The sequence below is a fragment of the Chitinophagales bacterium genome, from assembly GCA_017303415.1.
Classification (GTDB): domain Bacteria; phylum Bacteroidota; class Bacteroidia; order Chitinophagales; family Chitinophagaceae; genus SpSt-398.
On sequence record JAFLBJ010000001.1, the window covers coordinates 1,499,456 to 1,557,126 of the forward strand.

The window sequence follows — 57,671 nt, forward strand, 5'->3', positions numbered from 1 at the left end:
GATCGTTATTGTTGACGATGGATGGGAAGATAAGGGAAATGAAGCGGGCAAAAAAAAGACCGCTTCAGGTGAAGCGGTCAATCAGGTGATTGGGTTCCGGAAAGGATCCGTAGATCAGTATTCGTCTTCGTTGAAAAGAAAATCTTCCTGGGAAGGGTAGTCAGGCCAAATGTCTTCGATGCTCTCATACACTTCGCCACCTTCGTCTTCCAGTTCCTGCAAATTCTCCACCACTTCAATCGGCGCACCGCTACGGATCGAGTAGTCGATCAGCTCATCTTTTGTGGCCGGCCAGGGCGCATCTTCCAGGTAGGAGGCTAATTCTAAGGTCCAAAACATGGCTATATAGGATTTAAAGTTTTAATAATCAATGGGTAAAAAGAAACCGGGTACCCGAAATTTCCGGCAAATGTAGCTTTAATAACGAATTTTCCAAATCATTAGTTTCAACATTCCCATCAAGAGATTCCTAAAATCAGTCCAACCCTTTTTCGCTATTTTGTGAACAGATCGGTCTGATCATTCAATTGATTAACAGAAAGGAAAAGATGCTGCATGTTATCGGGTAAAAATTTATTTAAAAGTTATGGCTCCCTTCCGGTGGTAAGGGGGGTGGATATCCAGGTAAATAAGGGGGAGATCGTAAGCATTGTGGGATCCTCCGGGGCGGGAAAGAGTACCCTGTTGCATATCCTGGGTTCACTCGACCGGCCCGATGAAGGCGAGGTCACCTTGAATGGCACTTCCCTGCAAGCGCTTACACCCCGCAAACTGGCTGCTTTTCGCAACCGGCATATCGGCTTTATCTTCCAGTTTCACCATTTACTACCCGAGTTTAGTGCCGTGGAAAACGTATGTATCCCGGGCTGGCTTTCCGGAGAAAAAAAGAAGGAAACCGAAAAAAGAGCCATTGAATTACTTGAACTGTTGGGGTTGGGACAACGACTGGAAAATAAACCCAATCAATTGTCGGGAGGGGAACAGCAACGGGTGGCCGTCGCGCGTGCCCTGATCAATCGGCCGGATATTGTTTTTGCCGATGAACCCACCGGAAATCTGGATAGTATAAACGCGGGAGAACTTCATCAACTTTTTATCCAGTTGCGTGACCGTTTTCAACAAACATTCCTGATCGTTACCCATAACGAAGCACTCGCCGCTCAAAGCGATCGCGTCCTCTACATGAAGGATGGAAAGATCAATTGAAAAAGGGGATCAACGTGGCTTCCAGGGAATCTCCGGCGTTTGGGTAAGGTGTCCGGCATAACGGGCCAGTACAAAAAGATAATCACTTAAACGGTTGAGGTATTGTATCACCAGGGGAGCGACCTCCTCACTCTCTTCCTGCAGGCGAACAACACAGCGTTCGGCCCTTCGGCCCACACAGCGGGCAATATGCAGATGAGATATGGTAAGGTGTCCACCCGGGAGAATAAAATTCTTCATTTCAGGCAGTACTGATTCCATCCGGTCGATCTCATTTTCCAACAAGGTGACATCCGATTCTTTCAGATCAGGTAAGCGCAGTTTGGGTTCTTTTTCAGGATCACAGGCCAGGGAGGAACCAATGGTGAACAACCGGTCCTGGATCTCCAGCAACTGGTTACGCGAAGCCTCATCCGTTAATAGGTCCCGGCAAAGGCCGATATAAGAATTCAATTCATCCACGGTACCATAGGCTTCGATACGCAAATGACTCTTGACCACTTTGGTGCCGCCGATCAGCGAAGTGGTTCCTTTATCTCCGACACGGGTATAGATCTTCATTGACATTTCCTGACTGTATTGGTCTGTGACAACAAATATCCCCAAAGAAAGGTTGAATGATGGGGGGAATGAATGAAAGTTTTACACAATCAATGATGAATATGAATGCCCAGGTTCTCATTCTTCTTATCGCTTTCGATCAATCCGTCACGGAGACGCACGATGCGATGGGCATGATTGGCAATATCTTCTTCATGGGTAACGAGTACGATGGTGTTGCCATCGGCATGGATCTTATCAAAGATCTCCATGATCTCGTAAGAAGTTTTGGTATCCAGGTTACCCGTAGGCTCATCGGCCAGGATAAGGGAGGGGTTGTTGACCAGGGCCCGTGCAATGGCTACACGTTGACATTGACCACCCGATAACTCATTGGGCTTATGATGTGAACGGTCAGACAGGTTCACGAGATCCAGTACATGGAGGGCCTTTTCATCCCGTTGCTTTTTTCCGATACCGGAATATACCAGGGGAAGGGCCACATTTTCCATAGCGGTAAGACGGGGGAGCAGGTTGAACTGTTGAAATACAAACCCGATCTCTTTATTCCGTACTTCGGCCAGGTCATTGTCTTGCATTTTGCTTACATCCTTTCCATTCAGGATATAGGAGCCACCTGTTGGGGAATCGAGACATCCGATGATATTCATCAGGGTACTTTTTCCCGAACCAGAAGGGCCCATCAAAGCCACATATTCATTGCGCAAAATATCCAGTGAAATGCCCTTGAGAACGGGCAATTCCATTTTCCCCATGAAATAACTCTTCAGAATGCCTTCGAGGTGAATAATGCTGCTCATGACTATTGTGGATTATCGTTTGATCACTTTTGGTACACGAAAAAAAGTAGTGGGCTGCCCCGGGGCATTCCGCAAGGCTTCTTCGTTTGTCACCGATCCTTTTACCACATCCTCCCGAAGCACATTTACTTCCTCCGACATGTGAAGGAGGGGCGGGATTCCTGTGGTGTCCAGTTCATTCAATTTTTCAACAAATTGGATCATCCGCTGCAGGTCGTCTTTGATGGCCTCCTTTTCCGCCGGGTCAAATTCCAGGCGGGCCAGGTGCGCGATCTTTTCTACCAGTGCAGGGGTGACCTCCATGCGGCAAATATAGACCATGATTTTAGGATTTTTTGATTTTTAGGATGGGGGGTGGGATGGCTTTACCGACAGGACGCATAGACGCGAGCGAACGCCAGGTCTTGGCGCAACTTAGCGTCATTGCGTCCTGGCGGTAAAATCCTCCAATCCTGAAATCCTAAAATCCTAAAATCATGGTCTATATTTGCCGCCTTATGAACACTTCGAAACCCATTGTGATGAGTGGTATCCGCCCTACTGGTTTTCTCCACCTGGGAAACTATTTCGGGGCCATGCGGAACTACGTGAAAATGCAGGATGAATACACTTGCTTTTTCATGGTGGCCGACCTGCATTCACTCACCACCCATCCGGATACGAAAGAACTTAAAGCAAACGTACAGCGTGTGCTGTCGGAGAATATTGCCTGTGGACTTGACCCCGACAAAGTGGCCCTGTATTGTCAGAGCCATGTTTTCGAAACCTCCGAGCTATATCTCTACCTCAATATGCTGGCTTATACGGGGGAACTGGAAAAAACCACCACCTTCAAGGATAAGGTTCGCATGCAGGAGGATAATGTGAATGCCGGACTGCTAACCTATCCCGTTCTTCAAACAGCGGATATCATCCTTCACCGGGCCGGATTGGTGCCGGTAGGAAAAGACCAGGAACAACACCTGGAAATGGCGCGCAATTTTGTAAAACGTTTCAACTATCGCTATGGGGAGGTTTTTCCTGAACCCCAAGCGTTTAATTATGGTGCTGAATTGATCAAGGTTCCCAGCCTCGATGGCTCGGGAAAAATGAGTAAAAGTGAGAACCAGAACGCCACCCTCTACCTGGCTGATTCCGATGATCAGATCCGGAAAAAAGTAATGAAGGCCAAAACCGATGCAGGTCCAACCCAACCCAATACCCCCAAACCCGATTATATCGAGAACCTGTTCCTGCTCATGAAACTGGTCAGCACCCCGGATGTACTGGCCAAATTCAATCAGGATTATGATCAGGCATCGATCCGCTATGGGGATATGAAGAAACAACTGGCGGAAGACATGGTCGCTTTTATCGCCCCCATACGGGAGCGTGTTAACCAGATCATCCACAATGAGAAATACCTGGCCGAAATCATGGAAAAAGGCGCAGAAAAGGCCCGTACGAGTGCCCGGGCCACAATGGCCCTGGTCAGACAGGCCATGGGTTTGAATTATTATTAATTCCCCTATCTTTAGCCCCCTTCAAAACTTTAAACCGGGACCAGGAAATGGCCAAGATCAAGAAACCAAAACACATTGCCGTTGCAGGAAATATCGGCGCCGGAAAGACAACCCTCACCGAGATCCTTGCCAAACATTACAAATGGATACCCCAGTTTGAAGACGTGGACCATAACCCCTACCTCTATGATTTCTATGAGGATATGCCCCGCTGGAGTTTTAATCTGCAGATCTACTTCCTTAACCGTCGCCTGCAACAGATCGTAGATATCCACAAAGGGACTGAAACCGTGGTACAAGACCGGACCATTTACGAGGACGCCAACATTTTTGCCCCCAACCTGCATGAAATGGGGCTGATGAGCAAACGGGATTTTGATAATTATTTCGATTTCTTTCAAACACTCAAACAGATGGTGCAGCCCCCCGACCTGCTCATCTACCTGCGCGCTTCCGTACCTACTCTGGTGGGACAGATACAAAAGCGTGGCCGCGAATACGAAGAAAACATCCGCCTCGATTACCTCAAGCGGTTGAACGAGTACTACAATAAATGGATCGATAACTACAAAGAAGGGGAATTGCTCGTGATTGATGTGGACAAGAACAAATTTGCCGAGAATGAGGAACACCTGGGGGAGATCATCACCAAAGTGGATGCTCAGCTCTACGGATTGTTCTGATTTCTGTAATCTGCATAAGGCGCAGAATCTTTAAGAAGACCTTCTATTTTTTCCAACCACTCTTCCTGGGTTTTACGAAGTATGCTGTGCTTAGTTTCCCGGTCATAGGTTTCCTGCATGGTATTTTCCTCTTTCATCGTCTCCTCGTAAATGGATTGTAAACGCCTGTTGTAATCCTTGTCCCCACTTTTTTTAAAGGCCTGTAAACGTTCGTGGAGTTTTCGGGCGTGGTATTCGGTGATATCAAAATGCGCCTGTTCATGCGCCAGGATATAATCAGTTTGTGTTTTGCCCCAGGATTTTTTCTTATTGAAACGGCAAAGAATATTCCATTTCAGGTCATTGTTGGAGAAACGAAAATCCACATGTATCTGGATCGAACTGAGGGCGGCCCGCTCCGTTCCCAATTCAGGTTTGGCGGTGAAATCGTCCCAGGTCAGCTTTCGGTCAGCCGACCAGTCAAGGTAATCCTTGTCCGAAACAGCCACTGTCCTGAAATCGGAAAAGAAGGCGATCAGGAACAGGCCAAATACGGGTATCCAGCGGAACATCATACCCTAAATTAATCAGGAAATCGATGTAATCCGAGTAATCAAAATCCAAATAATCCTTAAATCCTCAGATCAGGGTCAGATTTTTGTTTTCGGAGCGGCCTTTCTCACCTCCTCGCTCACCCCATCAGCATATTTTGCAAAATTGTCGATGAACAATTGTGCCAGTTTGATGGCCTGGGTATCATAGGCATCGCGATCGGCCCAGGTATAGCGGGGGTTGAGCAGGTTGACCGGCACCCCGGGGCAACGTTTGGGCATCATGACGCCAAACAAGGGGTGCATTTCAAATTCCTCTTCATTCAATTGGCCGTTGAGGGCGGCGGTGATCATAGCCCGGGTATAGGAAAGCTTCATACGCCGTCCAGTACCATAAGGACCACCGGTCCAGCCTGTGTTGATCAGCCAGACGTTTACATTATGCTCCTTCATTTTTCGGCCAAGCATTTCAGCATAGCGACCGGGGTGAAGGGGAATAAAGGGGGCGCCAAAACAAGCACTGAAGGTGGGCTTGGGTTCTGTGATACCGGCTTCAGTACCGGCGATCTTGGCGGTGTACCCGCTGATGAACTGGTACATGGCCTGTGCCGGGTTCAGTTTGGAAACCGGAGGCAATACCCCAAAGGCATCACAGGTCAGGAAAAAAATGTTCGTGGGTAATCCACCCACGGAGGGTTCTTGTGTGTTGCTGATAAAGTGCAGGGGATAGGATACCCTGGTATTCTCGGTTATGCTGTCGTCGTCAAAATTGATCCGGTTGGTTCCCGGAAAGAAAACGGTGTTCTCAACAAGGGCACCCGGGCGAATGGCATGAAAGATCTCCGGTTCTTTTTCTTCCGATAGATTGATGCATTTGGCATAACAACCTCCTTCAAAATTAAAGATGCCGGTATCGCTCCATCCATGTTCATCATCGCCGATCAGCCGGCGCTGTGGATCGGCACTCAATGTGGTCTTACCTGTTCCGCTCAATCCAAAGAAGATGGCGGTATCTCCGTCTTCACCCATATTCGCACTGCAATGCATGCTCAATACATTCATCTGTTGGGGAAGGATATAATTGAGAATGGTAAATACACCTTTTTTTGTTTCTCCGGTATAACCGGAACCCGCGATAATGATGGTCTTATGCTTAAAAGAAACCAGGGAAACATTGTGCTGGCGGATACCACACTCTTTTGGATCCAACTTCAATCCCGGCGCTGAAATCACATGCCATTCTGCTTTGAAGGAATCAAGTTCCTCTTCTTCGGGACGCAGAAACATATTATAGGCAAAGAGATTTGTCCAGGGCTTTTCATTGATCACCCTCACCGATGTGCGGAATCGTGTATCAGCACAGGCATAACAATCACGTACCCAGATCTCTTTTTGTGCATCCAGGTATTCGATCGTTTTTTTATAAATGATATCGTAGTATTTGGGATCAAGCGGAATGTTGAATTCATTCCAGTTAACCGACTTGTCGGTCATGGTATCCCGTATGATGAACTTGTCTTTTGGAGAACGACCCGTGAACTCTCCGGTATCAATTACTAACGCACCTGTATCGTTCAAACGGCCTTCACCCAATCGAAGGGTGTCGTCTGCTAACTCCTCGGGGCTGCTTTGGTAGTGGATACGCTCTGGACGTTTCAGGCCTAATTTGGCCAGGTTTTCGGTGGGTAGGGCAATGACATGTACTGACATAGTCGGGGCAAGCTTTAAAGGGTACAAAGGTATAATCAAAAGCCTTAGATGTACAAACGTGTGTTCGTTTATTTAGGTAGATAAAAAGTTAAAACATTGTAAATTAGCCTATTGGAATCCACCAAAAATAAAAGACCTTTGAATGCTTTTTAAGAAATCAGTGAGTTTGTTGAATGATTTATATTTTTTTAACTCCCTGGATCTTAATACTTTTCCCCCTAATAACGCCTGAATTCTGTCTTTATTACCACAATTTTGCCCAAAAAACCGGCTACATGAAGTACCATCCTCTCGACCCCGCCCTGTTTACCAGCAACCGCGAACGTTTTGTCAAGTCCATGGAAAAGAATGCCATCGCCATCTTTGTCAGCAATGATGAAGTGCCTTCCAATGGAGACGCGCTTTATGGCTTCAAACAAAACAGCGATCTGTTCTGGTTATCCGGCATTACGCAGGAAGACAGCATGGTCATCCTTTTTCCTGATAATCCCGATCCTAAATTCAGGGAAGTGCTTGTGCTTGTACGGCCCAATGAGCTCAAGGAAAAATGGGATGGCAAACGGTTACGTGTAGCCGAAGCGCAGGCGATCAGTGGGATGAAGACCATTGTATGGCTTGATTCCATTGATGCGTTGTTGCAAACCTGGGTTCACCTGGCAGACCATATTTATCTGGACAGCAATGAGAACGACCGGAAGGCTTCGCTGGTACGTACCCGTGATTATCGGTTCATTGATGATATGAAAAGCCGGTATCCTTTGCATTCTTATCTCCGTGCCGCGAAGATCATGAAGGAACTGCGGGGCATAAAGACCGCCTACGAAATTGAAGTAGTACAAAAAGCCATCGATATCACGGATAATACATTCCGTCGTTTATTGAAGTTTATTCGCCCGGGTGTAATGGAATATGAGATCGAAGCGGAGATCTGGCATTCCTTTCTCTCCCAGCGAGCCACCGGTCCGGCCTATGGAAGTATCATCGCCAGTGGCGATCGTGCCCGGACCCTGCACTATGTTTCGAATAATGCCGAATGTAAATCAGGTGAACTGGTGCTGATGGATTTTGGAGCGGAGTACGGTGGTTATTGCGCCGACCTGACACGGACGGTCCCGGTCAATGGGAAATTCACTGCCCGGCAGAAGAAAGTCTACAATGCCTGTCTTCATTTGCATAACTATGCCAAAAGCATATTGAAACCCGGCATCACCGTTTTGGAATACACCGATATGGTAGGAGAGGAAGCCACCAAGGAATTCCTGAAACTCGGATTGATCCGTAAAAGTGATGTGAAAAATGAAGATCCTGAGAACCGCGCTTACCGCAAATATCTTTACCATGGTATTTCTCACCACCTGGGCGTAGATGTACATGACCTGGGTACCCGCACAGCGCCGGTAAAAGCAGGGATGCTTTTTACCGTGGAACCTGGAATTTACATTGAAGAAGAGCAGATGGGAGTACGGATCGAGAACAATATCTGGCTCACCCGCAATGGGCACAAAGACCTGATGAAGAATATCCCCATCACTGTAGAAGAGATCGAAACCCTGATGAAGAAATAAGCTTTATTTTGCCGGCATGAAACAGATTCCCAATTTATTCACCCTGTTAAATCTGGTTTGTGGCTGTCTGGCCATCCTTTTTACCCTGCAAACCGGACAAGCCATTGTCTATTTGCAGGAAATGGGTTTTTCGAGTGTGGAACTTCCGGAACGAATGGCCCTTGGTGCCTTCTTTATTTTAGCAGCCGGGGTGATCGATTTCCTGGATGGATTTCTGGCCCGGTTGATGAAAGCAGGCTCTGAAATGGGTAAGCAACTTGATTCGCTTTCGGATGTGGTCAGCTTTGGTGTAGCTCCGGGTCTGATCCTTTTTCAATTACTCCGCCTGAGTTTTGCCCAGGAAACAGATGGGTTGGATGTCTCTATTCTTTGGTTAATGCCCGCTTTTCTTATTCCTGTTGCAGCGGCCTGGAGACTGGCCCGTTTCAATATTGATCCCGCCCAGCAGGTACGCTTTAAAGGCCTTCCTGTTCCGGCAGCGGGAATCACGATCGCTGCTTTTCCACTGATCATGCATTACCAGACTCTTGGTCTTCAGGCGATTTTTATCAATAAGTATTTGTTGTACGGAAGCATTTTGCTCTTGTCCTTCCTGATGGTGAGTAAACTGCCCATGATGGCTTTAAAATTCTCCGGTTTTGCCCCGGCAGCCAACTGGCCAAAATACCTTCTGGTTGTAATAGGCATTCTGGCGGCCATTTTCCTGCAGTGGCTGGCCATTCCCGTCGTACTGGTTGTGTATATCCTCTTATCTTTGTTCCTCAAAAATAAAACAGCATGACATATACAGTGCAGATCAAGGTAATGCCGCTGAAAGACCTGCTTGATCCTCAGGGAAAGGCCGTATTGGGTGGGTTGGATAACCTGGGGTTGAAAGGCGTGGAAGATGTTCGGGTGGGCAAGAATATCAGTCTGCAAATTAACGCTGACTCCAAAGAACAGGCCCAGCAACTCGCTGAAGAAGCCAGCCGTAAACTCCTTGCCAATCCGGTGATGGAATATTTTGAGGTTTCTGTTCAATGAACCTAACGGGACACTATGCTGTATCTGGTTCCCACCCCCATTGGTAATTTAAAGGATATCACCCTTCGTGCCCTGGAGGTATTGAAAGAAGTGGACCTGATTCTGGCCGAAGATACCCGCAATACATCCCACCTTGTTCAACACTACGGGATACAGAAACCGCTGTCGCCCTATCACCAGCACAATGAACATAAGGTTCTGCAACACCTGGTGGATCAATTGCTCGCCGGGAAGAAGATGGCCCTGGTGACCGATGCCGGTACCCCCGGAATTTCCGATCCGGCATTTCTGCTTGTCCGTGAATGTATCCGGCAAGGGGTAAAGGTGGAATCCTTACCCGGTGCCACAGCCTTTGTCCCCGCCCTGGTAAACAGTGGCCTGCCAACCGACCGCTTTGTATTTGAAGGCTTTTTACCCCCTAAAAAAGGACGCCAAACCCTGCTCAAAAAACTTGCTGAAGAAGAAAGGACGATGATCATTTATGAATCACCCATGCGGCTGGTCAAGACCCTGGAGGAACTGGCCGGATATTTTGGCGAGGATCGTCCGGCATCTGTCAGCCGCGAACTCACCAAAATGTTTGAAGAAACGGCCCGGGGCACGCTAAAATCACTCTTTGAGCATTTTTCGGCCAAACCGGTAAAAGGGGAGATCGTGCTGGTTATCGCCGGCCGCGGAAAATGATAAGATTTCTTTATCAATTTTCTGTCCCATTTTTGCCTCTTAATATCCAAATGAAATTTATGAAAAGAATACTCGTCGTTGCCCTGATCGCTGTATTGGCCCTGCCTGCCATGTCCCAGATCCGTGAGATCCCCAAGATCGTGGAAGAAACCTTTGCTAACCAGTATCCCAATGCCGAGCATGTGGAGTTCAAAGATTTTGTGGTGAAGGTACAGGTGGAATTTGATTGGAAAGGTGACCGGATGATGGCAACCTATACCAATAAAGGCCTTTGGAAAGGATCTGAAAAGGAATGGAGTTTTGAAAAACTGCCTACAGAAGTAAAGGATGGTTTCGATAAAAGCAAGTTTGGAGACGGTTCCTGGGAGGTAGAAGAAACAGCCATGCTCATGCTCCCCGGAGGCTCGGAGCAATACCGGATCGAAGTGCGCAAGAGTGATGTTCAGAAAAAATATTTATTCTTCAATACAACCGGAAGGCTGTTACGGACCTCTGTCACTTTATAATGTACAATTTAATGAAAACCACAGAGACAGAGAGGCACAGAGAATGATTCTCTGGCCTCTCTGTCTCTGTGGTTTTCATTATCTTAGCCCCCAACCTCCAAATTTGAAATATATGCGCAAGCTCTCCTTGTTATTGTTCGGTTTTTTTGTTTTTGCTCATACACTTGATGCGCAATCAAGCCGTTGGCAGCAAAAAGTAAAGTATAGCATGGACATTGACATGAATGTGACCACCAACCAGTTCACGGGTAAACAGAAACTGGAGTATTGGAATAATTCACCCGATACGCTGACGCGTGTGTTTTACCACCTTTATTTCAATGCCTTTCAACCAGGCAGTATGATGGACGAAAGAAGCCGTCATCTGGGAACCATTAAACTCGGTAACCGCCCCGACTGGGATGGCCGTGTGCGGGACAGGATCTCCAAACTGAAACCCGAGGAGATCGGTTATCAAAAGATCATTTCCCTGAAGATGAATGGCAAGCCACAATCCTTTGAAACAAAGGAGACCATTCTCGAAGTAAAATTGGATAAACCCATTTTGCCTGGCGGTAAAGTGGTTTTTGATATGGATTTTGAAGCCCAGGTGCCTCTGCAGATCCGTCGCAGCGGACGCGATAACCCCAATACCAAAGTGCGTTACTCGATGAGCCAGTGGTATCCAAAAATGTGTGAGTATGATGAGGAAGGCTGGCATCCCACACCTTATGTGGCCCGCGAGTTCTATGGCATCTGGGGCGATTTTGATGTACGTATTTCCATTGACAAGAACTATATATTGGGCGGTTCTGGCTATTTGCAGAATGCCAATGAGATCGGTTATGGATACGAGGACGCCGGGGTGAAAGTGCCTGCTTCTAAAGGAGAAAAATTGACCTGGCATTTCTCTGCACCCAACGTACATGATTTTGTCTGGGCTGCTGATCCTGAATTCAAACACATGACCCGGAAAGTGAAGAACGACCTCGTGCTTCATTTACTGTATAAAAAAGGGGCCGGTAATGCCGCTACCTGGGAAAAGATCCTCGATGATGCGGAAAAGGCATTACCATTTATTGAGAAAACATTTGGGGAGTACCCCTACAAACAATATTCCTTTATACATGGGGGAGATGGAGGCATGGAATATCCCATGGCCACTTTACTGGCTTCGCCGGGTGCCTGGCTGCATGAATGGATGCACAGTTGGTACCAGATGATGCTGGGGACCAATGAATCACTCTATGCCTGGATGGATGAAGGGTTTACCAGCTATGCGGATTCAAGGGTCATGGCTTTTCTGGAAGGAGGTAACAATCCCTACCCCCAGGAAGACAGCTATGCGGGCTATTATTCCCTGGTACGTAGCGGTTTGGAAGAGCCCATGTCCACCCACGCCGATCATTTCAACACCAATTATGCCTATAGCCTGGCTGCTTATTCCAAAGGGGCGGTATTTATGGAACAACTGGGTTATATCGTAGGTGCGGAAACCAGGGACCGTATCCTGTTGGAGTATTACAAACAATGGAGATTCAAGCATCCTAACCTCAATGATTTTCTTAAGATCGCCGAGAAAGCCAGTCAGATGAAACTGGATTGGTACAAGGAGTATTGGGTGTACACTACAAAAACGATCGATTATGCGATCGATAGTCTCTGGCAGGATGGAAGTGGAACCAAGATCCGGTTACGCCGGATCGGTGATATGCCCATGCCGATCGATCTGCAGATCACCACCCGTGATGGCAGCTCCGAACTTCATTATGTTCCGCTCTATGATATGTTTGGTGAAAAACCAGCCGAGAATGGAGCACCTGCACGTTCTGTTCACCCCTCCTGGAAATGGACCCATGAGACCTATGTGCTTGAGACAAACCGGAAACTCACGGATATCACCCTGATCCAGATCGATCCTACCCGGAGAATGGCAGATATTGAGTCAAAAAACAACAAACTTGAACTGAAATGGCCCGAATAAGGCATATAGATTTTTGAATAATATATAATGACAAAACCCTCCGTAAGGAGGGTTTTGGTTTTTGATCAAGGCCCCGGAAGGGACTTTTGCTTGCCAGAGAATAAGGTTTACGATTAATAGGTTGAACAAGCTGCAATTAAAATGCTGGACTAAAGGTATTTAGACGCGAGATACCCCCAAATACCACTTTAGTGGTATTTTTTGCTAAAATGAGTAAGTGTAATCACTTATTAGTTTGTTTCACGCCCAAAATAGCGGTTTACAGCAGCTACCCGGTTGTTGACATGTAATTTTTCGTAAATATGGTACACATGTTTCCGTACCGTTTCCTGACTGATAAATAATTCGGCAGCGATTTCTTTGTACATCAGTCCGCGGGAAAGGAGTTCGAGGATTTCTTTTTCGCGATTGGAGAGGTCGTCGATTCCTTCCTGCGATTTTGGGGCTTGCTGGTGCTGAAAGGTAAATACCACTTTTCTTGCGATCTGGCTGCTCATCGGTGCACCACCCTCGTTCAGGTCTTTGATCGCTTCAAGCATTTTTGCCGGAGCTGTTTTTTTGAGAATATATCCGCTTGCGCCGGCTCTCAGGGCTTCAAATATTTTTTCATCTTCCTCATAGACCGTACACATCATGAAATTGGTCAGGGGAACATGTGGCTTTAGTTCGCGTACACAATCGATCCCGCTCTCATCACTGTTGAGATTGATATCCATCAGTACCACATTGGGCATCAATTCGGGGATGCGTTCCAGCGCCTCACGAGGAGTGGACATAGTGCCGATACACTTGTACCCCTCCGACATGCCGATGATCTCCTCCAGCGCACAACGGAGGTCGCGGTTGTCGTCAACAATGCAGACCGTTATTTCATTCATAGGGCAAAGGTCAATATTCAACCGGGTTTCACCAATACCACTTTCAGGTATTTTTGATAGGAGGTTCGGGCTTTAAAGCGGGACATAAACAACGAATTTTTCGCGGAAGAATTCCTCGGGGAAGATATCGTGAATTTCCATCAGACGTGGGCGGGTTCCACTCTGTTGAATTTCAGCGGCCAGGTCACCTCCTTTCAGACAGATCAACCCATGTTGGGATGGAGATTCAGCCTGGGGCTTGCTCTTTTTTAATAAGGGTTTACCCCATTTCCACAATTCACCAAGCGGGGCGACTGCCCTCGACACGACAAAATCAAATTTGCGGTTCCTGATCTCTTCCGCCCGCGTATGTTGGATTGTGACATTTTTTAGTCCGATTCCTTCAGCTACAGCTTCTACCACCTTGAGTTTTTTGCCAATGCTGTCTACCAGGTGAAACTTTACCTCAGGGAAAAAGATCGCTAAAGGGATTCCGGGGAAACCACCTCCGGTTCCGATATCAATGATCTCTGCTCCAGGTTCAAATTCAAAAACTGCCGCGATGGACAATGAATGAAGCACATGTTTTTCATACAATCCTTCAATATCCTTGCGTGAAATAACATTGATCTTTTCATTCCATTCCTGGTAGAGTGGGCCCAGCCGGGTGAGTTGATCCAGTTGGTCCGGTGTAAAATCGGCGAAGTACCGGGTGATCAGTTCCAGGTTTGACGGGGTCTTTTCCATAATGCCGGGGCAAAGATGATATAATAAAAGAACATCCAGAGGTCAAAGAAGAGAAACAAAGGGAAAAGATCTTTTTCGTTCAGCCGTTTCATAGCGAAATAATACACGATACCCTGAACGAGCAACCGGGCTCCAAAAACCAGCAGCGATAATTGCCAATCATAAAAAAGGGCGGAGGCTACCAGTAATGGATAAAATAGAAAGGAACTCAACGAATACAATCCAAGCAGGAATTTATGCAATGGTTTGTAGTAGCGCGAAGTGGAATAGTGCCGGGTCTTCTGATTCATCCAGGCCTTCCAGGTTTGCTTGGGATAGGAGAGCGTGAAGGCCTCCGGATCGAGTACTACGGCGGTATTTCGTTTGTTTGCCGCTTTATTTACAAAAAGGTCATCATCCCCGCCAGGTATATGGTTAATGGAAGAAAACCCTTTGTGCCGCATGAAAACCTCTTTTTTATAAGATAGGTTACGACCCACGCCCATATAAGGTAAACCCGCCAGGGCATAGCTGAGGTATTGGATGGCCGAATGAAAGGTTTCAAAACGAATGATCTTATTGAGCAATCCGGCTTTTTTGTGATAGGCGCCATAACTCAATACGATCTCTGTTTGCTCATCGTAGGCATCCTGCATTTTTTGTACCCAATGTTCACTCACCGGAACACAATCGGCATCTGTCAGGAGCAGGACCTCGTATTTGGCTTCCTTGATCCCGATGGACAAGGGATATTTTTTGCCACTGATCAATTTGGCCTCCTGTGTCAGTTCCACAACATGGATCCGGTCCTTAAAGGTTTTTTTTAATTCCTGAAGGATATACTTGGAATCATCCAATGAATTGTCGTTGACCACCACCACCTGATAGGTTGACGGGTATTGTTGAACCAATAGTCCGGGTACATTACGCGCCAGGTGTTCATCCTCATCCCGGGCACAGACCACCACCGATACCGGATGTTGCTGATACCTGTCCCGGGGTTTACGCCGGTAGAAAGAGACTCTTGTAAAGAAAAAAAGGTAATAGAATAGCTGGATAAATGCCACAACCGCCAGGGCGATAAAGAGAATAAGCGGCCAGTTTTGGAGTAGTTCCGGAAAATCCATAACTGCGAAAATAACATGGGTGCAGCAGGGCAGCCCGGTAAATGATTTCACAAATGTTAATAAATTATGAAGGGGAGATTGGATATTTGCAGTTATGGCTGCGTTGAAATTCAATTTAGGGGCCACCTGCAAGGATACCAAGGCCCGTTCGGGAACCGTGGTGACCGACCATGGAAGCATACCAACTCCGATCTTTATGCCGGTCGGCACCGTGGGTAGCGTTAAGGCCGTATCCCAGCAAATGTTGAAAGAAGAGGTAAAGGCATCGATCATCCTCGGCAATACCTATCATCTTTATCTGCGACCGGGCTTACCACTGTTGGAACAGGCGGGGGGCTTACATCGGTTTATGCATTGGGACCGGCCCATATTGACGGACAGCGGCGGTTACCAGGTTTTTTCACTTTCCGGTACCCGAAAGATCAGGGAAGAAGGGGTCACCTTCCAGAGTCATATCGATGGAAGTAAACATCTTTTCTCTCCGGAAAAGGTCATGGATATCCAACGGTCTATCGGTGGCGATATCATCATGGCTTTTGATGAATGTCCACCAGGAGGTAGCGACTATACCTATGCACGTACCAGCATGGAACTGACCCATCGCTGGCTTGACCGTTGCGTGGAACAGTTTGCCAACACCCCGGATAAATATGGTTATAACCAGAACCTCTTTCCCATTGTACAGGGCGGCACATTCAAAGACCTGCGAAAGCTGTCCTGCGAATATATTTCCGCCAAGAACGCCACCGGCAACGCCATTGGCGGATTAAGTGTGGGCGAACCCGAACCGGTGATGTATGAGATCTGCGAATGGTGTTGTGACCACCTGCCAACGGATAAACCGCGTTACCTGATGGGCGTGGGTACTCCCTGGAATATCCTGGAATGTATCGGGATGGGCGTGGATATGTTTGACTGTGTAATGCCAACCCGCAATGGCCGGAATGCTATGCTCTTTACCTCCAATGGGGTGATCAATATTGATAACAAGAAATGGGAATTCGATCTGTCTCCTATCGATGTGGGAATCGGATGCGCCTTTAGCGAATATTATTCAAAAGCCTATCTCCGGCATTTGATCAAGTCAAAGGAAATATTGGGTTTGACCATTGCCAGTGTACACAATCTGGCATTCTATCTGTGGCTGGTGGCCGAGGCCCGCAAGCAGATCGAGCAAGGCAGCTTTGCAGGATGGAAAAAGGAAATGGTGGAGCGCGTGAAGCGAAGACTTTGAGTGAAGGGATAAGAAATTTTAAATAAGAAGTAAAAAATAAGGAATAAGAAAGTGATGGATTTTGTTCTTCCACTTCCTTATTCCTTTTTTTTATTTCTGATTCCTTATTTCCTTACTGCCCGATTCCTCCCGCGCCTCCACTACCTACGCGTTTGCTCTCATCATCTACGCCGGTATTTCGCTGACGGGCGGCTTTAACCTGGTTGTTACCAAAACGGTAGGTAAAGTTTATTTTGAACTGACGGCTTTCGAAGTTGCCACTGGCCACAGTAAGTTGTCCGGCGAAATTGCTGGTTCCATTCCACCGCAGGGTGCGGAAGATATCGCTTACTGAAGCTTTCAGGTTTCCTTTTCCTTTCAGGATGTTCTTTTGCATACCTGCATCGATCGAATAGATCCGGCGGCTTTTAAAGGTACCCTGCCAGATGCTGGGGGCTGCATACCAGCCACTCAACTCACCGGTCCAGGCTTTCTTCTTACCAAACCGGATGGTGTTCTGCATGTAAAAAGTAAAGGAGAAAACATCCAGGTCGATCTTACGTGAACCACCTCCAAAATCAGCCTGGTACATCGAGTAAAAGGTATTGAGGTTCATGAAGGCCATAAAGGACTTGTACATATATGGATAACTCAGGTTCAGGCTGACAATGTCCTGGTTGGCCAGGTTCTCTTTAGTGATAAAGGTTTTTGAGTTTTCGGTTGTATCCACCAATTGTGTGAACATATCGGCCACATGGCTATAGTTCAGCGTGGCGGTCAGTTTGTATTTATACACATGGGTGATGCCAAAGCTATTGGTGTATTGGGGGAGCAGGTCGGTATTTCCTTTCTGGAAAGTGTATTCATCCAGCTTGAATTCAAAGGGGTTCAAATCCTGGTAAGCCGGCCGGTCGATCCGACGGCTGTAGGTAAAACTCCATTGCTTCATGGGGTTCTTATTAAAGGTCACCGAAGCGCTTGGAAAAAGGTTGGTATAATTCCGGTCAAGCGGAGTGGTACCACTTCCTTCATTGATACTGCCATTGGAGAAAAGTGCATAGGACTCACCTTTGTTGTTCGTATTTTCCATGCGAAGGCCAGCCTGGATAGCGAACCCTTTAAAGGATTTATTATAGTTCACATAGAGTGCATTGATATTTTCGGTGTAATCAAAATGATTACTCCGGTCCACATCGAGGTCCTTGGAATTTCCGATCACATTAAACCGGGCAAAATTGTTGGAGGTGCTTACCACGGAGGTCTTTAACCCAACCCCCAGTTTACCACCCTTATAAGGCTGCTCATAATCGGCTTTGAAGGTATAGATATCAATATCTGTGGGAGAAATGAAATTGTAGATCGCTTCGCTAAGTTGATTGGTCATCGACGGGTCGTAATATACGTTGGGTTGAACCTGATCGGATTTGATCCGGAACAGACCATAGTCGGCATCCATGTTCAGTTCGCGACCTGCTGTATCAACATAGCGGTAGTTCAGATTGAAATTGACATTGTTCCGTTTATTCTCTGATTCATTGTTGGCGGTAAGAATTCGGTCAACCACTCCCGTTGGTATATAGGAAATAGGGGTCTTGCTATCGGTCTTCATTTCATTCTGACTGATGTTTCCATTGATCAGCACACCGATCGTGCTTTTTTTATTGAGAAAAAGATCAGCCCCTGCTTTGAAGCCATGGCTCCGGTTGCGCCCAAACATGGTATTGCGCTGATCGAAGAGTGTATCCAATTGTTCACGGTACAGTAAGAACTGGTTGGTATTCTTGTTCCAGTTGTAATTATAGCTGCCGAAGATATTGATCCCCTTATCACGGTGGTTCAGGTTCACGCCACCATTGTATTTGGGGAAGGTGCCAATATTGTAACCGGCATTCATCGAGCCATTGGTACCAAAGGATTTATTTTTCTTTAACCGGATATTGATGATCCCCGCGTTACCGGCAGCATCATATTTGGCAGAAGGGTTGGTTATGATCTCAATGGTTTCGATCTGCGAGGATTGCATACTCTTGAGATAGGCGGTAAGATCGGCTCCGGAAAGGGGAGAAGGCTTGCCGTCAATATACACTTGCACGCCGTTTTTTCCGGAGAGGCTGATATTGTCGTCTTTGTCCAATTGTACACCGGGCGATTTGCGCAATAGCTCCAGCGCATCATTGCCCACAGCATTGATCGTTCCTTCCACATTCACTACCATTTTATCGGCCTTTACTTCGATCATGGGTTTGCGGGCCACCACCGTTACATTCTGCAGGCTGGTACCTTGTTTTTGCATGGTCAAAACAGGTACTTGAGATTCGCCTGAATTTTTATGGGAAAAAACAGCTGTTTTAGCTGGTTCATGTCCTACATGGGTGATTTGTACAAAGTAATTCCCTTCACCGATCCCGGCAAATTCATAGCCGCCTTCACCATTGGTCACCGTAAATTTTACCAGGGAGGAATCATTGGCGCGGTGCAAAGTGGTATTTGCTGCAGCCAGGGGCTTGCCATTCTCGTCCTTTACCATCCCTTTGATGGTTTGGGCCTGGGTACTGAGGGTTAGGATAAGGCCTAACAGGCCTGTTAGCATTCGTTTCATGTTAAGTCGTTTCTCTGTTTGTCGTTGAGGGGGCAAAAATATTTCAGGGAAAGGGGCTTTTTCAACCAAAAACCGACCAACGGAAGAAAAACTTACACGAAAGGTAAATTTCCCCGAATGAATCGGGTAGCCAAGGGGTTTTAGGGGATTCCTAACAGGCATTCGCCCGGGTTTTTGGCTAATATTCATTTACTTCGCAGCGGATGAAAAAGCTGGATTGGTACATACTTCGTAAGCTCCTGGTAACTTTCTTCTTTTGTCTCCTGTTATTTACCGTGATCGCCGTCGCCGTGGATAGCAGTGAGAAGGCGGACGATTTTGTAAAATCCGGCTTTAGCACGACGCAATTGATCTCTGCTTACTGGTCGGGTTTTATTCCCTGGATCTGGGGTCTGCTTTTCCCTCTTTTTGTGTTTATCGCCTCCATATTCTTTACCAGTCAGATGGCGACAAGGAGTGAGATCATCGCTATCCTCGCCAGTGGCACCAGCTACAACCGGTTTCTGCGGGCTTATCTGGTGGGTGGTATCCTGCTTGGCCTGATGCTCTATTATGCCAACCGCATCATCATTCCAAAAGGCAATGAGAAAAGAGGTGATTTTCAAACCCGTTATGTGGACCAGAACAACCCCTCTACTTTCAACGACCGGAAGTCCATGACCTATCGGCGTGCGGATACAAATACCTATGTTGGGTTTAAAGATTATGATACCGGTTCAAAAACCGCTATGGGTTTTTTTATGGACCGGATCAAGGGAGACAAGATCAGCTACAATCTTCGGGCTGACCTGCTTCGCTGGGATACTGCCAAAAAGAAATGGCAGGCCCAAAATGCGGTGGAACGAATTGTGGACAGCATGGGAGAGAGGGTTCAATTGCTGCCTGAAAAATTTCTGGACCTTTCCATCAAACCCGATGAATTAAAAAAGGACCAGTACCTGAAAGATAAACTCACCACCCCCGAATTAAAACGGTTTATCCGGAGCCAGTCCATGCGTGGATCGGAAGGGTTGAACACATACAAAGTGGAACTTTATCGCCGCACCGCCACCCCGGCTGCGGTTTTATTATTGACCCTGATCGGCGCGGTCATCGCCAGCCGGAAAACCCGTGGAGGCAGCGGGCTTCACCTGGCATTAGGCTTTATCATTGCCGCCCTTTTTGTGTTGTCTGACCGATTCTCCACCGTTTTTTCCACCAATGCCGGATTACCTCCCTTACTCGCGGCCTGGATTCCAAATATTCTGTTCACCGCCGTGGCCTATTGGCTTTACCGAAAGACCCCGAAATGATTTGCCCTTCATTTTTTCAACTTTCTGACAAATAATTTGTTCTGTGCCTTAGGTAACAGTATTTTTAAGCGCCTTCATATTATCTTTATTGTTAAATCTTAGTATATGGGTATCCTAAAGGACAGGTTCAAAGTAAAAGCGGAAGCGGCAGCAACCGAGATCAAAGAGATCCTCAAAGAGCATGGGAATAAAGTGATCGGAGAGGTCCAACTGTCTCAGGTTTACCAGGGGATGCGTGGAATGACAGGGCTGGTAACAGAAACCTCACTGCTTGATGCACAGGAAGGGATTCGTTTTCGCGGATATACCATTCCGGAACTCCGGGAAAAACTTCCGAAATTTAAAGGAGGTACCGAACCCATGCCCGAAGGATTGTTTTACCTGATGCTGCTGGGTGAATTGCCATCTGACGAGGATGTGGAATACATTACTTCGATCTGGCAACGTCGTTCGCATGTGCCCTCGCATGTTTTTCGTACCATCGACGCCTTTCCTCTCCATGCCCATCCCATGACGATGTTTGTAGCAGCGGTGATGGCTTTGCAAACTGAAAGTTTTTTCCAGAAGGCCTATTCCAAAGGGATCAATAAAAAAGAATACTGGGAGCCAACTTTTGATGATGCGATGGTATTGATCGCGCGTCTTCCCCGTGTGGCCGCTTATATCTACCGTAGAAAATACAAGAACAGTGAACACATTGAGCCCAACGGTATGCTTGACTGGGCCGGGAACTTTGCGCATATGCTGGGATACGAAGATCACAGTTTCAAAAAACTGATGCGGTTGTATATGACCATTCATGCTGACCATGAAGGAGGAAATGTATCGGCACACGCTACCCACCTTGTGGGCAGCGCATTGGCTGATCCTTATCTTTCCTATGCAGCAGGAATGAATGGTCTTGCCGGACCCTTGCATGGACTGGCCAACCAGGAAGTGATCAAATGGATATTTGAAATGCAGGATAGCCTGGGTACAAAATCTCCTTCCAAAGAACAGATTGCTGAATACGTTAAGAAAACACTCAGCGAAGGGAAAGTGGTTCCCGGTTATGGCCACGCGGTGTTACGCAAGACCGATCCCCGGTTTACCGCCCAAATGGCTTTTGGTAAAGAACATATGCCCGATGATCCGCTGGTTAACACCGTGTGGAATATATATGAAGTGGTACCTCCTATTCTTCAATCCATGGGCAAGATCAAAAATCCATGGCCCAACGTAGATGCGCATAGCGGCGCCTTACTGGTACACTTTGGTATGGTAGAATATGAGTTCTATACCGTACTGTTTGCCGTAAGTCGTGCACTCGGCGTATTGACCAGCCTAATCTGGGACCGCGCCCTGGGTATGCCGATTGAAAGACCCAAGTCGGTAACCACAGACCTGGTGAAGAAATGGATCAAGGGAGAAGATAACGTTTGGGGGGAATAGCAAACACCAGTCTGGACCAGGATTTTAAGATTTAAGGGTTACCGGGATTGATTTTTTGGATTTAAGGATTTACACAATCCTTCAAATCCATTACTCCCACAATCCTGGTAAAAAAAAAGAAGCAGGCCGGCTAGACAACCACCTGCTTGGTCAAAAATTTGACCTACACATGAGAAAACGTTTATGATCGGTAATCCTGTATTTAATTGCTATGGGATAAAAGTACTTTCTTCTTTTCTATTCTCATTTTATGTATTACCCGTCCATGAATTTTCACTCCTGAACCATTACTTCAACTACTTGAATGTTTATTAGCGGGGTCCGGTATAGGTCCATGTCTCTGTTATCGTGAATCTTCCAAATACATTGTACTTTATCGTGAACACTTTATCGTCCGGGCCGTTCTCTGTGAACTGATTGGGTCCCGAAGGATCCACGACCCCGGTCGAGGCACCTCCATCATTATCCAGTATGTCAACTACCTTATCCGTATTGGGGTCAAATACAAAACGCGGTGAGAATAACCAGGCGAAGGCGCCCGTTGTTGCGTTTTCAATGATGTAGGCATTTTCATTCAGCGGCGGGCCAACGGAAAAATCGGGGTTCAGGTAATCTACTGACATGGCATCCGCGGTACGCAGCCCCACATTCACGCTGGGGTAAATACCGGTGTACACTCCTAAAAGGTCCACACAGGAACCTGTTACCTCATACAACCCATCGTATTTGTTTTTTACAGAGAGGATGATGAACTGCTGATAACTTCTTTCACTGATCTCTCCATCCATCACTTCGGTTATGGTCAATCCCAACGCATAGGAGTCATTCACAAGGTCGGATGGTTTTAGTTTGATGCGAACGGGTTTTTCCCTTTCGGTTTCATTTAGTACCAACTCAGTATTGATAAATTGGAAAAGGCTTTGAGGAATGGCCACATAACTTGTGCCATTGGCTGTATTGTAGTCGGCTACAATGGTGGGGCTTGCGGCAAACTTTACGGAGATATTTCCGCTGGGTTTTGACCGGATGAACAAACGCAGATCAGCCACCGTCACTTCTTTCTCCGTGGTGGAAAAATCCATGGCCAATGTACGTTCAGGCGAAGGGTCACTGAATTCAGCGATCACCCGGTCCGTATTGGGGGTGAGGTCACCAAACACATTATTTTTTTTACAACCAATCAGCGCCAAAGCCAGTATAAGGATCGTTGAACTAACGGAGAATAATTTTCTTTTCATGTTCGTTGATTTGAATTAGTATCCGGGATTTTGTTCCATATTGTCATTGGCGATCATTTCTGTTTGGGGAACGGGGAGGTTCCAGGCACGACTGCCGGATCCAAGACTGCAAAAGCTGCTGCAGTTTTGAGTGCGGCTTATACTGCGTGTGGTGCGTTTCAGATCAAAGAAACGATGACCTTCTACCACGAGTTCCTTTCTACGTTCGATGGCAATGGCTATCTGCAAGGCAGTACCCGATTCCGTTCCTGTGGCGGCATTGCGGGCAGCGCGCAACGCATTAAGGTCAGCCAGTGCGGCGGCATCGAGTCCTTTGTTTGCTCTGGCTTCGGCACGGATCAGATACATTTCCCCGGTGCGAAATACTTTGTAGTCGGTCACTCCGTCTGGACTGGCACCCGCCGTGGTCTTGGCGAAATACTTATTTAATACCATACGCCCGTTTCTATTTACCCAATAGGCTGCGGAACGTACATCAGCCGGATCATACAGGTTCAATAAGGCGCTCACCGGTCTCCAGGATAGCTGGTCACCCGCAGGTTGATATATCTCTCTCGCCAAAGCGGCATCCCCTGCCTGGAATTTAATGGACCAGACGACCTCCCGGGTAGTTCCATCCTGCCATATCAATGGAAACTCCGCGGTATTTGCCAGAGGCCTGGCGGCAATCACCATGCTGGAATATTTTATCGCGCTATCAGCCTCCCCGGCATACAGGTACATTCGGGCCAGCATGGCATTACAAACCAGTGAATCAATATAGGCCCGGTTGGTGGCAGCTGCGGAACTGATGGATTGTATGGGCTCATCGATATCCGACAGTAGCTCTTTTGCTATTTTCAGGTCCGCTTCCATGGCATCATAAGTTTGCTCCACTGTCCCTCTGGCAGGCATCAACTCCACGTTGAAAGTGTCTACATAAGGTATACCGGGTTCCTGAGAATTACGGGCGTAATCATCCACCCACCAGCGCATGGCTTCAAAATGCATATAAGCGCGCAAGGCTCTTGCCTGTCCTTCAATACGGTTTACAGTCAGCGGATCGGTTGCCCGGAATCGCTGTAGCCCGCGAAGGGTGATATTAGCTTGCTGAATCACATTATAGACAGCATCCCATCCACCTTGCACCGAAGCCTCATCCGCTGTGTAGTTCCACCGGAAATAGGGATTCATCGCGCCGAGGTTGGCAGGGCCCCCATAGAAATTGTCTCCGGCTACATCCACGGCACAGAGAAAAATACTCCCTCCATTGACGCCGGCATACATACTGTTTTGCTTGAGCCGGTCATAAGCCGCATTCAGGGCAAACTCATAATCACCGACGGTATTAAAGAACAGGTCCCCATCTATGGTGTGGGTGGGTTTCAGGTCCACCACCTTTTTACAGGAAACAACCACTAAACCTGTTGTAACTATCATCAACAGCAACGATATTTTGTTTCTCATTTGTTGCGTTTTTTATAAAATATTCAAATGCTTATCGCAGAAATGAATAATCAATTATGAATAAATAATATCCTACATGTTTATAGCCCTACACTTACCCCCATTGTAAACACACGCAATGCCGGATAAACCGCACCGGTTAAGATGCCCGTAAATACTTCGGGGTCATAACCTTTGAAACTGTACCAGGTATGCAGGTTTTGCGCCTGGGCAAATACACGCAGGTGGGTCATATCCCATTTGCCGAGTAATTTATTGGGCAGGGAATAACTCAGGGTCAGGTTCCGGAACCGGAGAAAATCTCCTTTTTCCAAAAAGCGTGTAGTTGCTGCCTGAAAATCACTAAAGGGTGAGGGTATATCGGTGATGTCTCCGGGATTCTGCCATTCACGCAACAGATCGCGATTAAGATTAGAGAACCAGTACTGTGGGTTCTCCAGATCCACCCGCGCCTGATTGAACACCTGGTATCCGTATTGGTAAGTGAATAGGGCCGAAAGCTCCACACCCATATAAGAAACAGAAGTGCCAAAGCCACCAAAACCTTTGGGGTCAAACTGGCCTACGATCACGGCATCCGAAGGATCATATACGTTGGTAATGGTTTTCCCATCAGCTTTCAGATACAGGGCATCCCCATTGTCGGGATCAACCCCCGCATACCGGACCAGATAGATACTGTTGGCCACTGAACCAATACGGTTGATGTTGATACCGGTGATGATCTCATTGTTGCCATCCAGGGCTTTGATGATACTTTGGTTACCTGTCCAGTTAGCAAACACATTCAGGTTCCATCCACCCTGGTTTACCAGGTTGTAATCCAGCGAAAGTTCTATACCGCGGTTTTGCAACTGTCCCAGATTGGTCAGGATACTCCCTACGCCATTGGTAGAAGAAAGCAGTCGGTTCAGATAAAGCCCGCGTGTAATGCTGTTAAATAATTCAACGGAACCGGAAAGCCGGTTTTTCATCGTGGTAAATTCTACACCCAGGTTAGCAGTGGTTCTTGTCTCCCAGCTTAACTGATCTTTTCTCAGGTTGACCAGTGATAATCCCGGAGCACCATTGTACGACACGGGTCCAAACTGTTCCAGCGCTTCGTATGAGTTACCAATATCTGCGTTACCGGCAGAACCATAACTGAATTTGAGTTTAAGGTTATTGAAAACCTGTTGTTGTTGCATAAAGGGTTCGGCCGTAACAGCCCAACCCAAACCGATTCCGCCGTAGTTAACAAACTTGTTGCCTTCGGCCAGACGTGAACTTCCATCTCTTCTTCCGGTCAGGTTTACAAAATATTTTCCCTGGTAATCATAATTGGCAATGGTGAAATAAGATAACAGCGCATCTTCAGTAACATTTCCATTGACGACTGGTATATAATTATTGGTGGCATTGCCAGGGGTAATACCCGAGGCATTGCGGATGGGTCCCACCAAACCAAAACCAAAGAAACCATTGGTTTCGGTTTTACGTTTAACGATCTCCTGGTAAAGACCGATTCCCCAATTGTGGTCACCTGATTTTCTTTCATATTGCAGGGAAGTGGTCCCCGTGGTACGCACTCTTCTCAGATTGGTTACTTGCAAGGCGCCTCCGCCACCGGGAACCACATTATTTTCCTGTGTGTTGCGGTCAATATAATTTTCTCCCTGGTTATCGGTAAAATCAATACCCCATTGGGTACGGGCAGAAAGCCCTTTCATAAACGGTGCCCGGTATTCAATACTGGCCACACCAATACCTTTGAGTTGCCTGTTCTTGTTTGTATTCAAAAAAAGCTCTGGTAAAGGGTTGGGGTTTCCACCCGGGTCAAGCAGGTTAAAACTGCCATCTGGTAAATAGGGTGTGATATAGGGTAGGGTCCACCGGTATGCATTCAACGGCGTGGAGATGACATTGTCATTCTCATCGGTATTGGTGGCCGTGGATACACCCAGGGTGGTGGACAAACTGAATTTAACTGCACCGGCAGTATGATCGAGGTTGACGCGGCCGGTATATCGGCGAAGAGAGGTAGCACGTACCAGCCCCTGCTGATCAAATACCGAACCGGAAAGAAAGAAACGGGTTTTATCGTTTCCACCGGTAGCACTCAACACATGTTGTTGGGTTTTGGCCTTACGGAAAACGGCATCATCCCAATTGGCGACGATCTTCGACAAACTATCCACATCATCGGGTGACCAACCAAATGGGTTGAGTCCATCGGGGCGGTCGTAAAACAACTCATAATCCAGTTTTTCCCGTGAGGTCATCAGGTCGAGTTGACTCTTGGGTAAGGTTTGTGTGCCATATTGAAAATCATAACTCAACCGGGTCTTTGCATTTTTTCCCCGCCGTGTGGTGATCACGATAACGCCATTGGCACCCCGTGAACCGTATTGGGCTGTTGCGACCGCATCTTTTAATACATTGTAGGTTTCAATGTCGGCCGGATTGATACCCTGGAAATCAGCCCCGGTCACCTGAATTCCATCAACAATATAGAGTGGTTGAGTACCACCCAATACAGAGCCTTTTCCGCGAATGGTGACCGATGCGGCGGAACCGGGTTGCCCGCTTTGACTTTGGATCAACAGGCCGGGTGAACGTCCCTGTAATAACTGATCAAAGGAACCAATGGGTTGCAGGTTGACATCAGAACCGGATATCCGGGCAACAGAACCCGTGTATTGTTTTCGCGTTTGAGTGGTATATCCGGTTACAACCACTTCCTGCAGATTGGCCAGAACGGGTTCGAGGGTCACATCAAGGGTGCTGGCATTGGCAACGACCTCCTTTGGCGTATACCCCACCATGGTGAATACGAGTACAGCATTGTTGGCGGCATTGATGCGGTAGCGCCCTTCATTATCGGAGGATGTACCGCCATCTGTCCCCTTGATACTGATACTGACACCGGCAAGCGGAATGCCGGAAGAAGCCATGACCCGACCCTGTACTACCTGCTGGGCAATTGCCAGTGAAGAGAACAGGAGAAAGGCAGATAGACAAAGAAGTAAAGATTTGAATCGCATGAGCAGTGAATTAAAAGATGGGAAAGAGGTTAGGGGAATCAGGGAATTTGAGGATTTGGGAATTTGAAAATGAACGACTCTCCATTTTCAAATCCCCAAATCCTCGAATCCTCAAATTGTACATTCATCACGGGTTCTGATCCGCCGCAGGTATATTGATATTGGCATCCAATTCAGACTGAGGTAATTGATAATAATACCTTTTATCTCCAACTGGCAGGGTAAGAACGGCATCCGCCCTATGGTTACTTCCGGTACGATCCACCGCAATTTTCCAACGACGGAAATCATTCAGGTTAAATCCTTCACCCCACAACTCAATCCGGCGATGCGTGCGGATCTCATCAACCAACACATCTCCGCTATTGGTGGAAAGGGTGTATGCGGCATCTCTTTTACTGACCAGATCATACAATACCTGACGTGCCTGCACTTCCTGACCAGACATGGCAAGCGCTTCCGCTTCGATGAGATACATTTCAGCTACACGCATGTACACATAGTCGCCTACCCAGGCACCCGGGTCACGAAACTTCAATTGCACATAAGCAGGTAAACCTGGAACACTCGGGGTAACCGGGCTGTTGAAATTATTTTTTCGAACATCGGTCGCCGGGATCTTGTCATAAAGTTTTCTGGAGATGGCTTTATATATTCCAAGGGCACCTGCATAACCCGGACTGGTATTATCCATATGAGAGAAGAACGAAGCGAAGATGGTAGACGTATTACTGTTCAGATCACCACCCCACATCCATTCGGGGTTATTGATATCACTAAAACCCGCCGTGTACTGTGCGGTGCTCATCAGGCTTAATCCCTGACGGGCAGCAGCGGCCTGGGTAGCAGCATCCGACCATCTTTCCATATTCAAATAAGCACGGGCCAGCATACCTCTGGCCGCTGCCTGGTTCACCTGTTCTTTGCTTGTCCTTGTCCATCCCGCAAGCAGATCAATGGCCTTGGTCAGGTCCGCTTCAATTTGGGTATACACATCTGTCAGTGTACCGCGGCCTTTTGAGCTCAGGTCAGAGGATGAAGTGTAAATGGGAACACCTTTGGCCATTTCATTTCCTTTATAAGTAACCTGGAACAGTTGGGCCAGGTTCAGATAACTCCATCCGCGTAAAGCCAGCGCCTGTCCGGCTATCGATTTCAAAGCAGGATCAGTTGTATTCAGATCGATCGGTGCCAGTATTTGATTGGCACTATAGATGATGCGGTAATAAAAATTCCAATTGGTAAAAACACGGGCAAAAGTGGCCTGACGGTCATCCACCAGATAGTCAAACCCAAACCAGTGATGCGCTGTTTGCACCATATCTTCCGCGGTCAGATCTGTACTCAGGTCGATCGATTTTTGTCCAAAGTCATCATGACGCCCGGCGGCACGCAGGGCCGTGTTGTAGCTATACATATAGGTATAGATACCGGAGATCTGTCCTTTCGAGATCACCGCTCCTATCTCGGGAGCCACATCAAAGGCCTCGCGTAACTGGTCTTCAAGTACAATCCCATCAGGACGGGTATCCAGAAATCCCTTCTTACATCCGGCAATGACCAGGAGAAGAAGTGTTGGTATGATCAGAAATTTTTTCTTCATGATTTTTCGGTTTTAGAATGAGAAGTTGACACCGGCCGAAATGGTCCGGATCGGGGCATAACCATTAAATGTATTTCCGATAAAACTTTGACGGGTATCCAGTCCCTGACGTTTGGTAGACAGGAATACATTATCAGCTACCATATACACGCGAATGGAGGAGAATCCGTATTTGGTCAATGTACTGTTCGGGAAAGAATAGCCCAGGGTGATATTACGCAGGGCGATATAATCCGAACGGATCAGGAAACGATCAGAGGTTTGGTTGGCATCCTGATAGTTCTCTGAGATCCTTGGGATCATACTTCCGGTATTGGAAGGAGACCAGGCACCGATGATATCCTTATGCCAGGTGGTGATATCGGTGGAACCCGATTGCATCAGTCCCTGATAGGTAGCATCATAGGTCCAGCCACCCAATCCGTAACTCGCGATCGCGCTTAAGTCAAAGTTTTTATAACGTACCGTTGTATTGAAACCTCCGGTGATATCCGGAACAGCGGTCTTACCGGTATAGTAACGTTGTGCATTAGAAAAGGCATTGGTCGTGATCTTCTTTCCGGTAGGTTGACCATTGGCATCCAGCTCATCCCGATAGTACAAGGCTTTTCCATCGGCCGGATCTACACCGGCAAACTGCCAGAGAAAATACTCATAGGGGTCTTTACCCACAGCGAGACGGAAATTGGCGCCAGGAGTGCCAATACGACCAGGAGGCAGGGTGTTGGTACCTACAAATTCATCCGGTAGTTCCTTCACACTTGTTTTATAATGCGTACCATTGAGACCCAGTGTCCATTTCAGGTCCTTTTTATTGATGACCTGTACATTGAGATCAAATTCGATCCCTTTCAAACTGATGGTACCAAAGTTTTGTGCCCGGGTTTGTACACCAGTTGATGGGGCGACCGGTACATTGAACAACATATCCTGTACATCCCGGTTGAAATACTCTATGGAGCCCTGGAGTCGACGGAAGAGCGAGAATTCTAAACCAATATCCAGGTTACGGTTCTTTTCCCAGGTGATATCCTTGTTGCCGATATAGTCTGGTTTGATGTTCGCGCTACCAGAGGTGACAACTACGTATTGGGTGGAATAAGGATAATAATTAAATACGCCCGGGTTAAGAGTACCGGCAGGGTAGAGGATGGCATCATTACCCACCAGTCCATAATCGGCTTTAATTTTCAATTGGTCAATAAAGTCGATATTCTTGATAAAGGGCTCTTCACTCAAAACATATCCGGCACCTACAGACCAGAAATTACCCCAGCGGTTATCGGGGTGGAAACGAGAAGAGCCATCCCGACGGATACTGGCACTCAGCAGATATTTACCATCAAAATCGTATTGTGCACGGGCAAACCAGCTTTCAATATTATGGTTAACACGGCCCGACTGGGCATCCACTACTTTGGCGGCGGAGCCCAATTCGGTCAATCCGGGTAACATGAAGATCTCCTTGGTAGCAAATGAATTTTCGGATATCAATTCATAGGATTCATGTCCTACAAGTAAGTCGAGGTTATGATTATCACGAATGGTCTTTTTATAATTGACCAATTGGTTCATTAACTGGGTCGTAATCTTGTTTTGTGTCAGCGTACCTCTTCCCTGTACACCTACTTGTCCGGCTATGATACCGGCATTTCCATACAGGGGGTTCTGGTTACGTATCTGCCGGCTTCCCCGGTAATCATAACTATAGTTCAGGGTGATGGTCAGGTCCTTGATGGGATTGATGGCCACAAAACTCCGGGTATTGATATTGTCTGCTTTTCTGTAGATATCATCGAGGTCGAGTGTGGCGCGGGGATTTTCCGTTGCGCTAAACCGACGTACGCCCATGGAGTGGGGGTTACCACCAATGTCTCCAAAATCATAATAGGGATTGCCTTTTGGATCGAGGACATAATCCCCATTGGCATCACGGGTATATATGGGGTAAATAGGGGCCACATTCCGGGTCCAGAAGAACATGTTCTGGTACGAGTTATTATTTAGTGCCGCATCCAGGGTATTGTCCTGGTTTGTTTTGGCATAATTCGTATTCAATCCCAGTTTCAGCCAGTTGTTTACTTTTTGTTCCAGGTTCAGGCGGGCGGTGATCCGTTCAAATCCTGTTTTGATCACGATACCCCCGTCATCCAGGTAGCCCAGCGAAAAGAGATAGGAGGTTTTGTCCGCGCTTCCGCTCATGGTAGCTACATATTCCTGACGAAGCCGGTTATTAAATAGTTCATCTTCCCAGTCGTCATAGTATTTCAGACTCGCGCTGGAGTTCAATTTTCCGGTTACGGGATCGATCACGGTTTGACCAGCGGGAACGGAATAGGGATTGTAGCGATCGAGGCGTCCGTTACCTGGTCCAAACATGGCATTGGAGGCAAAGGCACCGGCGGCGGCTTCAGTAAGGGGATTTGTTGCCCTAAACATCGCTTCATGTTTAATGTATTGCCAGTACACTTCCAGGTATTGACCCGGGTCACGGATCACATCATATTCCGGAACACCACGGGTGTTAACACCCCAGCGGGCCTGGATATCAAACCGGGCCTTACCCTTTCCTTTCTTGGTGGTTACAATGATGACTCCATTCGAAGCCCGGCTTCCATAAAGGGCGGTGGCCGAAGCGCCTTTTTGTACCGAAACGGATTCAACATCGGCAGGGTTGATGGCATTGATATCCCCGTTGTAGGGAACGCCATCCACTACCCAGAGTGGGGTATTGTCCAGACTGATGGAACCCAAACCGCGCAGGATAATGTTCTGCCCCGAACCCGGTTGACCCGAATTCGCGGAAACACGTACGCCTGGTAACATCCCTTCAAAGGCGCGACTGAGATTCGACACCTGTTGTTTGTTAATGTCAGCAGCCTTCATTTCTGAAACTGAGCCGGTGAAGGTCTTTTTGGTGGTGGTACCATAGGCCACGACCACCACTTCTTCGAGCGACTTTCCGGAGGGGGCCAACCGGATATTGTACGCGGAGGAGGAGGTGAGGGGGATTTCCTGGGTGGCTTTTCCCACAAAAGAGACAACAAGTGTTCGGGCGTCGGCGTCGAGTGCCAGGGAGAACTGACCGGAGGCATCCGTACTGGCGCCGGTGCCGGTCTCCTTGATCATAACCGAGGCATTGGCAACCGGAATACCGTTTTCATCGGTCACCTTGCCGGTGATCACCCGTTGGGCGTACACCTGCATCATAAAAAATAGACATGTGACTAGCAGTGGTAGTTTTTTCATATCCGATTAATTGATTAATAAAAAAAAGCAAGGCAACAATTATCGTGTTAATGCTCCGTGGAAATTTTTGTTAGTTACTGAACCGTGAAAAACAGCATCTGAAGCCCGTGTACGAAATATGGAGTTTAATGGAATTGTCATTTTATATATGTGATGCAGCGTTATTTTAGCCGCCGAGGTCAGAAAGAATAATTCAGTTAGTTATTGGTCCTGTTCAAACTCCTTCCTTTGTCCATACCATTCGTAATTGATTTTTTCCGACTCAAATAATTTGGCTATTGCTTAACGGGCTTTACTGATAGATTTGAATGACCTGAACGTTCGACGAGGAAAGTTGAATCAACCCATAAACCAAACCAGAACCCAATAAACCAATTGCTGACATGATAAGGGATGTTCACATGAGATTGCTGTTTATTCCCTTGCTTGGGGTATTCATCCCCATATTGTCGGGTATTGTTACTTATAATAAATACACCTGGCCGGTGCTTATTGCCGCTAATGCGTATTTTATATTTACATCCTTATGTATCTGGCGGGGTTCGCAGTGGACACATCTCAAAACCCGTCACTTGTTCAATAAGGGATGGAACCCGCTTCCCAAGGTGGTCTCCCTTTCTATACTGACTTCTTTGTGTGGGGTGGCAGTAGGAGGGTTCTTTGTTATTCTCTGGTTCTATATCTCGAAAGAAACTTTTTCCTGGGCACTGGTCTATAAGTTTCTGTTCATTACCTCCCTGGCGGTGATATTGTTTACTTTGATCTATGAGATATTATACCTGACCAAGGAAAGGGAAGTGGACAATCAGATCGTAGACCAATTGGATCAGGAGCGGACCAATGCTGAATTGGAAGCCTTACGCAATGAGCTTGATCCTCATTTTATCTTTAATTCCCTCAATACGCTCAATCACCTGATCCTGCACAACCCGCTGCAGGCGCATTCATTTAATAATAAGCTGGCACAGGTCTATAAGTATTTTCTTATCAACCGCCACAAGCAGTTGGTGTCCCTGCCCGATGAACTGGAGTTCATGGAGAATTATTTTTATCTGTTACAGATCAGGCATGATGACAAATTGAATATTTCTCTCGACATTAAACCACCTGACAGTAATGTGCTGATTCCACCCTGCGCTTTACAGATATTACTGGAGAATGCCATTAAACACAATTCATTTACTACAGCGGAACCGCTCACCATCCGGATTCAGCAGAATGGGCAGTCCCTCAAAGTGAGCAATGATGTAAAACCCAAACCCTATCCGGCCCATTCCACCGGCATTGGCTTGAAGAACCTGAGTTCGCGGTACAGGATCCTTTGTAAAAAAGATATTAAAGTGGAACGTAGCGGTTCAGTTTTTTCCGTACGTCTTCCACTGATCACCAACCCTTAATTTTCTTGCCATGATCAACACCCTAATCATTGAAGATGAGTCGGCCGCCCTGGCCAACCTGACCCAGTTGTTACAGGAATTCAATTCGGAAGTGGATGTAAAAGCTACACTGGGAACCGTTGAGGAGAGTATCCTGTATCTCCAGAGTGAACCTCCGGTACACCTTATTTTTAGCGATGTCCAGTTATCGGATGGGCTATCCTTTTCCATTTTTGAAGCTACCCGAACCCGGATCCCGGTCATCTTTGTAACGGGGTATGACCAGTTTGTAATGAATGCCTTTGAATACAATGGGATTGATTATCTCCTGAAACCGGTCAATCGTCAGGAACTCGAGAAAGCCCTTCGCAAATACCATCAGTTACAGGAACATTTTGGACAATCCACCGCCCCCCTGGATAACCTGGTGGAATACATCAATAAAAAGAGAAAGACCCGGCTGATCGTCCGGAAAGGCCTGGAGAATATTTCCCTCCGGCTGGAGGACATCGTGCTTTTCTTTACCGAGAATAAGATCGTCTATGTGATCGATAGCCAGGGTAAGAAATTCATGACCGAGAAAAACCTCGGTGAATTGGAAAAGGAATTGGATCCTTCGCTTTTCTTCCGGGTCAACCGCCAGTATATCGTCCACATCAATTATATCAAGGGGTTCAAATCCTTTGAAAAGGTCAAACTCAAGGTCGATCTTGCCCTTCCCGATCTTGCTCACCAGATCATAATCAGCCAGGAAACAGCGCCTGAGTTCAGGAGGTGGATTTACGAGGCTTGATCGAACTGTTAGCTATTGGTTATTAGCTCTTAGCCAGAATAGGGGCTGAAATTTTTTTAAATATATAAAACCCCTTATTTTTGCACCCCGTTTGGGGAATTAGCTCAGTTGGCTAGAGCGCTTGCATGGCATGCAAGAGGTCACGAGTTCGACTCTCGTATTCTCCACAAAGCTATACTACAAAATAGTATGGCTTTTTTTATGCCATATTTTGTTTATATCATTTATTCCAGCCAGATTGATCAATATTATATTGGGCATACCGAAAATCTCAAAGACCGTCTATTTCGTCACCAGAATAGTGGAAGCAAGGCTACCAAGAAGGCAAAGGACTGGGTATTGGTTTACTCTGAGAATTTTGAGAGTAGATCTGAGGCTGCCAGGAGAGAAAAAGAGATTAAAGCAAAAAAAAGCAGGAAGTATATAGAGTCTTTGGTACAGACAGTTCGCTAGAGCGTCCCGCCATCGGCGGGAAGGTCACGAGTTCGACTCTCGTATTCTCCACAAAGCCATACTACAAAATAGTATGGCTTTTTTTTATGCCATATTTTGTTTATATCATTTATTCCAGCCAGATTGATCAATATTATATTGGGCATACCGAAAATCTCAAAGACCGTCTATTTCGTCACCAGAATAGTGGAAGCAAGGCTACCAAGAAGGCTAAGGACTGGGTAATGGTTTACTCTGAGAATTTTGAGAGTAGATCTGAGGCTGCCAGGAGAGAAAAAGAGATTAAGGCAAAAAAAAGCAGGAAGTATATAGAGTCTGTGGTACAGACAGTTCGCTAGAGCGTCCCGCCATCGGCGGGAAGGTCACGAGTTCGACTCTCGTATTCTCCACAAAGCCATACTACAAAATAGTATGGCTTTTTTGTGCCTTATTTTTTATTTATCATAATTAATAAATTACAGTCTTGGGTTTTGGACATGTTGTGTTTAATCCATCAATGTGTTCGAACAACGACTTATCAATATTATTCCACATGGGATCAAGAATGAAATCTATCCCCTCCCTTCTTGCGAGTTTTGATGCAGGAACAAAATCAGCATCACCCGAAATAAGGATAATCCTATTCACAAGTTTCTTATAAGCCAATGAAGCAATATCCACCCCAATTTTCATATCTATTTCCTTTTGCTTTAATTCATAATATACATCATCCGGCCTTAAATCTCTATTACTCATATCCCCGGATATCAACATTTTAGTAATATTTGGACGAATCAACCAGTTGCCAGAATCCTTTATTTTCCCCAACCTTAAAGCAACCTTTCTTTTTTTCTTTAATTCTTCAATAAATGCCATTCTGAAATTATAGATGTCTGTCTTTTTAAAGTCAACTATTTTCTTATCCACCGGATTGTGAACCTTTTTATCAAGAGGGATACAATCGTAATAAAATATTCTATATAAACTTGATTTTTTTGAATGACGCAGGGCAATATTATATAAATCCCCGGCCACCTGTTCCGGAGAGTTTTTTTTATCCTTATCAAAAAGCGCAAAATACCTTTTTATAAAAAAGCTGCCATCAATTAATACTGCTACTGAGGGATATTGCGGAGTGCTCATAATAGAATAAAAAAAAGCTCTTGGTTAGGTATTCTCTCTATTAACCTAAACAAAAAAAATGGAGAATACTTCAGCCAGGAGCATTATTATGAATGCAATTTATATAAAAAAGCAGAGCTGAAACATATTCAGCACTGCTTTTCACACGAGGTGTTTCCACTATTATACTTTTCGATACCCAAGCATCGCCAAACCCGCCAAAGCCACTGTTCCAAAGATTAACCCAGGCAAGGGCGAAGGCTGTTCAGTTTTTTGGTTGTCCTGCAAGGTAGCATATTGGGCAGAGGCATCGACCCCTTCTTCTTCTGCCATTCCGACCTGGTCCCAATCATTATAGTCTTTCCCCGTCAAATAGGTGAGCATTTCCATTTCGTCCTGCCGACGTTCCTTTAACGAACGGAGATAAGCTTTTCCTGCTTCACAGTCCATTTCGCCGGTGGCCGGATGTGTAACAATATACCTGGCCTGGAAATTCTCCGTATTTGGGGTGGTTTGAAATACAAGATCCTGGGGAAAACTCTTCCGGTTATACCGAACATGGAGTCTGGTGAAAAATACCTTGGCATTTGCTGATTGGTCCGGGCTAACCCGGTCTTCCCGTGAATTCCTGTCCATCCACCATACACCGGCTTCGCGCAGGTCATTCCATTGGGGAGGGTCACTTACACAAGGGTCGCATTTCACATAATTGGAAGGACTGACATCCCAGGCATATTCGAGATAAAGCGCGGAGCGCCCTTCTTTATGAATCTGGTGTTCAAATAAGTTGCTATAAAAGTTGCCAAAATTCTCTTTGACAAACAGCGGTATATTCTTGCTGGTGGGTAAAGAAAGCGTGCGGTAGTTTGTGGTTTCCACACGACCCTTACGGGTAAAGGCATATACAATCATATCCTGATCACCATCGGCATTGGCCATGCCCAAACGTATCGGGAGCATGAACTTGGGAGATTCGAATTTAATCTGCAAAGGACGGAGTTGCTGCGAACCTGTCTTGCTTTTCTCTTCGAGGTTTACCTTCACCACAAAGAACTTGAGATTGCTTTTTATATAAGGATCCAATACCTCTTCTGCTCCTTTGGGAATCTTGTACCCATTGTCATCCAGCCAACGTTTTAACCCACCACTTTCTTCGGCACTCAGGATCACGATATCATATTCACCCACCGTATAGGTAGCTTCCACCTTTACTTTGTATTCCTTGTCTTCATCCTTTTTCCGACTCATCGGAACGCTTTTTACGGTCACCCCGTTAACGCTTCCACTGAGTGATTCATACACCACCGGTTGCTGACAAGGGTTGGCATCATAATACTCGACCAGCCGGGGTTTGGAATAATCATTCAATCGTTGGAAAATGCCGCCATCCACAACCTTGATATCGGACTTGGCCAGGACAACAGGTACGGGTACCACCATCGCGAAGTCGCGGACATTTCCCTTGAAATCATTGCTCATGGTGATGACGGTCTTATTGCCATCACGCACTAAAATGACCTGGGAGGTTTTGTTTTTGAGCGTGCCATCGGCCTTGGATACATAGAAGCCACAGAATGCAGCAGCCTCCTGTCCGGTCATGGCAAGCAAGAGCAGGAATGCGGTTGTTTTTTTGGAGAATCGAATCATAACTATACTTTTTATGGTTGATAAAATGCGAAAGGACAGCTTTGTATTCTTCCATTCAAAATCTTTTGCCTTGAACAGGTGATCAAGCACCGGAACAAGTGGACCGGCCGCCACCAAAACCCAGATCGGTGTATTGTATTTCCATTGAAAAGCCGATAGGTAAAAGGCTACAAAGGCAATGATACAAGCCCACACTATCCGGGCTACCGGATGATTGGGTGATGTACGCGGGTCGCTGATCATAAAAAAGGTAAACAGGAGCAGGCTACCGGTACTGATGCTATGCAGAAAGAAGTCGGCAGGCCATTCCAAATACACCACTTGTCGCCAAAAGAGTAGTCCTCCAAAACTGATTAAAAATGCCAGACTGATATCGAGTTTCTGCACGCGGGTGACCACGATAAAACCCAGACTGAGGACCGCAAAAAGCAATACCGTACCAGTACCCCATTGTCCGGGGGATAACCAGGCCCCATCGGTCAATAAAAGGACCGCAACGATACCAAAAGCCGAAGGGTTGAAGAGGTGTTTGCCTTTATACCTGAAAATGAATTTCGAGGCTACGGTTAGGAAAGCGGCGAGCAGACTGATCCAAACCGTGTTGGTCTTCAGTAATAGACAGAGGCTCATGGCGCTGATCAGGCCACTGAATCCCCAGCGCTGGAAGTCCTTTAAACGGACCCATTTTTTGGTACGGTTGGATTCAAGTATGAACTGAAATAACAAGGTGCCTCCAACACTGGCGATATAATGCCCAGTATCAGGCTCCCAATGCAGGATAAATATTCCGTAGAGTAAAAAGAAAGTTTGAAAAATGACCTGGAAGTAACGGGGGTCCAGGCTAAGGCTCCATTTTGGCATACAAGGGTTTTAACCTTGGATGTCGGGCCGGGACTTTTTACATATCCCGGGATAGCAAAGTTTTTGTAAAAAATGCCTTTACCTCCCCATCCACTCCTTAAAAGCGCTTGCATTTTCCTGGCTCACAATTACTTCTTCCTGAACGACCGGCTCCAGTTCTATCTGAAGTTTACTTTTGGCGGCAGCACGAATTTTTTTAACCGCATTCATATTGATCAGGAATTTCCGGTTGGCCCGAAAGAATAAGGCGGGGTCCAGGTTTTTTTCGATATCGGCCAGGGATTGATCCAACAGAAATTTATTGCCTTTATTATCTACCAGACAAACCAATTTATTCAGGGCATAGAAATAGGCGATGTCTTCAGCACGGATGCTTTGATAGTCTGCCCCTTTTTTTACCAGAAACCTTTTTTTGTATTCTCCGGTTTGGGGGGATTGGGTGGATTGAAGCAGGGATTGGAGGTTTTGGGCAAAATAGTTTTTTAGTTTTTCATATTTGTCCAGTGCCGCTTCCAGTTTTTCCTGTTTGATGGGTTTGAGTAAATAATCAATGCTGTTGTGTTCAAAGGCTTCCTGCCAGTATTCGTCGTAAGCCGTGGTGAAGATTACAGGAACATTCAGTTTAACCTGATCAAAGATGCGAAAGGAGGCCCCGTCGGTCAGTTCAATATCCATCAGAATGAGATCTGGGTGAGCGTTTTGCTGAAGCCATTGTACTGAATCGGCCACGCTTTTCAGGATGGCAATCAAATGCAGGTCACGACCGGTCTTTGCCAGGGCTTTCTGTATTTTTTCAGCGGCCGGCTTTTCGTCTTCAATGATGATGATACGCATAAGCAAATTCGATTATTCTGTAAGCGGCAATATAACGGTGAATGAATGTTCGTCGTTGATGATCTCGATCTCCCGATCGGTTATCAGGCGATATCTCTCCCTCAGGTTTTCCAATCCGATCCGACTACCTGGACGGCTTGTTTTTTTCTGCCGGATTTTGTTGGTGATCACCAGGGTTTGGTCTTTGGCGAGTATCCGTATCACCAGCGGGTCCTGATCATTGAATTCATTGTGCTTAACGGCATTTTCCACCAGGGTTTGAAGAGATATGGGGGGCAGCAGGTAACGTCCAGGCCAGTCTGCCGGAATATCCACCTCCATTTGTACTGCCTGATCGAACCGTATCTTAAGTAAGGAAAAATAATTCTGTATAAAATCCAGTTCATCTTTGATAAAGACAAGGTCACGCGCTTTATTGTGCAGTATATACCGGTACACATCCGCGAGACTCGTATTAAAGGCCTGTGCCTTTTCAGGTTTTTCTTCGATCAGATGCGACAGGGTGTTGAGTGAATTGAAAATGAAATGCGGGTCCACCTGATTTTTCAAGGCTTCCAATTCAGCCTCCGCTCTTGCTCTTTCGAGTTGCTCCTTTTTTACTTTTTCATTGGCCACATCCCTGACCAGAAAAACCGTTTCATAGAGGTTGACCAGAAAATAGACCGCGATCAAAATGATCAGGGTAGTGAGTTTTAGGGTGTCCCAATCCACCACACCCTTCATAAAAATTTTATACCAGCCTACCAGCATTAAGGTACTGGCAGGTACCACATAAAACGGAATGCTGAGAACAATAGCCAGGAGCTTACGGATCGGTTTATTGAACCAGTCAAAATAAGCCCGAAGGGTAAGATAAAGAAAACGGGTACCTTCATAGATCACAAAAGCGATGGCGATGGTGTAGAGGTAACTGAGTTTGATCTCCCAATTGGTGAATTGATTGGGGGGCACCAAACGCGTGATCAGCGGGATACCGATACCAAACAGGGGTACCAATACGGCCCGTATCCCTCCGTCATTGATCTTATCACGGGGGCCCAGAAGCTTGGTCGTTATAAAGGAATGTTTGGTCGCCAAAATTTTCGGTTTCGTTCCCTTTAATTTGGAAAAGTAAAGTTTGGAAAATAGTTTAGAAGTACAATGTTTTTTCACCAAAACCAACTATTATGGATATGAGCACGATCAACTGGCTGGCTGTTCTGGTCGCCGGTATTTCCGCCTTTGTTTTAGGGGGAGTCTGGTATTCACCAGCTTTATTTGGCAATGCCTGGATGAAAGCAAATAATTTGACATTAGAACAGGTTCGAAAAGGAAACCAGGCCAAGATATTTGGCTGGTCATTTGTGCTATCGCTGCTAATGGCTGCCAACCTGGCTATGTTCCTGGCCGATTCACCAGCCGGCTGCCCGGAGAACTGCGCGCAAAAGACAGATCTTGCCTGGGGAGCAACAGCTGGTTTTCTGGCGGGACTTTGGCCCTTCTGCGGCATCGCCATCGTCGCTTTATTTGAACATCGATCCACCCGGTATATCTTCATCAATGGCGGTTATCTCTTGATTGCGCTGACATTGATGGGAGCGATTATTGGATTGTGGAGGTAGGAGGTTGGATGACAGATGACGGATGACAGATGACAGATGTTGGATGTTGGATGTTGGATGATGGATGACAGATGTCGGAGGTCTCGCACAGCCAACCTCCGAAATCCGTCCTCTGTCATCTGTCATCTGTCATCTAACATCCAACATCCATTTTCTAAAATCTAAACTTCAAAAAATGCAACATTTCATCTCCTGGTTCGAAATTCCTGCTACGGATATTGACAGAGCCACTAAGTTCTACGAAGCGATCTTTAAATGCACGCTTTTCCCTATGGATATGGAGGGAATGAAAATGCGGATGTTTCCACTGGATGATCCCATGACCGGTATTGGCGGCGCCATAGTTGACAGTGGTGGTTTTCACAAACCCTCGGGCACTGATGGTGTACTGATCTACCTGAATGGAAACCCTGATGTGCAGGTCATCATTGATCGGGTAGAAGCAGCCGGGGGGAAGGTCGCCATGCCCAAAACTGCCATTTCACCAGAGTATGGGGATATGGCTGTTTTTATTGATACCGAAGGAAATCGGATCGGTTTGCATAATATCCCGGCCGGTATGTAATTAACTTTTTCTAATTTGAAAGTGTATATGAATTTTGATTTCTCGCAGCGCCCGCTAAGTTCTTTGCGGACGCTGCGAGAAACTTTATGTTTAAATTATGTCAATGAGAATATTACTTTTTGCTTCACTCGCTCTGATTCTTTCCTGTAACAATAATCCCAGGCAATCAGATTGGGATTGGATTGTTGGAAAATGGGTACAGACAAAAGCCGATAGCAAAGTGGTAGAGGAGTGGAAAAAACTAAATGACAGTTCGTATGCCGGACTGAGTTATGTACTCAAGAATAGTGGAGAGAAACAAATGCTTGAGTCGGTGGAATTGATCCACCGGTCGGGAAGCTGGAGCTATATTCCAACCACCTTGGGCACCGGGTTTCCCAATCCGGTCACCTTTACCATTTTACGATTTGGAGAACAAGGCTTTACGGCTACCAATCCGCAGCATGATTTTCCCAAACGTATTGTCTATGAACGTAAAGGAACTGATTCCCTTCATGCCTGGATCGATGGGGGCGAGGCTGCGCCTGAACCCCGACTCGATTTTTTTTATGCACGTTCGCGGGAATGATTTATCTTCCTTTTAATCATTTTATATGCAATCGAAAGCAACCACGGTAGATGCCTACATGAAAGAATTGCCGGCTGACCGGCTCGAAGCCATGACCAAACTTCGTAAAGTGATCAGGAAAAATATTCCGAAGGGTTTTCAGGAATGTATGAACTATGGGATGATCGGTTTTGTGGTTCCGCATAAATTGTATGCCGAAGGCTATCATTGTGATCCGAGCATGCCGCTGCCCTTTATGAATATAGCTTCACAGAAGAACAATATATCCGTTTACCATATGGGTATATATGCCGATCAGAAAATATTGAAGTGGTTTGAGGGCGAATACAAAAAACTCAATATTGGCAAACTGGATATGGGTAAAAGTTGTATCCGGTTCAAGAACATGGACAAAATCCCCTATGACCTTATCGGCCAACTGGCCGCTAAGATTACAGTTGATGAGTGGGTAGGGAGGTATGAGGAGATGAAGATGAAGAGGAAGTGAGACGAGAGGCGTGAGACGTGAGACACTTGTCGTGAAACGGAAGACGTGAGGCGTGAGTAGAGGTTTCCTACTCACGCCTCACGTCTCACGTTTCACTCCTCACGTATCACGTCTCACGCTACTTCATTCTGGACAAAACAATCTCCATACTCTTAAACTCTTTACCATCTACTGTTGAGTATTGTTCGAGTTTTTGGGTGTCTTTGCTGGTTATATACAGAACCTGACGGATATCGATCTGTTTACCACTCATGGGATCGGTCATTTTTCCTTTCAGTGTCATTGATTTCGTTGCAGCATCCCAGCTTCCTTCCATATACATCATCCCTGTACTCATATTATCCATCCAGGTGCTGGAAAACACTTTGCGTGAATTATCCCAACCAGTCAGGCTATACCCTTCAAAAGGCATACCCATCATGGAGCCGCTGTGTTTCTGCTCCTGGTAACGACCTCCGAGGATCATTTTACATTCTACCGTTGCTTTCATGGTTTGCTCCGGCGTGCCGGGAGCCATCCACATTTTGATATCTTCCTGCCAGATACCATCCCATTCAGCCATCATTTTATGAACATCGGAAGGGGTCATAGCCTCCATCCATTTTTGCATTTCCTCCGGTGATTGGGCAGAGGCAGTTGGGGAAACAAACGCGCTGATGCAGAGCGCGAGGATTAAGGTGGTTAGCATTCGCATGGTATAATTTTTTTTAAAAGTTACGGCATTATTTGATGGCGAATATTAATTATTGATGTAAGAAACAGGCACAGCCCGGAAAATGTCGAATAGTTTTTAGTAAATAATTAATAATCAATAATCAATAATTTTTGAATTTAATGCATTGTTCTACCTTTAATATATGGGAGTGATGAAACAAATTGCCGAATACCTCTACCTCCGGAAACCGGACCCGGACCGGCCAAAGACCCAGTGGATCAAGTATATGCATGGCATCAACCGGATCAGCATCCTGATCTTTCTGCTTTGCCTGATCATTCTGGCCATTAAGTTACTTCGCTGAAGGATGTTGTAAAAAATCCACAATGGAGCGGGCTGCCTGTCGGGATGCGTTTCCCCCCTGTCCCAGGAGTTGGTGGAGTGCTTCGTAATCCTTTCGAACCTGTGCCTGCTGTTCTTCATTCGTCAGCAGTATATCTAATTCCTCCCGGAGCCGGGTGGTATTGAGTTCGTCCTGAATCAATTCTTTGACCACCAATTTATCCATGATCAGGTTGACCAGGGAGATGAATTTTACTTTCACCAATCGCTTTCCGATCTGATAAGAAAGATAAGATCCTTTATAACATACCACTTCGGGAACCCCAAACAAAGCGGTCTCCAGGGTAGCTGTCCCGGAGGTGACCAAAGCCGCTTTGGATTTATTCAGTAAGGCATAGGTGGCATTGGCAACGGCATAGACATTGGCAAATGGCCGAAGCATATCTTCATAAAAAGAGGGGTCAAGTCCCGGGGCTTTTGCCACAACAAACCGGTAGTTGGGGTAGAAGCGGGTCACCTCAAGCATGACGGGTAGTTTCTTCAGGATCTCCTGTTTGCGGCTACCTGGTAGCAGGGCAATAACCGGTTTATTTGCATCGCCCGGGATTTCCAGGTCAGTTGGCTTGGCGCGAAATTGATCGATCACTTCCACCAGGGGGTGACCTACATATTCCACATTCCAGTCCCACTTCTTTTCATAATAATCTTTTTCAAAAGGCAGGATCACCAGCATTTTATCTATACAGGTCTTCATGCTTTTGACCCTGTTCTCCTTCCAGGCCCAAACCTGCGGGGAGATATAATACACCACTTTCAGTCCTTGCTGTTTGGCCCATTGGGCGATGCGCAGATTGAAACCCGGATAATCGATCAGGATGAGTATATCAGGTTTCCAGGAAAGAATATCTTCCTTGCAAAAGCGGAGGTTCCGAAAAATGGTGGGAAGGTTTTTGATGACTTCTGCAAATCCCATAAAAGCCAGGTCGCGGTAATGCTTCACCAACTCGCCTCCTGCCTCCTGCATCAGGTCACCTCCCCAGCAGCGGATGGCTGCGGAAGGATCCTGTTTGACCAGCTCCCTGATCAGGTTGCTGCCATGCAGGTCGCCGGATGCCTCTCCGGCTATGAGATAATACTTCATGATCAGTTGTTCAGCAATTTGAGCACCAGAATGGCGATGCCATAGATCAGGGTGGTGACAAAAATACCTTTGGCGGTTTTATCACGTTGCGTGTTGATGTAAATGGTGAAAAGCACGGCATTGGCCAGCAAACAAAGGGCGCCAATGGATGTGATGATCTTGTTATCATGCAGGAACAGGTCAAGGAAATCCGAAAAGGGGAGTCCGTTAAAATCGTCTTTCAGCAGATAGACGACGAAAAGGCCGAGAACGGGTCCAAGGATGCCAAGGACCAATCCGAGCTTCAGGTTGTCCTTTTTGAGGAAGAAGGTTGCCACTGTTTTTCCAGTTTAGACTTAAGAACGTAATTGGTCAGGTCAAATTGTACCGGTACCACGCTCACATAGTTATTTGCCAGGGCCCACACATCGGTATCTTTTCCTTTATCGAAATTGACGAATTCCCCGGTAAGCCAGTAATACTTTCTTCCATGGGGGTCTGTTCGTTCAATAAAATCCTCTTCATATTTCGCATAGGCCTGTCGGCAGATCTTTATTCCTTTGATCAGTTCAGGCTGAAGCGAGGGGATATTTACATTGAGAACGGTGTGTTTATCAAGACGTGTTTTGAGCATTTTCTCTACGATGATCCGGGCATATTGCCTGGCACCGGTAAAGTCCGCTTCAATGCTATAGTCCAATAAAGAGAATCCGATAGAGGGGATGCTTTCGATCGCGGCTTCTACAGCGGCTGACATGGTGCCCGAGTAGATTACATTGATACTATGGTTCGCGCCATGGTTAATACCACTGAGACAGAGATCGGGTTTGCGGTGAAGAACCTTGTCCACAGCCAATTTCACACAGTCAACGGGTGTACCCGTACATTGGTAAGCTTCTATTCCTTCAAAAATATGTACCGGGCTGAGCCGGAGCGGAGATCCGATGGTGATGGCATGGCCCATACCGGATTGGGGTTTGTCGGGCGCTACAACTACGATCTTCCCCAGGTCTTTTACCGCCTCCACCAGGTTGCGTATCCCCGGCGCTGTTACCCCATCATCGTTGGTGATCAATATAACAGGCTTCTCTTTCTTCCCGGTCTTCTTGGCCATTGTCTTTGGTTTCGGTGCAAAATTGTTCCCTTTTTCCCGCCTGTCCAAAATTATCGGAATGAATAAATTTGAATTTCTAAAAAAATTAGTAATTTGCACTAACTCAATTAGCTTAATATGGCCATTTCAAACCAAAATCTCAAGTATCTCCGAAAACTTCGTGGTTGGACACAACAGGAATTTGCCGATAAACTGGGCATCAAGCGATCCCTTATTGGCGCTTATGAAGAGGAAAGGGCGGAGCCGCGGATCGATGTGCTGGAAGTGGTTTGTGATATTTTCAAGTTGACCCTGGATGATCTGCTCCGGAAGGACCTGAGTGAATCCAAGTCAAATTACCTTGCCCGCCGACGTGCAATGAAGATGGCAGAAGGAAGATCTGAGATTCCATTTGTTCCAGTAAAAGCAGCCGCTGGTTACCTGGCCGGTTATGCCGACACGGAATTCATTGATGAGTTGAACACCTTTACCCTCCCCATGTTGTCGGGTGGAAATTACCGGGCCTTTGAGATCATCGGTGATTCCATGCTGCCCACCCCCAGTGGATCCATTATTGTGGGAGAAAAGATCGATTCCATGGAAGAGATCCGCTCCACCAACACCTATATCGTTGTTTCACGAAATGAAGGCATCGTGTATAAACGAGTGGAGAAAAATGGTCGCTCTAAAAATAAATTGAATATGATCTCCGATAACCCGGCCTATCCACCATATGCCCTGAGTGCCGAAGAGGTATTAGAGATCTGGCAGGCCCAGGTGGTGATCAGCCGGGCCGGACAAACACAACGCTGGGATATCAACCAGATCGCCAGTATGGTCACAAACCTGAACCAACAGGTTAACTCCTTGAAAAAGAAGATGAACTAAGACCGTATTTTTTCAGGGTTTTTCGACCCATAGGTTTCTGGCGTTAATATTATATTTACAGCCCTGATGGGTTATGAGAAAATACAGTTGGCTGTGGATCGTTGCGTTCTTTTTTATTCAACCACTATCCGCACAAAATAAAATACTAAGAGCCGTTAAAACAGAACAGGTGCCACGCATTGATGGTGACCTGAATGATGCGGCATGGATCAATGCCCCGATAGCCGATCAGTTTATTCAGAATTTCCCCTCTTTTGGCGCACCGGCTTCCAGAAACACAAGCGTTAAACTCTTGTACGATGATGCCGCGATCTATGTCGGCGCCTACCTCTACGATGATCCTTCCCTGATCCGCAAACAATTGACAGTACGTGACGGAGAACAAAGACAGGATGTAGATTATTTCTCTGTATTTTTTGATACCTACAATGATGACCAGAATGGGTTTCAATTCCTTGTCACATCTGCCAATGTTCAATCCGATGCCCGAATAGGAAGTAACCTTGATCTTGATTTTGGTGAATATGGTGACAAAACATGGGAAGCAGTTTGGGAAAGCAAGGTCTCAATCCGGGCAGATGGATGGATCGTGGAAATGCGGATTCCCTATATCTCACTTCGGTTTTCAAAAAACGACAAGCAGACCTGGGGATTGAACTTTCTCCGCCATACCCGCCGCACCAATGAAACCTCTTTCTGGAATCCGGTAAACCCCTCAATCAACGGATTTGTCAATCAATTCGGGGATCTGGAAAGCCTTGAAAATATCCAACCCCCTTTGCGGTTAAGTTTCTCACCCTATTTATCAGCAGGCTTTCGATCGGTACCCCTGCAATCTGGTTTTAAAAGTGAATTCCTTCGTTCTGGTGGTATGGATGTGAAATATGGCATCAATGAAAGCTTTACACTGGATGCCACGCTTATTCCGGATTTTGGCCAGGTGGTGTCGGACAATGTGATCAATAACCTCTCTCCATTTGAAGTTCGGTTTACGGAGAACAGACCCTTTTTTACAGAGGGCACCGAACTATTCAATAAAGCGGGACTATTCTATTCGCGAAGGGTAGGCGCTACTCCTTCCAGGTACGGGGAGATCCGAAATTTTGCGGATACCTCCTCTGTTTATGATCTGGTTAAGAATCCTACCCTGACGCAATTGTACAACGCCGTAAAGTTTTCCGGCAGAAATCAAAAGAACTTTGGGTTTGGCGTATTCAATGCGGTTACCGCGCCTGCACAGGCAAGATTGAGAAACAGGAATACCGGGCTGGATTCAATCGTTACCACCGAAGCCCTGGCCAATTATAATATCATTGTGGTGGATAAGGCCTTTAAGGGACAAAATTTTGTCACCTTTACAAACACGAATGTCATTCGTAACGGACGTGACCGGGATGCCAATGTAACCGGGATCAACTATGCGTTGTACAGTAACAAAAATGTATTTGGCACCACCGGGGCCTTTCAATACAGCCGGATCTTTGGATCAAACTCCTATGATGGGTTCAACGCCTCGCTACGGGCCGGGAAAGTGAGTGGTAATTGGCAATATCATGTGCTGGGTTCAATGATCTCCAACAGGTATGATCCACGTGACCTGGGATTCCTGACCAATAACAATGAGGTACTCACCCGCGCTGGGATAAGTTACCAGATCTTTCAGCCAACAGAAAAGTTCATCAAGTATATCTATGAAGTGATCGCCCAACGGATTCAATTATATCGTCCGGGTAAATATGCACGCACCGACCTGGCCTTTAACAACCTGCTGGTGTTTAAGAATTTTTGGGATGTCTCCTTCAACTTGCTCTATAATCCGGGAACCTGGTACGATTATTTTGAATTACAACATTCCCCCGAATACTATCTTTCCTTTCCTGGCAATTTTTCGGCAACCATGTCGGGAAGTACCGATAGCCGCAAAAGAGCCTTTGTGAGTTTTGCCGGATCATTTGCCCGGATACCGGCGTTGAATACTAATTCATTGTCCTACCAGCTAGGATTGCGGTACCGTTTCAGCAATCGATTTACCTTTAGCGGTTCGGTGGATGCCCTGCATTCCACCAATAACCGCGGCTATGCCTTTATGACCAATTCCCTTGGCGACCCGCTGGCGGCCACCCGCGATATCCGGCAAATGAGTACACTATTTTCCGGTGTTTATAATTTTACACCCCGGATGAACCTTACCATGCGGATGCGTCATTATTGGAGCCGCGTGAATTTCAAAGAAATTTTATCGGTCAATCCGGATGGTACGGTCAATCCCTTTATCAATACAGCAGATATTCATCCCTATATCAGTAACCCCAACTTCTTTAATATCGATGCCTTTCTTACCTGGGATTTCCGGTTAGGAAGCCGCATCATCCTTGGATGGAAGAACTGGCTGGGGGAAAAGGAAATGGTGGATAGTGATAAATACAGAAATTATTTCCGGAACGCGTCCCGGGTACTTCAACTCCCGCATGGTAATGAACTTACCTTACGGGTGATCTATTTTCTCGATTATAATCAGTTTAGAAAAAAGCGTTGATCATTTTACCCGAATGATCTCTTTCTCCACAATGGCATAGACCTTGTGCTGGGGGCCAGGTCGTATGGCGGCCAATCCGGTGAACTGGCTAAACGCCGGCATCACACAAATATCATCGGAGAAATAAAAACAGGGAAAGCGGAGTGATTGTTTACCCATGCCCCGGATATGGATACCCGGGTGGATATGACCCGTAAAGGCAAACAGTACCTGTTCATCGAGAACTACTGTGTCACTATCATGTTGAAAACAAAAATGATCTTCGATCCAGCGGTCTTCCACCACCTCGATATTTGAATCCCTGTACCAGGCATCATCCAGGATGTCATGGTTTCCTTTGATCAGCATCACATGAAGAGAATGAAGGTCCATTCTCCAGCGACGGAATAATTCCAGTTCGCGGTTTGAACGGCTATGGGTAAGATCACCCAAAACCATCACCCGCTCTGCTTTAAAGAACAATACCTGACTTACCAATCTTTGCAGATCTTCCCGGAATACCTTTTGGGGGACCGCGATCCCCGCCTTCCGAAAATGCCCCGTTTTTCCTGCATGCAGGTCAGACAGGAACAATGTTTTTTTCTCCTCCCAATAAATACACCGCTCAGGGCTTAGCCAAAAATGGTGGTCGTTTAGTTTGTAAGGAACAGGTTTCGTCATGAGCAATGCCTTGTGAAAGTTGCCTTTTTAATATTGTTTTTCGCAGGGGGAAACAAAAAAAATGATATCTATTTGAATTGTACCACATACAGCGAATCCGATAAATAATTTGAAAACGAAAGATAAGCAGTATATGTCCTATTGTTCAATTGGTGCTTGTCGGCAATATAGAATTTCCCGGGTTCCATTTGTTTGTTAAAGCGCAGGATCTCCCCACGGGCTTTCGCCAAATGAAAGCTCATTCCATCAAAATTACCTACCTGGGCATCCTGCAGTATATACAATGGCTGGCCTTTAGTCAACGCCACGATCTCATGACTCAGTTTCTCCACCTCCACAAATTTTTCCGCGCGGGGAGCCAGGATAAACCAGTTGAATCCTAACCGGAATAGAATTACAGCCGCGATCAAAGTGTATAATCGAAGTGGTGCCGCTTTCCAACCCACAAAAGCGAGTATTAAAAAACCGATGGCCAAACCAAAGCACCGCAACCACAGATCTGTATTGTCCTTTACCACATGCAGAAAGGGAAGAACGATAAAACCGATGCCCAGGGCCAGGGAAAGAAAAAGGGTTATTCCTTCCACCCATTTTCTCGACCAATGGTTCTCTGCCAATGAAAAAAATGCATAGAATAACAAAGAGTACAGCAAGGGTATGAACATGAACAGATAACGGGCATAGACCTCCGGCGAAAGCCAATACACAAAAATATTAACAACCAGCACCAGGAAACTGTACACCATGAAATCACTACCCTTTAAGAGACGGATGGCTTGTTTATTGAATAGCGCCACCACAAATAGGGTCCATGGGGCATAGTGATAAAGCAGTTCCACCGGGAAGGAGAAAAAATGTAAGATGGTTCGTTGCCAACTGAAATGAGCCGGGGTTCGTTTGGAGCTTTCGGTAAATAAATTACTGAACAAGGTCATTGGGGCAAGGTCATTTCGGGTGAAATAGGCATAATAATAGCTGCCTGTTATCAACAGAAATAATCCCACTCCGGCAAAATGCATGGGATGAAAGAGGAGCCTGAATTTCTTTTTCCAGATAAAATAGGTAAGCAGGGTAAAACCCTGAAAAACCAGGGCAGGCATTCCTTTCATTAAAAAGCCGATAGCGGCCAGCAGGTAGGTAAGCAAAAAGAGCCAGGCATATTTTTTCTTTTCCCCCAGCCAATAGACCCACATGAATTGAAGATAGACCACCAGCGAGAAACTGGTATCGATCAAGCCGATAAAGGAATCATAGATCAGGATACGGCCATTGGTCATAAAAGCAAAGGCGGTAAAGAAAGCCACCTGGGGTGAAGTGAATTTTCGGGTAAAATGATGTATGGTCCCACCCATCAATACCGTAGCGATGATCACGGGTAAGCGAAAGGCAAACATCGAAAAATCACCAAATAGCTTTACATAGGCGATGATGATCCAGTTATAGAGGGGAGGTTTGTTTAAATAAATTTCTCCATTGAGTGTAGGTGTCAGGTAATCATCTGACAAGATCATTTCCAGTGACACCAGTGCCCGTCGCGCCTCATCATTCTGGTTATTGAGGGGGATATAGGCCAGATGGCTGAGATAGGCAAACAGTAAACCCAGCAGAAGGAAAATACCGGCATACAGATGGAAACGGTCGGTTTCCTCCTTGGCCAGCGTACTCCATTTGTCCAGGTAAAAGGGCATGAATGATTTTAGGGATAAAACTAAAACAATGTAGGGATATTAACTCAGGGATTCGATCATTCGTTTGATCCGGTCCTCCATTTTTTCCGATGTTACATTATTTCTGTTCAAGCCATCGGCTATGATAGGGAAGCTCAGGGGAGTGGGTTGGGACGGGAAACGCAGAACGATCCTGCTTTTCTGAATTCGGTCCAGTGCCTCTCTTAATCTTACTTCCTCCATTTGTTGTTCCATTACTTCACGATGAGCCTGCCGCAAAAGCAGGTTGTCCGGTTCATATTCCGAGAAAACGTTAAAGAGCAGCGAGGCAGAGGATTGAAGGTGACGGGCTTTTTTCTTTTCGCCCGGCATGCCTTGGAAGATCAGCCCCCCGATGACCGCAATATCTCTGAATTTCCTTCTCGCCATTTCCGTACTGTTCACACTTTTTTGAATATCCAGAAACAGGTTATCGGTATGAAAGAGTTCATTCACATTGGAATCATCCACCGGAATGGGTTTATCGCTCAGCAATTCAAAACCATAATCATTCATGGAAATTGAAAAAGTGATGGGGACGATACGACCGATTCGCGAAGCAAGAATGGCGCTCATGGCTTCATGCACAAACCGACCTTCAAAAGGATAGACCAGCAAGTGAAAACCTTGTTTTGTTTCGATCTGTTCGATCAATAGTTCATCATGGCGCGGGATATGGCTGAGATCGCGTTGTAATTCAAACAAGGGGCGCAAACTTTCCATTTCAATCACTCCATCTGGTTCCAGGGCCTGGTTGAATGTACTGCGCAGTACATGTCCCAGGTTGGCGGTCAGGCTCATGCGACCTCCATTCCAGGAAGGGACGATGGATTTTTTGGCGGTTGATTTACGAACCATGACCGTCATGTCCTTTATGCCTACCAATTCCAGGTTCCGGCCAGCCAGCGTGAAAACATCACCCGGTTCGAGCCGGCTGATAAAATACTCTTCTATATGCCCCACATATCCTCCGGTCATGAATTGAACCTTCAGCATCGCATCACTCACAATAGTGCCTATGTGCATGCGGTGTCGCATGGCGATCCGGCGGCTGGTGATCCTGTACAGATCATCGATCTTTTCCACCTTGCGGTATTCATCGTATTGTTGTAAGGCTGTCCCGCCTTCAGTTATATGCAATAATATCTCCCGCCATTCTTCTTCTGTCATTTCCTGAAAACAAAAAGTGGAGCGAATCTCCTGAAAGAGTTCATCGGATCGGAAGCCTTCGGAGATCGCCAGGGTGCAGAGGAATTGGATCAGTACATCAAAACAATTCATTAATGGCGGTCGGCTCTCGATCTCTTTTCCTTTGATCGCCGTTTTTAATGCCGCGGCTTCCACTAACTCGAGTGAATGGGTAGGTAAGAAATAGATTCGGCTGACATCACCGGGTTGGTGCCCGCTTCTCCCGGCACGTTGCAGAAATCGCGCTACGCCTTTTGGTGAACCCACCTGGATCACGGTTTCCACCGGACGAAAATCAACACCCAGGTCAAGACTCGCGGTACAGACAACCGCTTTTAAACGTCCGGTGTGGAGTGAATCCTCCACCCAGGTTCTGAGTTCCTGTTCAATACTGCCATGATGTAGGGCAATGGCTCCGGCTAATTCAGGAGCCACATTCAGAAGTGTCTGGTACCAGAGTTCACTCATCCCCCGGGTGTTGATAAAGATGAGGGTGGTCCGGCTTTTTTCAATGATGGGCAATAACCTTTTTGCGAGTTTTATTCCGAGGTGACCTGCCCATGGATATTTTTCGATCTCATCAGGTATGATCGATTCCACTTCAGTCAATTTATCCATATGGGCTTTTACCAAAACCCCTTTTCCTCCCCAGGGTGACCAGAGCACCTCGGCGGCCTCTTCCAGGTTTCCAATGGTGGCCGAGATGCCCCATACCGATGCCGGAGTTTGTGCTAATTTCTTCTGTGCGTGCATGACCCGTGCCAGGGCAAGCTCTACTTGCACTCCGCGTTTGCTTCCCAATAGTTCATGCCACTCGTCGACGGCAATGGTGCGCAGGGTGGTAAATAGTTCGGGGTAACCTTTTTGGGCCAATAAAAGATGCAGGCTCTCCGGGGTGATGATCAGCACCTCGGGCATCTGTCTTTTTTGTTGCTGTCTTTCAGAGGTAGAGGTGTCGCCATTTCGGATTCCTACTTTCCAGGACAAGCCCAGTTCGGAGATCGCTTCTTCCATGGCTCGCCCAATGTCTTTGGCCAGTGCCCGCAATGGGGTTAGCCAAAGTAATCGTAACCCGTTGTTCTTTTTTTTGGTAAAATCTGCCGGGTGTTCGTCGATAAACGCGATCAAAGCACCCAGGAAAACAGAATACGTTTTACCACATCCCGTGGGGGCATTTACCAACCCACTCTGTCCCTTTGTAATATGCATCCAGGCTTCTTCCTGAAAGGGAAACGGTTTAAGTCCTTTGGCAGCTAACCAGGACTGAATGATATGGTGGCCGGTAGACAGAACTAAAGGGTTTTCAAATATTCGATCACTGCTTTTCTTTCTTGATCACTTAATCCATCCCCAAAATAATGTCCCTTGTTACTGTATCCCGGCAAGGTAGTATTGTAGATCAGGTTGGAGCCGCCTGCTGTCTTGACGGTATAGGTCCAGCCAATGGATTGATAATCGTAAACCGGGTTAACAAAATCACGGGCCCAATAGGTTGGTCGGATCCGGCTGTTAAGCAATGCATCGAGGGTAGGTACCGAACCATTGTGCAGGTAAGGAGCCGTGATCCAGATACCGTCCAGCGGAGGAGCGATATAACCTTTGTAGGGTTCGAGTCGGGCCGGATGGTCTCCGGTGGTGAACCAACTCCGGTTGAACCATTCCACAAATTGAGGGTTGGAATAATTGGCACTATGTAAAAGTGAATCCGTTTGAATGATCGATTGCGGGATCAGCAGGTTTGGATAATGGGCAGCCTCATCATAACGGCCATGACAACCGGAGCAATAGTCATTAAACACCAATCGCCCCTTGTTGACCAACTCCGGGTTGGTTGACCGGGGGTAAGGAGGCGGTTGAATACTTCGCAAATAAGCAAGTACATCCGGCATATGCCGGTCTACTTCTGCTGACTCAGACGTATCTGTCACCGTCAACAGGTTTGATGCCATCAGGAAACGCCCAAAATCGCCACGCCCAAAACCATTATAAAAAATACCGTTCTTTTTTTTCAGGATCCACCAGGCTGGGACATCAGTAGGGATTACCTGGTCGGGTATATCCAGTGCCGCTTCTTTTTGCCAGCGAAAGGTGACGGGGTCACGATGGGCAGCAAGCACGGCCGCGAGGCGGTCAGCGGCATTCACACCCCGGGTCTCGGTATAGAGATAAGGTCCAACTGTTTTGGCCACTTCAAAGAAAGGAGCTGCCGCCCGGTACTTTTTGGGGTGAAGGGTTTTCAAAAATTTCTCCGCCTTCACCAACCGGTCATTGTTCAGGGTTTCCCTGTCACTAAAGTCTGCAAAACTGTTTCCCAGACCGATATATAATTTTCCTTCAAAAACCTGGGCATGGCATTGCAAACAATTCGGGGCAATGAGGATCTCTCCGTTATCGGCCCGAACCGCGGTGTATTCATGCGGTATGCCTTTATTGAGTGAATCCCGCTGCAGCAGGATTTCCGGCTTCCCGATCCCCATACGGAAGATATTCTCCGGCACACCACCTTTTACATAATCACCGCCCACCAGGTATTGATATCCCTTTTCCACATCCCCGTTCATTCGTTGCTGACTGGGTGGAATGGGAACGGGATCGTCCTCCGGGTCGGCTAAAAAAGAAAAAAGCCCGACCAGGGTAATCAGACAGAGAAGGAGCAGGGATTTATTCATTGAACAAATTTAGGTAATGGGGACTGATTTGCTTTTGTCGATTAAACCACAGAGCCACAGAGAATTATTAATAATTGATTATAAATTTTTAATTCTCTGTCTCCCTGTGGTTCGTAGAACAATTTCCCTCCCAAATCCTATCTTCGCACCACCATGACAGAGAAAATTTTGATCCTTGATTTCGGCTCCCAATACACCCAGTTGATCGCCAGGGCCGTGCGGGAGGCCAATGTGTACTGCGAGATCATTCCTTACCATAAAAACATTGAATTTGAACCGGGTCTGAAGGGCATTATCCTGAGCGGTTCACCATTTTCGGTCAATGACCCCCAGCCACCGGAAGTGCCGGTTGAAACCCTGGCCGGAAATGTCCCTGTTCTCGGGGTTTGTTATGGCGCGCAACTGACCGCCAAACAATTTGGTGGCCGGGTGGAAAAAAGCAATAAAAGAGAATATGGCCGGGCCTATCTCCATCGCCAGAAAGAAGATGTGTTGTTAAAGAATGTGATGGAAAGCTCACAGGTCTGGATGAGTCATGCAGATACGATTCTTGAATTACCGGGTGGGTTTGATTTATTGGCCACCACAGAGAATATTCCAGTAGCTGCCTTCAAACGGAGCAACGGAGTACACCCACTGTATGGGCTTCAATTTCATCCGGAAGTATATCATTCCATTGAGGGTAAAAAGATATTACACAATTTTCTGGTAGAGGTATGTGGTTGTAGCCAGGATTGGACCCCGGCGCATTTTATTTCCGATACGGTGGAGGCCTTACGCAAACAGATCGGTGACCGTAAAGTGATCATGGCCCTGAGTGGGGGTGTGGATTCTACTGTAGCCGCCACCCTGATCCACCGCGCCATCGGCGACCGGCTCTTTGGCATCTTTGTCGACAATGGGGTGCTGCGCAAAAATGAATTTGAAAGCGTATTGAAAACCTATGCAACCCTGGGTTTGAATGTAAAAGGGGTAGATGCGCGTGAATTGTTTTATGATGAACTGGCCGGACAGACCGATCCCGAAGCCAAGCGTAAGATCATTGGAAAATTATTCATTGATACCTTCCAGGAGGAAGCCAAACATATTGAGGGGATTGGATTGCTGGGACAAGGAACCATTTACCCTGATGTGATCGAAAGTGTTTCAGTACATGGGCCTTCGGTTACGATTAAATCGCACCACAATGTAGGCGGGCTCCCGGACAAGATGCACCTCGAACTGGTGGAACCTCTTCGTTACCTCTTCAAAGATGAGGTACGGAAAGTAGGAAGGGAGCTGGGTATCCCAGCGGAAATGATCGACCGCCATCCCTTCCCCGGGCCGGGCCTCGCGATCCGTATCCTGGGAGAAGTGACCCCGGAAAAGGTACAATTGTTGCAGGAAGCGGATGATATTTATGTAAAAGCCCTGAAACAACACCATCTCTATGCAACGGTTTGGCAGGCCGGTGCAATCTTGTTACCAGTAAAAAGTGTTGGCGTAATGGGTGATGAGCGGACCTATGAGTTCACTGTCGCCCTTCGGGCAGTGACCAGTGTGGATGGAATGACAGCGGATTGGGCGCACCTGCCTTATGATTTCCTGGCCAATGTTTCGAATGAGATCATCAACAATGTACGCGGCATCAACCGCGTGGTATACGATATCAGCAGTAAACCTCCTGCCACCATTGAGTGGGAATAGGAGGGGGATTAAACCGGTAATATGAAAAGATGTTGGTTGATTATGTGGGTGAGTGTCCTGTTTATTGGACAAATAAATGCCCAATCTGTGGAAAGGCATCGCATTGCCGTATTCAGCCCGCTTTTCCTTGATTCTGCCTTTGATAATAATCAGAACTATCGATACGCGTCTGAATTTCCAAAATTCATCAACCCCGGCCTTGAATTTTATGAAGGGGTTCAACTGGCGATCGATTCACTCAATAAAGAGAATCTTCCCCTTGAATTTTATATCTACGATACCCGATCTGCCACGCAAAGCCTGCT

52 protein-coding genes and 1 tRNA gene (1 of these 53 cut by a window edge) are annotated in these 57,671 nt (G+C 46.6%); 26 read left to right on the forward strand and 27 right to left on the reverse strand.

Annotation, left to right across the window (positions count from 1 at the left end; genetic code table 11):
- Positions 1-114: 114 nt before the first annotated feature.
- A complete protein-coding gene (locus J0M30_06535) occupies positions 115-339 on the reverse strand; it encodes a DUF2795 domain-containing protein (GenBank protein MBN8667147.1) in 225 nt (74 codons plus the stop codon).
- Positions 340-555: 216 nt separating this feature from the next.
- On the opposite strand from J0M30_06535, the gene J0M30_06540 reads away from it, so the two are divergent.
- Positions 556-1,206, forward strand: a complete 651-nt coding sequence (locus J0M30_06540) for an ABC transporter ATP-binding protein (GenBank protein MBN8667148.1) — start codon at positions 556-558, stop codon at positions 1,204-1,206.
- Between the two features lie 9 nt (positions 1,207-1,215).
- Here J0M30_06540 and J0M30_06545 read toward each other — a convergent pair whose 3' ends face one another.
- The 3 genes from J0M30_06545 to gatC all read right to left on the reverse strand — a co-directional run bounded on the left by J0M30_06545 (position 1,216) and on the right by gatC (position 2,870).
- Entirely contained in the window at positions 1,216-1,773 is a 558-nt protein-coding gene (locus J0M30_06545) for a cob(I)yrinic acid a,c-diamide adenosyltransferase (protein MBN8667149.1), read from the reverse strand.
- Between the two features lie 83 nt (positions 1,774-1,856).
- Positions 1,857-2,558, reverse strand: a complete 702-nt coding sequence (locus J0M30_06550; protein MBN8667150.1) for an ABC transporter ATP-binding protein — start codon at positions 2,556-2,558, stop codon at positions 1,857-1,859.
- A 21-nt stretch (positions 2,559-2,579) separates the two neighbouring features.
- Positions 2,580-2,870, reverse strand: a complete 291-nt coding sequence (gene gatC / locus J0M30_06555; protein MBN8667151.1) for an Asp-tRNA(Asn)/Glu-tRNA(Gln) amidotransferase subunit GatC — start codon at positions 2,868-2,870, stop codon at positions 2,580-2,582.
- 194 nt (positions 2,871-3,064) lie between these two features.
- Between gatC and trpS the strand changes: the two genes are divergently transcribed.
- Entirely contained in the window at positions 3,065-4,069 is a 1,005-nt protein-coding gene (trpS, locus tag J0M30_06560; protein MBN8667152.1) for a tryptophan--tRNA ligase, read from the forward strand.
- Positions 4,070-4,116: 47 nt separating this feature from the next.
- Complete coding sequence (locus J0M30_06565; GenBank protein MBN8667153.1) at positions 4,117-4,752, forward strand: deoxynucleoside kinase; 636 nt, start codon at positions 4,117-4,119, stop codon at positions 4,750-4,752.
- On the opposite strand, the gene J0M30_06570 is transcribed toward J0M30_06565, so the two are convergent.
- Entirely contained in the window at positions 4,737-5,306 is a 570-nt protein-coding gene (locus tag J0M30_06570) for a DUF922 domain-containing protein (protein MBN8667154.1), read from the reverse strand. The two genes, J0M30_06565 and J0M30_06570, sit on opposite strands and share 16 nt — an antisense overlap.
- A 75-nt stretch (positions 5,307-5,381) precedes the next feature.
- Positions 5,382-6,992, reverse strand: a complete 1,611-nt coding sequence (pckA, locus tag J0M30_06575) for a phosphoenolpyruvate carboxykinase (ATP) (protein MBN8667155.1) — start codon at positions 6,990-6,992, stop codon at positions 5,382-5,384.
- Positions 6,993-7,267: 275 nt separating this feature from the next.
- Here pckA and J0M30_06580 point away from each other — a divergent pair, with 275 nt between their 5' ends.
- From J0M30_06580 to J0M30_06605, 6 genes are all read left to right on the forward strand, one after another.
- On the forward strand, positions 7,268-8,557 hold the full coding sequence (locus J0M30_06580; protein ID MBN8667156.1) for an aminopeptidase P N-terminal domain-containing protein: 1,290 nt from the start codon (positions 7,268-7,270) through the stop codon (positions 8,555-8,557).
- A 16-nt stretch (positions 8,558-8,573) separates the two neighbouring features.
- A complete protein-coding gene (locus J0M30_06585) occupies positions 8,574-9,338 on the forward strand; it encodes a CDP-alcohol phosphatidyltransferase family protein (GenBank protein ID MBN8667157.1) in 765 nt (254 codons plus the stop codon).
- Positions 9,335-9,580 (forward strand): phosphoribosylformylglycinamidine synthase subunit PurS, encoded by a 246-nt coding sequence (purS, locus tag J0M30_06590; protein MBN8667158.1) that lies wholly within the window; start codon positions 9,335-9,337, stop codon positions 9,578-9,580. Before J0M30_06585 ends, purS begins: the two co-directional genes overlap by 4 nt.
- A 15-nt stretch (positions 9,581-9,595) precedes the next feature.
- Positions 9,596-10,264, forward strand: coding sequence for a 16S rRNA (cytidine(1402)-2'-O)-methyltransferase (gene rsmI, locus J0M30_06595; GenBank protein ID MBN8667159.1), 669 nt, complete (start codon positions 9,596-9,598; stop codon positions 10,262-10,264).
- Between the two features lie 59 nt (positions 10,265-10,323).
- Positions 10,324-10,770 (forward strand): PepSY-like domain-containing protein, encoded by a 447-nt coding sequence (locus J0M30_06600; GenBank protein ID MBN8667160.1) that lies wholly within the window; start codon positions 10,324-10,326, stop codon positions 10,768-10,770.
- A gap of 112 nt (positions 10,771-10,882) precedes the next feature.
- A complete protein-coding gene (locus tag J0M30_06605) occupies positions 10,883-12,733 on the forward strand; it encodes a M1 family metallopeptidase (protein ID MBN8667161.1) in 1,851 nt (616 codons plus the stop codon).
- Between the two features lie 230 nt (positions 12,734-12,963).
- Here J0M30_06605 and J0M30_06610 read toward each other — a convergent pair whose 3' ends face one another.
- The 3 genes from J0M30_06610 to J0M30_06620 form a co-directional block, all read right to left on the reverse strand.
- On the reverse strand, positions 12,964-13,611 hold the full coding sequence (locus tag J0M30_06610; protein MBN8667162.1) for a response regulator transcription factor: 648 nt from the start codon (positions 13,609-13,611) through the stop codon (positions 12,964-12,966).
- A gap of 72 nt (positions 13,612-13,683) precedes the next feature.
- Positions 13,684-14,316 carry a 16S rRNA (guanine(527)-N(7))-methyltransferase RsmG gene (gene rsmG / locus J0M30_06615; protein MBN8667163.1) on the reverse strand — a complete coding sequence of 211 codons (633 nt, stop codon included), beginning with the start codon at positions 14,314-14,316 and terminating at the stop codon, positions 13,684-13,686.
- Positions 14,307-15,443 carry a glycosyltransferase gene (locus J0M30_06620; GenBank protein ID MBN8667164.1) on the reverse strand — a complete coding sequence of 379 codons (1,137 nt, stop codon included), beginning with the start codon at positions 15,441-15,443 and terminating at the stop codon, positions 14,307-14,309. Before J0M30_06620 ends, rsmG begins: the two co-directional genes overlap by 10 nt.
- 94 nt (positions 15,444-15,537) lie before the next feature.
- Between J0M30_06620 and tgt the strand changes: the two genes are divergently transcribed.
- Complete coding sequence (tgt, locus tag J0M30_06625; protein ID MBN8667165.1) at positions 15,538-16,677, forward strand: tRNA guanosine(34) transglycosylase Tgt; 1,140 nt, start codon at positions 15,538-15,540, stop codon at positions 16,675-16,677.
- Positions 16,678-16,789: 112 nt separating this feature from the next.
- Here the strand turns inward: tgt and J0M30_06630 are convergent, their stop codons facing one another.
- Positions 16,790-19,255 carry a TonB-dependent receptor gene (locus tag J0M30_06630; GenBank protein ID MBN8667166.1) on the reverse strand — a complete coding sequence of 822 codons (2,466 nt, stop codon included), beginning with the start codon at positions 19,253-19,255 and terminating at the stop codon, positions 16,790-16,792.
- A 203-nt stretch (positions 19,256-19,458) separates the two neighbouring features.
- On the opposite strand from J0M30_06630, the gene J0M30_06635 reads away from it, so the two are divergent.
- Positions 19,459-20,547, forward strand: a complete 1,089-nt coding sequence (locus J0M30_06635; protein ID MBN8667167.1) for an LptF/LptG family permease — start codon at positions 19,459-19,461, stop codon at positions 20,545-20,547.
- Between the two features lie 105 nt (positions 20,548-20,652).
- Positions 20,653-21,978, forward strand: coding sequence for a citrate (Si)-synthase, eukaryotic (locus J0M30_06640; protein ID MBN8667168.1), 1,326 nt, complete (start codon positions 20,653-20,655; stop codon positions 21,976-21,978).
- A gap of 311 nt (positions 21,979-22,289) precedes the next feature.
- Here J0M30_06640 and J0M30_06645 read toward each other — a convergent pair whose 3' ends face one another.
- From J0M30_06645 to J0M30_06665, 5 genes are all read right to left on the reverse strand, one after another.
- Complete coding sequence (locus tag J0M30_06645) at positions 22,290-23,216, reverse strand: DUF1735 domain-containing protein (GenBank protein MBN8667169.1); 927 nt, start codon at positions 23,214-23,216, stop codon at positions 22,290-22,292.
- 15 nt (positions 23,217-23,231) lie between these two features.
- Positions 23,232-24,662 carry a RagB/SusD family nutrient uptake outer membrane protein gene (locus J0M30_06650; protein MBN8667170.1) on the reverse strand — a complete coding sequence of 477 codons (1,431 nt, stop codon included), beginning with the start codon at positions 24,660-24,662 and terminating at the stop codon, positions 23,232-23,234.
- Positions 24,663-24,742: 80 nt separating this feature from the next.
- Positions 24,743-27,685, reverse strand: a complete 2,943-nt coding sequence (locus J0M30_06655) for a SusC/RagA family TonB-linked outer membrane protein (GenBank protein MBN8667171.1) — start codon at positions 27,683-27,685, stop codon at positions 24,743-24,745.
- Positions 27,686-27,812: 127 nt separating this feature from the next.
- Positions 27,813-29,288 (reverse strand): RagB/SusD family nutrient uptake outer membrane protein, encoded by a 1,476-nt coding sequence (locus J0M30_06660; GenBank protein MBN8667172.1) that lies wholly within the window; start codon positions 29,286-29,288, stop codon positions 27,813-27,815.
- 12 nt (positions 29,289-29,300) lie between these two features.
- Positions 29,301-32,498, reverse strand: a complete 3,198-nt coding sequence (locus J0M30_06665) for a SusC/RagA family TonB-linked outer membrane protein (GenBank protein MBN8667173.1) — start codon at positions 32,496-32,498, stop codon at positions 29,301-29,303.
- A gap of 440 nt (positions 32,499-32,938) precedes the next feature.
- Here J0M30_06665 and J0M30_06670 point away from each other — a divergent pair, with 440 nt between their 5' ends.
- The 5 genes from J0M30_06670 to J0M30_06690 all read left to right on the forward strand — a co-directional run bounded on the left by J0M30_06670 (position 32,939) and on the right by J0M30_06690 (position 35,497).
- Positions 32,939-33,934, forward strand: a complete 996-nt coding sequence (locus J0M30_06670) for a histidine kinase (GenBank protein MBN8667174.1) — start codon at positions 32,939-32,941, stop codon at positions 33,932-33,934.
- A 10-nt stretch (positions 33,935-33,944) separates the two neighbouring features.
- Positions 33,945-34,706, forward strand: a complete 762-nt coding sequence (locus J0M30_06675; protein ID MBN8667175.1) for a response regulator transcription factor — start codon at positions 33,945-33,947, stop codon at positions 34,704-34,706.
- A 93-nt stretch (positions 34,707-34,799) separates the two neighbouring features.
- Positions 34,800-34,873 (forward strand) — tRNA-Ala (locus J0M30_06680).
- A gap of 34 nt (positions 34,874-34,907) precedes the next feature.
- Positions 34,908-35,159: a GIY-YIG nuclease family protein gene (locus J0M30_06685; protein ID MBN8667176.1), complete on the forward strand. Its 252-nt coding sequence runs from the start codon at positions 34,908-34,910 to the stop codon at positions 35,157-35,159.
- Positions 35,160-35,245: 86 nt separating this feature from the next.
- A complete protein-coding gene (locus tag J0M30_06690; protein ID MBN8667177.1) occupies positions 35,246-35,497 on the forward strand; it encodes a GIY-YIG nuclease family protein in 252 nt (83 codons plus the stop codon).
- Between the two features lie 109 nt (positions 35,498-35,606).
- On the opposite strand, the gene J0M30_06695 is transcribed toward J0M30_06690, so the two are convergent.
- From J0M30_06695 to J0M30_06710, 4 genes are all read right to left on the reverse strand, one after another.
- Complete coding sequence (locus J0M30_06695; protein ID MBN8667178.1) at positions 35,607-36,281, reverse strand: NYN domain-containing protein; 675 nt, start codon at positions 36,279-36,281, stop codon at positions 35,607-35,609.
- Between the two features lie 162 nt (positions 36,282-36,443).
- Entirely contained in the window at positions 36,444-38,768 is a 2,325-nt protein-coding gene (locus J0M30_06700; GenBank protein MBN8667179.1) for a DUF2330 domain-containing protein, read from the reverse strand.
- Between the two features lie 78 nt (positions 38,769-38,846).
- Entirely contained in the window at positions 38,847-39,602 is a 756-nt protein-coding gene (locus J0M30_06705; GenBank protein MBN8667180.1) for a response regulator transcription factor, read from the reverse strand.
- 12 nt (positions 39,603-39,614) lie between these two features.
- Positions 39,615-40,556 carry a histidine kinase gene (locus J0M30_06710; GenBank protein ID MBN8667181.1) on the reverse strand — a complete coding sequence of 314 codons (942 nt, stop codon included), beginning with the start codon at positions 40,554-40,556 and terminating at the stop codon, positions 39,615-39,617.
- A gap of 212 nt (positions 40,557-40,768) precedes the next feature.
- On the opposite strand from J0M30_06710, the gene J0M30_06715 reads away from it, so the two are divergent.
- The 4 genes from J0M30_06715 to J0M30_06730 all read left to right on the forward strand — a co-directional run bounded on the left by J0M30_06715 (position 40,769) and on the right by J0M30_06730 (position 42,823).
- A complete protein-coding gene (locus J0M30_06715) occupies positions 40,769-41,203 on the forward strand; it encodes a DUF1761 domain-containing protein (GenBank protein MBN8667182.1) in 435 nt (144 codons plus the stop codon).
- Positions 41,204-41,378: 175 nt separating this feature from the next.
- Positions 41,379-41,768, forward strand: a complete 390-nt coding sequence (locus tag J0M30_06720; protein ID MBN8667183.1) for a VOC family protein — start codon at positions 41,379-41,381, stop codon at positions 41,766-41,768.
- Positions 41,769-41,871: 103 nt separating this feature from the next.
- On the forward strand, positions 41,872-42,336 hold the full coding sequence (locus J0M30_06725; GenBank protein ID MBN8667184.1) for a hypothetical protein: 465 nt from the start codon (positions 41,872-41,874) through the stop codon (positions 42,334-42,336).
- A gap of 25 nt (positions 42,337-42,361) precedes the next feature.
- Positions 42,362-42,823, forward strand: a complete 462-nt coding sequence (locus J0M30_06730; GenBank protein MBN8667185.1) for a DUF1801 domain-containing protein — start codon at positions 42,362-42,364, stop codon at positions 42,821-42,823.
- Between the two features lie 118 nt (positions 42,824-42,941).
- Here J0M30_06730 and J0M30_06735 read toward each other — a convergent pair whose 3' ends face one another.
- Complete coding sequence (locus tag J0M30_06735) at positions 42,942-43,517, reverse strand: DUF1579 domain-containing protein (protein ID MBN8667186.1); 576 nt, start codon at positions 43,515-43,517, stop codon at positions 42,942-42,944.
- Positions 43,518-43,689: 172 nt separating this feature from the next.
- Between J0M30_06735 and J0M30_06740 the strand changes: the two genes are divergently transcribed.
- The gene (locus tag J0M30_06740) at positions 43,690-43,842 is read left to right on the forward strand and encodes a hypothetical protein (GenBank protein ID MBN8667187.1); all 153 of its coding nucleotides are present in this window, start codon (positions 43,690-43,692) and stop codon (positions 43,840-43,842) included.
- Here the strand turns inward: J0M30_06740 and lpxB are convergent.
- Genes lpxB through surE form a run of 3 tightly spaced genes read right to left on the reverse strand, consistent with a single transcriptional unit; the run spans position 43,831 to position 46,054 of the window.
- Positions 43,831-44,961, reverse strand: a complete 1,131-nt coding sequence (gene lpxB / locus J0M30_06745) for a lipid-A-disaccharide synthase (GenBank protein MBN8667188.1) — start codon at positions 44,959-44,961, stop codon at positions 43,831-43,833. The genes J0M30_06740 and lpxB overlap by 12 nt on opposite strands.
- A 2-nt stretch (positions 44,962-44,963) precedes the next feature.
- Positions 44,964-45,278 carry a hypothetical protein gene (locus tag J0M30_06750; GenBank protein MBN8667189.1) on the reverse strand — a complete coding sequence of 105 codons (315 nt, stop codon included), beginning with the start codon at positions 45,276-45,278 and terminating at the stop codon, positions 44,964-44,966.
- A complete protein-coding gene (gene surE / locus J0M30_06755; protein ID MBN8667190.1) occupies positions 45,245-46,054 on the reverse strand; it encodes a 5'/3'-nucleotidase SurE in 810 nt (269 codons plus the stop codon). Before surE ends, J0M30_06750 begins: the two co-directional genes overlap by 34 nt.
- Before the next feature lie 117 nt (positions 46,055-46,171).
- Between surE and J0M30_06760 the strand changes: the two genes are divergently transcribed.
- A complete protein-coding gene (locus tag J0M30_06760; protein ID MBN8667191.1) occupies positions 46,172-46,921 on the forward strand; it encodes a LexA family transcriptional regulator in 750 nt (249 codons plus the stop codon).
- A 73-nt stretch (positions 46,922-46,994) separates the two neighbouring features.
- The gene (locus tag J0M30_06765) at positions 46,995-49,457 is read left to right on the forward strand and encodes a carbohydrate binding family 9 domain-containing protein (protein ID MBN8667192.1); all 2,463 of its coding nucleotides are present in this window, start codon (positions 46,995-46,997) and stop codon (positions 49,455-49,457) included.
- Here J0M30_06765 and pdeM read toward each other — a convergent pair whose 3' ends face one another.
- From pdeM to J0M30_06785, 4 genes are all read right to left on the reverse strand, one after another.
- Positions 49,458-50,117 (reverse strand): ligase-associated DNA damage response endonuclease PdeM, encoded by a 660-nt coding sequence (gene pdeM, locus J0M30_06770; GenBank protein ID MBN8667193.1) that lies wholly within the window; start codon positions 50,115-50,117, stop codon positions 49,458-49,460.
- Between the two features lie 68 nt (positions 50,118-50,185).
- Positions 50,186-51,805, reverse strand: coding sequence for a glycosyltransferase family 39 protein (locus J0M30_06775; protein MBN8667194.1), 1,620 nt, complete (start codon positions 51,803-51,805; stop codon positions 50,186-50,188).
- Between the two features lie 39 nt (positions 51,806-51,844).
- Positions 51,845-54,301 carry a ligase-associated DNA damage response DEXH box helicase gene (locus J0M30_06780; protein ID MBN8667195.1) on the reverse strand — a complete coding sequence of 819 codons (2,457 nt, stop codon included), beginning with the start codon at positions 54,299-54,301 and terminating at the stop codon, positions 51,845-51,847.
- Positions 54,302-54,303: 2 nt separating this feature from the next.
- Positions 54,304-55,680 carry a hypothetical protein gene (locus J0M30_06785; GenBank protein ID MBN8667196.1) on the reverse strand — a complete coding sequence of 459 codons (1,377 nt, stop codon included), beginning with the start codon at positions 55,678-55,680 and terminating at the stop codon, positions 54,304-54,306.
- A gap of 153 nt (positions 55,681-55,833) precedes the next feature.
- On the opposite strand from J0M30_06785, the gene guaA reads away from it, so the two are divergent.
- Complete coding sequence (guaA, locus tag J0M30_06790; GenBank protein ID MBN8667197.1) at positions 55,834-57,366, forward strand: glutamine-hydrolyzing GMP synthase; 1,533 nt, start codon at positions 55,834-55,836, stop codon at positions 57,364-57,366.
- Between the two features lie 21 nt (positions 57,367-57,387).
- Positions 57,388-57,671: the beginning of an amino acid ABC transporter substrate-binding protein gene (locus J0M30_06795; protein ID MBN8667198.1), read on the forward strand. Its footprint extends 880 nt past the window's final position; 284 of the gene's 1,164 nt are visible here — the first part of the coding sequence; it begins with the start codon at positions 57,388-57,390; its stop codon lies off the right edge, out of view.

Bases quoted from the DNA above. Each gene is read 5' to 3' on its own strand.
- J0M30_06645 (MBN8667169.1), bottom strand. From the start codon at position 23,216: ATGAAAAGAAAATTATTCTCCGTTAGTTCAACGATCCTTATACTGGCT.
- J0M30_06665 (MBN8667173.1), bottom strand. From the start codon at position 32,498: ATGATGCAGGTGTACGCCCAACGGGTGATCACCGGCAAGGTGACCGAT.
- J0M30_06760 (MBN8667191.1), top strand. From the start codon at position 46,172: ATGGCCATTTCAAACCAAAATCTCAAGTATCTCCGAAAACTTCGTGGT.
- J0M30_06685 (MBN8667176.1), top strand. From the start codon at position 34,908: ATGCCATATTTTGTTTATATCATTTATTCCAGCCAGATTGATCAATAT.
- J0M30_06650 (MBN8667170.1), bottom strand. From the start codon at position 24,662: ATGAGAAACAAAATATCGTTGCTGTTGATGATAGTTACAACAGGTTTA.
- J0M30_06600 (MBN8667160.1), top strand. From the start codon at position 10,324: ATGAAAAGAATACTCGTCGTTGCCCTGATCGCTGTATTGGCCCTGCCT.
- rsmI (MBN8667159.1), top strand. From the start codon at position 9,596: ATGCTGTATCTGGTTCCCACCCCCATTGGTAATTTAAAGGATATCACC.
- tgt (MBN8667165.1), top strand. From the start codon at position 15,538: ATGGCTGCGTTGAAATTCAATTTAGGGGCCACCTGCAAGGATACCAAG.
- J0M30_06700 (MBN8667179.1), bottom strand. From the start codon at position 38,768: ATGCCAAAATGGAGCCTTAGCCTGGACCCCCGTTACTTCCAGGTCATT.
- J0M30_06635 (MBN8667167.1), top strand. From the start codon at position 19,459: ATGAAAAAGCTGGATTGGTACATACTTCGTAAGCTCCTGGTAACTTTC.
- J0M30_06785 (MBN8667196.1), bottom strand. From the start codon at position 55,680: ATGAATAAATCCCTGCTCCTTCTCTGTCTGATTACCCTGGTCGGGCTT.
- J0M30_06630 (MBN8667166.1), bottom strand. From the start codon at position 19,255: ATGAAACGAATGCTAACAGGCCTGTTAGGCCTTATCCTAACCCTCAGT.
- J0M30_06705 (MBN8667180.1), bottom strand. From the start codon at position 39,602: ATGCGTATCATCATCATTGAAGACGAAAAGCCGGCCGCTGAAAAAATA.
- J0M30_06725 (MBN8667184.1), top strand. From the start codon at position 41,872: ATGAGAATATTACTTTTTGCTTCACTCGCTCTGATTCTTTCCTGTAAC.
- J0M30_06545 (MBN8667149.1), bottom strand. From the start codon at position 1,773: ATGTCAATGAAGATCTATACCCGTGTCGGAGATAAAGGAACCACTTCG.
- J0M30_06655 (MBN8667171.1), bottom strand. From the start codon at position 27,685: ATGCGATTCAAATCTTTACTTCTTTGTCTATCTGCCTTTCTCCTGTTC.
- J0M30_06765 (MBN8667192.1), top strand. From the start codon at position 46,995: ATGAGAAAATACAGTTGGCTGTGGATCGTTGCGTTCTTTTTTATTCAA.
- J0M30_06690 (MBN8667177.1), top strand. From the start codon at position 35,246: ATGCCATATTTTGTTTATATCATTTATTCCAGCCAGATTGATCAATAT.
- J0M30_06640 (MBN8667168.1), top strand. From the start codon at position 20,653: ATGGGTATCCTAAAGGACAGGTTCAAAGTAAAAGCGGAAGCGGCAGCA.
- J0M30_06695 (MBN8667178.1), bottom strand. From the start codon at position 36,281: ATGAGCACTCCGCAATATCCCTCAGTAGCAGTATTAATTGATGGCAGC.
- J0M30_06775 (MBN8667194.1), bottom strand. From the start codon at position 51,805: ATGCCCTTTTACCTGGACAAATGGAGTACGCTGGCCAAGGAGGAAACC.
- pckA (MBN8667155.1), bottom strand. From the start codon at position 6,992: ATGTCAGTACATGTCATTGCCCTACCCACCGAAAACCTGGCCAAATTA.
- J0M30_06565 (MBN8667153.1), top strand. From the start codon at position 4,117: ATGGCCAAGATCAAGAAACCAAAACACATTGCCGTTGCAGGAAATATC.
- J0M30_06580 (MBN8667156.1), top strand. From the start codon at position 7,268: ATGAAGTACCATCCTCTCGACCCCGCCCTGTTTACCAGCAACCGCGAA.
- J0M30_06715 (MBN8667182.1), top strand. From the start codon at position 40,769: ATGGATATGAGCACGATCAACTGGCTGGCTGTTCTGGTCGCCGGTATT.
- surE (MBN8667190.1), bottom strand. From the start codon at position 46,054: ATGGCCAAGAAGACCGGGAAGAAAGAGAAGCCTGTTATATTGATCACC.
- J0M30_06570 (MBN8667154.1), bottom strand. From the start codon at position 5,306: ATGATGTTCCGCTGGATACCCGTATTTGGCCTGTTCCTGATCGCCTTC.
- J0M30_06620 (MBN8667164.1), bottom strand. From the start codon at position 15,443: ATGGATTTTCCGGAACTACTCCAAAACTGGCCGCTTATTCTCTTTATC.
- pdeM (MBN8667193.1), bottom strand. From the start codon at position 50,117: ATGACGAAACCTGTTCCTTACAAACTAAACGACCACCATTTTTGGCTA.
- guaA (MBN8667197.1), top strand. From the start codon at position 55,834: ATGACAGAGAAAATTTTGATCCTTGATTTCGGCTCCCAATACACCCAG.
- J0M30_06675 (MBN8667175.1), top strand. From the start codon at position 33,945: ATGATCAACACCCTAATCATTGAAGATGAGTCGGCCGCCCTGGCCAAC.
- lpxB (MBN8667188.1), bottom strand. From the start codon at position 44,961: ATGAAGTATTATCTCATAGCCGGAGAGGCATCCGGCGACCTGCATGGC.
- J0M30_06585 (MBN8667157.1), top strand. From the start codon at position 8,574: ATGAAACAGATTCCCAATTTATTCACCCTGTTAAATCTGGTTTGTGGC.
- J0M30_06535 (MBN8667147.1), bottom strand. From the start codon at position 339: ATGTTTTGGACCTTAGAATTAGCCTCCTACCTGGAAGATGCGCCCTGG.
- gatC (MBN8667151.1), bottom strand. From the start codon at position 2,870: ATGGAGGTCACCCCTGCACTGGTAGAAAAGATCGCGCACCTGGCCCGC.
- J0M30_06730 (MBN8667185.1), top strand. From the start codon at position 42,362: ATGCAATCGAAAGCAACCACGGTAGATGCCTACATGAAAGAATTGCCG.
- J0M30_06740 (MBN8667187.1), top strand. From the start codon at position 43,690: ATGAAACAAATTGCCGAATACCTCTACCTCCGGAAACCGGACCCGGAC.
- J0M30_06540 (MBN8667148.1), top strand. From the start codon at position 556: ATGTTATCGGGTAAAAATTTATTTAAAAGTTATGGCTCCCTTCCGGTG.
- J0M30_06720 (MBN8667183.1), top strand. From the start codon at position 41,379: ATGCAACATTTCATCTCCTGGTTCGAAATTCCTGCTACGGATATTGAC.
- trpS (MBN8667152.1), top strand. From the start codon at position 3,065: ATGAACACTTCGAAACCCATTGTGATGAGTGGTATCCGCCCTACTGGT.
- J0M30_06610 (MBN8667162.1), bottom strand. From the start codon at position 13,611: ATGAATGAAATAACGGTCTGCATTGTTGACGACAACCGCGACCTCCGT.
- J0M30_06735 (MBN8667186.1), bottom strand. From the start codon at position 43,517: ATGCGAATGCTAACCACCTTAATCCTCGCGCTCTGCATCAGCGCGTTT.
- J0M30_06670 (MBN8667174.1), top strand. From the start codon at position 32,939: ATGAGATTGCTGTTTATTCCCTTGCTTGGGGTATTCATCCCCATATTG.
- J0M30_06660 (MBN8667172.1), bottom strand. From the start codon at position 29,288: ATGAAGAAAAAATTTCTGATCATACCAACACTTCTTCTCCTGGTCATT.
- J0M30_06605 (MBN8667161.1), top strand. From the start codon at position 10,883: ATGCGCAAGCTCTCCTTGTTATTGTTCGGTTTTTTTGTTTTTGCTCAT.
- purS (MBN8667158.1), top strand. From the start codon at position 9,335: ATGACATATACAGTGCAGATCAAGGTAATGCCGCTGAAAGACCTGCTT.